The sequence below is a fragment of the Mesorhizobium sp. M1295 genome, from assembly GCF_040318135.1.
Classification (GTDB): Bacteria; Pseudomonadota; Alphaproteobacteria; order Rhizobiales; family Rhizobiaceae; genus Mesorhizobium.
Window position 1 is genome coordinate 1 of sequence record NZ_JAMYLU010000022.1, and the last position, 57671, is coordinate 57671.

A 57671-nucleotide genomic window follows, 5' to 3' on the forward strand; every position below is an offset into this window, starting at 1 on the left:
AGGATTTCCGAAACCGGCCTCGCCGCACTCGATCTGAAGAGCCATCATTCAATCCGCGTCCGTATCGGCGTCAAGGACGACGCCAAGCGCCCCGGCGGGATCAACATTTTCGGCAAGGGCTTTGGAAATTACGATCAGGACATCCTGCTCCGGATCAAAACTGGTTGATATCATGAAACCGGGTTCTGAAGATAACGCAGCAATTTCAATGAACTGGCTTTCTGCTGAGCCAAAACCTTCGTCTAATTGTCCTACTTTTGGCTATTTTGGCTTGACGAAGAGCTGCCAATTCCTCTTTGATATCGGGCAAGATGATTTAAATCATCGTTTGTGATATCGATGGGAGGAATGCATGAAGGCAGCCGTTACGGCACATCCGCATTATGTTGTCTCGGAAATCGATCCGAGGCTCTACGGATCCTTCATCGAGCATCTCGGGCGGGCAGTTTATACCGGCATCTACGAGCCAGGCCATCCGACGGCGGATGCCAATGGCATGCGTCAGGACGTCATCGATCTCGTCAGAGAACTTAATGTTCCGATCGTCCGCTATCCCGGCGGCAATTTCGTCTCCGCCTACAATTGGGAAGACGGCATCGGCCCCAAGGAAGAGCGCCCGGTGCGGCTCGACCTCGCCTGGCATACGTCGGAAAGCAACGAAGTCGGCCTGCACGAATTTGCCGATTGGTGCACCTCCGCCAACACCGAGATGATGCTTGCCGTCAATCTCGGCTCGCGCGGCCTTGACGAAGCCCGCAACCTTCTGGAGTACGCCAACCATCCCGGCGGCAGTAAATGGAGCGACAAACGCATCGCCAATGGCCGCAAGGAGCCCTTCGACGTCAAGCTCTGGTGCCTCGGCAATGAAATGGACGGCCCCTGGCAGATCGGCCACAAGACCGCGGACGAGTATGGCCGCTTAGCGCATGAGACGGCCAAGGCAATGCGCGCCTTCTCCAAGTCGCTCGAGTTGGTGGTCTGCGGCTCTTCGAATGCCAAGATGCCGACCTACCCTGAATGGGAAGCGACGGTTCTCGACCATACCTACAACGAGGTCGACTACATCTCGCTGCACATGTATTTCGACAACGAAGCCAACGACGCTTCGAACTATCTCGCCATGAGCGAAAAGCTCGACGACTACATTGTCTCGGTCGCCGGCGTCATCGACTATATCAAGGCCAAGAAGCGCTCCAACAAGCAGGTCTACATCTCGTTCGACGAATGGAACGTCTGGTACCATTCCAAGGAGCAGGACAAGAAAATCCTCGGCGGCAGCGACGGCTGGCCATTCGCCCCGCCGTTGCTCGAAGACATCTATAATTTCGAGGATGTGCTGCAGGTCGGCCTGATCCTCAACACCTTCATCCGCCGTTCCGATGTCGTCAAGATCGCCTGCCTGGCACAACTGGTCAACGTCATCGCGCCGATCATGACCGTTCCGAATGGCCCGGCATGGCGGCAGACGATTTTTTATCCCTATCTGTTTGCTTCTAACTACGGCCGCGGCAATGCGCTAGATCTCAAGGTGGAAAGCCCGACCTATAAATCCACCGTTGCGGGCGACGTCGCCTACGTCGACATTGCCGGCGTGCACGACACGAAGACCGGCCACGTCACCTTCTTCGCCGTCAACCGCCATTCGAGCGAGGCAATCGAAACAGTGGTCGACCTCACCGGCTTCGGCGCAGCGGAAATCGTCGATCACCGGGTCGTGGCGCACGCCGATCTGAAAGCCGTCAATTCGGCCGAGAACCCAGGCAATGTCGGCCCAAGGAAGGGTGAGGGCGCCTCACTCGCCGGCGGCAAGCTGAGCCTGTCGCTGCCGGCCTATTCCTACCAGGTCATTCGCCTGAGGCTCTGAGTTCAGGCGGATCATCGAGACAAGCGCAAGCGCTGAGGAGGAGCGTCGACGTGACGGCCGATATCGAGATCAGAAACGTGAGCAAGCAGTTCGGTGCCATGACGGTGCTGGATCATCTGTCGCTCTCCATAAGGGCACGCGAATTCATCGTGTTCCTGGGGCCGTCCGGTTGCGGAAAATCGACGCTTCTTCGAATGATTGCCGGTCTCGAAGCTGTCGATAGCGGCGAGATTGCCATCAACAATGAGCGCATCGATCATCTGCCGCCGGGCAAGCGCGGCATTGCCATGGTGTTCCAGTCCTATGCGCTTTATCCGCATATGACGGTGCGCGACAACATGGCCTTCGGGCTTGCGAATATCGGCGTTCCAGGCAAGGTCATCGAGGCGCGCATCAACGAAGCCGCCCGCATCCTCGAAATGCCGCATTTGCTCGATCGCAAGCCGGGCCAGCTCTCCGGCGGTCAGCGCCAGCGCGTCGCCATCGGCCGTGCGATCGTCAAGGAGCCGAAGGCGTTCCTGTTCGACGAGCCGCTCTCCAATCTCGATGCGGCGTTGCGCACCCGCACCCGCATCGAACTTGCCCAGCTTCATCAGCGCCTGCAGTCGACGATGATCTTCGTCACCCACGACCAGGTCGAGGCAATGACGCTCGCCGACCGCATCGTCGTCATGAACAATCGCAAGATCGATCAGATCGGCACTCCGATGGAGATCTACGAGCGTCCGGCGACCAAATTCGTCGCAGGGTTCGTCGGTGCGCCGGCGATGAACTTCGTTGATGCGACGCTCAACAAATCCGGCGAGAACGCCACGGCCAGGTTTGCGGACGGCATCTCGGTGCAGACCGAGATCGCCTCCAGCCAATTGACCGATGGCAAGTACACTTTCGGCATCCGTTCGGAAGACGTCCGTATCGTTGCCGCCGGACAGGGCAATGCCGATGGCGTGGTCGATGTGCTCGAGCGGCTCGGCGAACGCACCCTGATCTACGCGCGGCTGGGCGATGGCCAGCAGATAGTCGGTTCCGATGCCGGCAACAGTCGCGTCGCCGTCGGCGACAGGATCGGGCTCGCCTTCGACGGCCAGAAATCGCATCTGTTCAATGAGACCGGCCGCGCCTGGCATGCGAGGGAGGCCTGAGATGTTTGACCGGCTGGCGATGTCCCCGACCGCGACGCTTGCTGTCGGCGCCAGAACGCCGACCGCCGACATCTATGCGCCGCAATGGCGAAACTTCATTTTCGTTGCGCCATTCTTGTTCTTCTTCACGACGCTGCTGCTCTTCCCGCTGCTCTGGGGGATGTGGCTGAGTTTCCACAAGGCCGACACGTTCTCGTCCGGAAATTTTGTCGGTTTCGGCAATTACGTCAGGCTGTATCACGACAAGGTCTTCCTGCAATCGATCTGGAACACCTTCTACTTCGTGCTGCTGACGGTGCCGACGCTGGCGCTGATCGGTCTTTTCCTGGCGCTTTGCCTCAATCGCAGGACGCGCACTGCTGCGGTTTTGCGGACGCTGTTCTTTTCCTCGTCGGTGCTGTCGGTCACCATCGTCACGCTGATCTGGCGCATCGTCTTCATTCCGAATGTCGGCCTGTTGTCGACGATCTACGGATGGTTCGGCGCGACCGCGCCGGCTTTCATTTCCGATCCCAACCTGGCGATGGTCGGCATCGCCATTGCCACCATCTGGTGGTGCATCGGCCTGCCGATGATGCTCTTTCTCTCGGCGCTCCAGCAGATTCCGCAGGATATCTACGAGGCGGCGGCGCTGGACAATGCCAATCGCTGGCAGACGCTACGCTCGATCACGCTGCCGTCGATCAAGCGGACCTTCATCCTGGTGATCATTATCCAGATCGTGCTGCAATTCCAGCTGTTCGGCCAGGCTTGGCTGATGACGCGGGGCGGTCCGAACAACCTGACCAAGCCGATCGTGCTCTACATCTACGACACCGCATTCCGCCGCTGGGATCTCGGCCTGGGCGCCGCTGCATCGGAAATCCTGTTCATCCTCATCCTGATCGCGGCCATGGCCCAGTACCTGGTGACACGCAGCAGGGGAGACCAGGCATGAGCGCTCCAGCCGCTTCCATCAAGGGACGGGCATTTGGCGACCATTTGTTATTGGCCCTGGTCCTCCTGCTTTCGATCGTCATGATCGCGCCGGTTCTGTGGGTCATCGGCCTGTCACTCAAGGACAATGCGGAGCTGATGGCAGATCCGAATTCGGTGTTTCACGCGCCCTATACGCTGAAGAACTACATCAACACGGTCGGCACCTCGTCGGTGTTCATCTGGGTGCGCAACAGCATCATCGTCTCGGGCGGATTGACGCTCGGCACCTTGATCCTGTCGTCGCTCGCCGGCTACGGCTTTGCACGGCTGAATTTCCCCGGCCGAGACGTGCTGTTCGTGATCGTGCTGTTCGGCCTGGCGGTCCCGGAGCAGGCCGTGCTCGTCGCCCGTCACCAGATCTTCAGCATGCTGAAGTTCCACAACACCTTTCAAGGGCTCATTCTGCCGGGCCTTTCGGCTCCGTTCGGCGTCTTCCTGATGACCCAGTATTTCAAAGCCATCCCGAAGGAGTTGGACGAAGCCGCCATGCTCGATAACGCCAGCCGGCTCAGGATTTTCTGGAAGGTGCTTCTGCCGCTCACGCTGCCTGCGCAGGCAACGCTCGGCATCTTTACCTTTCTCGGCGCGTGGAACGATTATTTCTGGCCGCTGATTTCGGCAACGAGGAAGGACATGTTCACGCTGACGGTCGGCATGGCCTCGACGCAGACCAACTTCGCCCAGTCCGAAGGCATCGGCTTCCTGATGGCGCAGGCGGTGTTTGCCGGTGCACCGATCCTGATCGTCTACCTGTTTTTCCAGAAATACATCGTCACGGCGGTCTCCGGCGCTGCGGTGAGATAACGAAGATTGCCTGACGGCCGGGGGGAATGCGCAGCGATTGAAGCACGAAGGCCAATCCACGGTGGAGCGGCGGAAACTCAGTAGGAGGAACTGATATGAAACTGAAGAAAATGCTGTTTGCCGCAGTCTCTGCGGGCGCAATGATGCTCGCAAATCCAAGCTTCGCGGCCACGGAACTGAGCGTGCAGCGCTTTTTCGGCGCCTGCGATGCCGATTTCGGCACCAACACCGATCCCACCAAAGCCGTTGGCGAATGCGGAATCATCACCTCGCTGATCAACAAGTTCAACGCCGACAATCCCGATGTCCACGTCAACGTCACCACCGTGGAATGGCCCGGCTACGATCAGCTGACCGCGCAGTTCGCTTCAGGCGACGCTCCGGACATCGTCACGATCCATGAATCCGTACTGTCGGATTATCAGTCGAAGGGCCTGTTGATGCCGCTCGACGATCTCTTGAAGTCAGTCGGCGTGACACCCGACGCCTTCACCGACGCGGCGCGCAATGGCGCCACCAAAGACAGCAAGATCTATGGCCTGCCGATCGACAGCTGGACGATGCTCTATCATGTCAACATGGATCTTTTCAAACAAGCCGGCCTCGTCAGTGCCGACGGCACGCCGATTTTTCCAAAGTCGCCCGAGGAACTGCTCGCCCAGGCCGAACAGTTCAAGCAGAAGACGGGCAAGCCTTATTTCGTCCAGAACCTGACCAATGAGACTGCGCTCTACACACGCAATCTCTACACTTATCTTTTCCAGCAGGATTCCGATTTCTTTGCCGATCCGAAGCATGTGAAGTTGAATACGCCGGAAGCCAAGAAGGTCGTCGAGATGTACAAGGCGATCTTCGAGAAGGGCTACACCACCAAGGACCTCGATTATGGCGGCTCGATCAATGCCTTCCTTGCCGGCGAGGGTGGCGTCCACCTCAACGGCACCTGGGTGGTCGGCGATTACAACGCCCAGTCCGAAACCAAGGGTACGGCGCTCAACAAGGGCGGCTATGCGGTTTATCCGTATCCGCAGCTGTTTGGCGGCACCCACGCGCAATATGCCGACGGCCACACCTGGGCCGTGTCGCAGAAAGACCGCACGCCTGAACAGATCGCGGCCATCGGCAAATTCCTGAAGTTCTTCGCCGACAACGACTTTGAGTGGTCGCGCACCGGTCACCTGCCCGCCTACAAGGCCGTCATCACCTCGGACGCCTTCAAGGCCCTGCCGCATCGCAACACGATCTCTGCGGTCGCCGACCTCGGCAAGCCGCTGCCGTCGGCCGTACAGCGCCAGTTTGCGATCCAGGACATTATCGGCGAAGAGATGAGTGCAGCAATCAGTGGCCAGAAGGACGTCGACACCGCCCTTGCCGACATGGAAAGCCGCGTCAACGAATTGCTCGCCAACATTTGACCACAGGTTTCGAAAGGCCCTCCCAAGGCGCCCCCGCGGCTGGAAACGGCCGCGGGGTTTTGGTGAGGCGGTGGTTATTGTCCTCGAATTGCGCGACTTGCCGCTGGCGACCGGGTCAAACACGCCAGCCACGGCGCCGCAACCTCGGCAGCAGCCGACGCGAGCCCTGACTGGAGGATTCCGCTAGAACGCCGCGGCCATGGGCATTGCGATCTTGTTGGGGATCTGGATGTCGATCTCCAATCTCGACGTCGTTTCGCCGTGATCCATGCTCACCTGCAGGAAATCCTGGTCGACCTGAACATGCCGGGCGATCACCGCCATGATCTCCTCGCGCAACACGGAGACGAGATCGGGCTGGTTGCGGCTTCGACGCTCGTAAGCCAACAGCAGTTGCAAGCGCTCGCGCGCCACGGGTGCGCTGCCGCGGCGCTTGAAGATATCGAGCAGGTTCATGCTGCCCTCCTTCCCAACAGCCGGTCTAGGAGGCCCCTCCGCTCGAAAGGCAGAATGACCGGCAGGTCCTCGCCCTCGAGTCTTCTTGCCGCGTCGATATAGGCGCGTGCGGCGGGGTTGGTGTTTTCGCTGAGCGTAACCGGCGCGCCCACATTGGATGCGCGCAGCACGTCCTGGCTCTCGGGAATTATTCCCAGCAGAGGCGTGGACAGGATCTCGAGCACGTCATCAATGCTGAGCATCTCGCCGCGGGCAGCGCGGGCAGCGTCGTAGCGCGTGACGAGGACGTGTTTGGCAATCGATTCACCTTGCTCTGCTTTCATCGTCCTGGAGTCGAGCAGGCCGATAATGCGATCGGAGTCGCGGACCGAGCTCACTTCCGGGTTGGTCACGATAACCGCCTCGTCGGCAAAGCGCATCGCAAGCTGCGCGCCGCGCTCTATGCCGGCGGGGCTGTCGCAGAAGACGTAGTCGAAAACCGAGCGCAGCTTGTCGATGACATCGGCGACGCCTTCCTCGGTGAGAGCATCCTTGTCGCGCGTTTGCGAGGCCGGCAGCAGGAACAGCGTGTCGAGCCGCTTGTCACGGATCAGCGCCTGCGAGAGCTTGGCGGTTCCCTGAATGACGTTGACGATATCGAAAACAACGCGCCGCTCGGCGCCCATGATCAGATCGAGGTTGCGCAGGCCGACATCGAAGTCGACGAGGGCCACCCGCTTGCCGGTTTTCGCGACCGCGGCGCCGAGAGCGGCCGTCGAGGTCGTCTTGCCGACACCCCCTTTGCCGGATGTGACAACCACTACCTTGCCCATATTTGTGCCTCCAATGTTGTTAGTTGAGCGGTGCGACGCAAAGTGCGCCGTCCTCGAGAAAGGCCTGTACCGGCCTTCCTCGCGAGGAGGCGTCCATCTCCTCGGCGGTGCGGTACCAGCCGTCTACCGCCAGAAGTTCGGCTTCATTTTTCCGGCAAAAGATACGAGCCGCAGAATTTCCCGTGGCGCCGGCGAACGCACGCCCACGCAGCGTGCCGTAGACGTGGATCGACCCCCCGGCGATGATTTCGGAACCGGAACTGACGGAGCCGACAATGACCACATCGCCATCGGGGTGAAAGATCGACTGGCCGGAGCGGATCGGTGCCTTGATCATCAATGAGTTCGGCGCCTGCGGCTCTTCCGTCTTGGCCTCAGCGGCGGCTTTTGGGTCCGGCTGCACGTAAAGCGCGTCAGCGGTTGCCTCCTTGGCGCCAACGAGGAGCGGCGGCAGATCAGCATCGAGACCAACATTGCCGTCCGCCTCGATCGCGTAGATGCGAATCCCGCGCTCCGCGAGCTGTGAGACCAGATCTTCGATCTCGTCCGCCTCGGGCTTGAGCATATTCAGGTCGAGCACGACCGGGCGACCGGCAAAGAAGCCGGGAGAGTTTTCGGTCCAGTGATCCAGGCTTTGCAGCCATTCCCCCAACGGGGCCTCAGGGGTGAGGGTGAAGGCTACAAACGAGCGCGCTCGAAAGCGTATGGACTTGTTTTGGATGGGAGCGACGCAGGTCACAGAGGCGACTCCTTACTGATTGGTTAAGGCTAGCCCGGCATGGTTAACGAACAGTTAATGGCGGCCTTCCGAGGCTTCCATTCTTGCTGTTTCGGAGCGCACCGACGGTCGATCTGATTGGACCCTGGAGACCCTCGCCGTTGCCGAAGACCGGCCGATGGGCGGAAATGAGGCGTTGCGACGGTGCGGAGGTGCCATTCGACCTCCGCACCGCAATCGCCATGGCACTTTTGTCAGTTACCCATCATCTGCTTGGCGTTTTCCGGCGTGATCGCCGTCGTTGCAACTGTGACCGTCGGCTCGACGGATGTGGCGCAATCGAGAAGAACCGACTTTGCCATATCGATCGCCTCCTTGGCGCCCGTCGGATAAGTGAAGGTTGCAGCCCATTCGCCTTCGGCAACGGCCCGGATGCCGCCGGCAGGACCTGGCAATCCGTCGGTGCCGATGATCTTGATCTGCCCTTCCTTGCCGGCGCCCTTGGCGGCAAGGCGCGCTCCGGCGGCCATCATGTCGTTGCTGGCGTAGACCATCTTGATATCGGGATTGGCCTGAAGCATGGCTGCGAACGCCGTCTGTGCCTTGTCCGGCAGCCAGTCCGCCGCCTGCTCAGCGACGACCTTGATCTTGTCGTTCTCCTTGACGCCGTCCTTGAAGCCGTTGAGCCGTTCCACGGCAGGGGTCGAACTGGGCAGCCCTTCCAGAACGGCAACTTCACCGCCGTCAGGAAGCAGTTTCGTGGCGGTGTATTTGCCGGCTTCGAAGGCGATCTTGTAATTGTCGCCGCCAATAAAAGCCGTGTAGTCCTTGCCCGGATCGCCAACCGTCTTGCGGTCGAGCTCAATGACGGGGATGCCGGCCTCCATGGCCCGCTTCACCGCCGGCGTCAGCGGCGATGCTTCGAAGGGCGATATCAGCAGCAGGTCGACCTTCTGGGTGATGAAATTGTCGACCTGTGAGGTCTGGGTGTTCACGCTGCCGGCGCCATCGGCGATCTGCAAGGTGAACTGGGACACTGCCTTGGCGGCGGCGGTGAGTTCGTCATTGACGTGCTGGCGATACGGCTCGGCATTGTTGGCCTGAGAAAAGCCGATTACGAATTCGCCGGTCTTGGAGCAAGCCTTGACCAATGGTTCCGCAGCTTGAGCCCCTCCGGCGGCTGCGAGAAAGGTCCCGGCAAGCAGACACGTTTGCCAGGCCCTTTGTCTGCTATTGCGTGTGCTCCTGATAACCATGGTTGTTTCCTTCCTGTCGATGCCCTTGGCTCGACTGTTGGTTTGCTGAGCTTCACTCTCCCGACGCCGGGTAAGCTGGCGTTCAGGGGTCTTCCAATGTCGCCCACTTAACGGACCAGACCTTCGCGGCGACGGACGAGGGACTGAAGAACCGCCGCCAGGATGATGATCGCGGCTGTCGCGAGCAATTGCAGGGCGGGTGTGATGTTGTTGAGTTGCAGGACGTTGGCGAGCGCGCCGAGCATGATCGTGCCGGCGACCGTGCCGACCATCGATCCGGCTCCACCGAACAGGCTGGTACCGCCGATGACGACCGCGGCGATGGCGGTAAGTTCGTACCCGGCGCCGTCATTGGCACTGCCGAAGTTGAACTGCCCTGCATGGACGATGCCGGCGAGAGCGGCCGCGAAGCCGGTGATCGCATAGACGGTGATCTTGACGGCGGACACCGGAACGCCCGAGAGGCGCGCCGCCCGCTCATTGCCGCCGACGGCAAAGACATAGCGGCCAAAGCGGGTCGTGTTGAGAACCACTGTGGCGATCGCCGCAAAAGCGATGAAGACGATGGTTGCCACCGGCACCACATTGTTGAACAAGCGCTCGCCCAGAATGGCAAATACCGGAGGGGCAAGCCCGGGTCCGTCGCCATAGGAGATGTTGATGTACTCGTTGCCCGAGACGACCAGGGCCAGACCGCGCGCGGCCTGAAGGCCCGCGAGGGTGACGATGAAGGGCTCAAGGCGGAAGCGCGTCGAGATCGAGCCCTGAACGGCACCGAAGACCACGCCGGCAAGAAGCACGGCAAGAATCGTCGGCACGAGGCCAACACCGCCATTGATCATCATCGTGGCCGTGACGACACTGGCCAGGCCAAGCAAAGCGCCAACCGAGAGGTCGATCCCCGCAGTGATGATGACGAAAGTCATGCCGATCGCGATGATGCCGGTCTCGGACACGGCGCGTACGATGTTGGCGATGTTGTCCGGGGCGATGAACAGTATCTGTCCGTGCCGGCGCGGCGAGAAGATGATGCCGCCGATCACGACGACCACCAAGCCGATCAGGCTCTGGAAGCGGACGATGAGTGCAAGCGGATCGCGCCGCTTCTGAGCTGTCTTGCCGCTCGGCAGTTCGGTATCCGCCGTGCTGGTGTCGGACATCAGGAGGCCTTTCCGGTTGCGGCGGCAAGCACCGTGTGTTCATCGACGCCGCGCTCGAATTCCGCCACGTTGCGGCCCTCCCGAAGAACCACGATGCGATCGCATAGGCCAATCAGCTCAGGCATTTCGCTCGAGGCGACGAGTATGCCGAGGCCTTGCGATGCCAGATCGCGAAGCCTGGCATAGATTTCCGCCTTGGCGCCGACGTCGACGCCACGCGTCGGTTCATCCAGCAACAGCAGCCGCGGATTGCCGAGGATCTCCTTGGCGAGCACCACCTTCTGCTGGTTGCCGCCCGACAGCGCGCCGACCGGGATGGCCGCATTGCGCGGTCGTATGTCGAATTGGCCGAACGAGCGCGCCACAGCGGCTGCTTCGCGTGCAATCGACATGAAGCCGCGCGGCGAGATTCGTCGCAGCACCGACATGACCAGGTTGCGGCCGACCGTCGTACGCAGCATCAGTCCGCTTCCTCGCCTGTCGTCGGTGACGAAGGCGACGCCGGCCCTGCGCGCAGCTCTGATGGACTCGAGGCGCACCGGGCGATCGTCGACCTCGACGGTGCCGGCCCAACGGCCTGCCAGGCCGGTGCCATAGAGCGCGCTGAGCAACTCGGTACGGCCGGCACCCATGACGCCCGCCAGCCCGACAATTTCGCCCTCATGCACGTCGAGCGAAACGTTTTGGGGAACCTGCCAGCCGGCGCTGGCTCGAGCGGGATGGAAACGGGCGTCCTTGAGATGAAGGAGCCGGCGACCTACCGTGCGTGTGCGTTTCGGGTAAAGGTCCTCCAGAGGCCGGCCGACGAGAAGGCTGACCAGTTCGGCCTGTGGTGCGTCCGGGGCTGTCGTCCCGGCCACGCGGCCATCGCGCATCACCGTTACCCGGTCCGCAACTTGGGGAACCTCCTCAAGCCGATGCGAGATGTAGATGATGCCCACGCCGGTGGCACTGAGCTTGCGCATGATGGTGAAGAGCCTGTCCACCTCGCTGACCGTCAGGGCCGCCGTCGGCTCGTCCATGATCAGGACACGCGATGCATAGGACAGTGCCTTGACGATCGCCACGACCTGACGATGCCCGATCGACAGTTCGCCGACGGGCCGTTCGACATCGATGTCCAACTCGATGGCGGTCAGCCGGGTGCGGGCTTCTTCGCGCATCCTTGCGACATCGAGAAAACCGCCGGGCTTCACCAACTCGCGACCGAGGAAAAGATTGGCCGCGACATCGAGGCCAGGCACGAGATCGAGTTCCTGGAAGATCGTGGCGATGCCGGCGGCCTGCGCTTCGCGCGGATTGGCAAAATGCACCGGTGCGCCATCGATCGTGATCGTTCCTTCGTCAGGGGCGTGCACACCGGACAGGATGTTCATCAATGTCGACTTGCCAGCGCCGTTCTCGCCCAGCAGGGCATGGATCTCGCCCACGCGCAGTTCGAAATCGACGCCGCGCAAAGCGTGAACGCCACCGAAACGTTTAACGACGCCATTCATGGTCAGAAGCGGCGAAGTCATGCCGGTCTTCCGCAGGATGCGCGCAGGCGCAGCGTTGGCTCAAGGCGAACCGTGCGTCGTTGGCCATCTGGAAGTCCAATCCGCTCAATCAGCAACGCGGCTGCCTGCCGGCCCAAATCCTCGCAGGGCTGTTCGACCAGCGTCAGTCGCGGCTCGAAGTAATCGGCCCATTCGAAATCGTCGAAGCCGACCACCGATATGTCCCTGGGGACAGCGAGCCCTCGCTCACGGACCGCGCGCATCACGCCTATCGTCGACAGATTGTTGCCGGTCACCAGGGCAGTCGGAGGCACCAGCAGCGACAACAGCGCATGGGCGGCGGTGCTCGCACTGGCGGTGGTCGCGTTTCCCGTCACGACGTAGTCCGGCACAAACTCCAGGCCGTTGGCCTCCAGTGCCGCGCGAAATCCGTTCATGCGCTCCAGCGTGGTGGCAAATCCCCGCTGTCCGGCAACAAAACCGATGCGGCGATGTCCGAAGGACACGACGTGGTCGATCAGCGCGCGGATGGCCTCGAAATTCTCGACACCGACCTGATCAAAGCGATCGTCAGGTAGTCGGTCGATCAAGACGCAGGGCAGGGACCGTTCCGAGAGATATCGCAATGCAGCTTGCGGCGCGGCAGAGGGCGCCAGGATGATCCCGTCGACGCGTCGCTGGTGCAGTGCCTGGACGACAGCCAGTTCCTTGTCGGGATCGTCCTGCGTATCCGACAGGAACACCATGAGGCCAAGGCGCGCGCACTCGGTCTCGACGGCGCAGATGATGTCGCTGAAATAGGGGTTTGAGATCGCCGAAATCGCCAGGCCAACACTGCTCGTCGAGGCCAGCTTTAGCGAGCGTGCGACACTGTTGGGCATATAGCCGAGAGCAGCGATCGCCTCGCTCACCGATCTGGCAGTGGCCGGGGAGACATAGCGGGTTTGATTGACGACGTGTGAAACGGTCGACACCGACACGCCTGCCCTGCGAGCGACCTCGACGATCGTCGTCATCGCGGAGCTGTCGCGCTCGACGTGGTGACGGGCAAGCGCACGCACGCTCCTCCTCGAATCTTGCGTTTCCCAGTCTCACAATCTTTGAATCCGCCTGGGCGGCCGTTGTGACTTTCCGAAAGCTAGCGCCATCGAAACGTTTGCGCAACCGGTTTTCTGGCTTGATGTGACTTGCTTGCGCCGAAATCAGCCAGGACTTCCGTGCCGGCCATCAGCTGCGGCTGGATGCCACCGCGATCTGTTGGCCGGGCGCGACAACTAGAGCAAGGCTTCGTACCGATCGCCAATCTTGTCGACTGTGAAATCCGCCGCCCGGCTTTTCAGGACGGCAGCAGGGGTGGGGTGGTCCAGCATCTCGGCCATCGCCTTCGCCAGGGCTGCGGCGTCACCGACCGGCACCAAGGTGCCGAAACGGCCGTCACCGAGTATCTCGCGCGGGCCATGCGGAGCATCGGTGGAGATTACCGGGACACCGGCAGCCATGGCCTCGACCAACACGTTGCCAAAGCCTTCGCTGGTGGATGTAAGGACGAACAGATCGGCTGCGGCATAACAGGCTGCCGGATCGTTGACGTAGCCGGCAAAGAGCACGTCAGGGCCGATGCCGGTCTCTTCGGCATAGGCGTGCAATTCGGCAGCCAGCGGACCTTCGCCGAAGATGACAAGCCGGGCACGGCGGCCGGCGCGCAGGGCAGCGAAGGCCCGCAGCAAAGTCCGGTGGTCCTTGACCGGCACCAGGCGCCCGGCGGTGGCGATGACCGGGCCATATCCCATCGCTGCCAATTTTGCCTGCCAGGCATAGGAAGTCCCCTGCGGTGCTTCAGCCGGCGGCAGCGGGTTGCTGATGACCACGACCTTGGATTCGGGGAAGCCGCGGGCGATGATGTCACGGCCGACACCCGCCGAAACGGCGATGGCTTTGGTCGCGCGCGCTGCAACCAGCGCGGAAAGCCAGATCGCCAGCCTCGCGCCGAGGCCGCTCGCAGGCAGCGAGGCGGCGGCGTGGAAGCTTGGAAAGAATTTTGCGCGGCTTCTGGCCAACATGAGTGACAGCGCCATGACCAGATTGGCGAATTCCGGGGCACTATAGACCGCATCAGGATCAAGGCGGCGGAACAAATTTGCGCTTCGCACGATGCCTTTTAGCGTCGCCGACTTGGCGTAACCCTCGCCGCGCAAGAGAAGGCCGAAGTCGACCAGATGCACGGCGGCGGAGCGCAGCGCCGCGTTAGGCCCTTGCGCGTTCCAGGTAAAAAGCGTGACCTCGTGGCCACGCGACGCCATTTCATTTGCCATCAGGACGAAGACACGCTCGGCGCCGCCGCCTCGCAGGCTGGCGATGTGGAAAACGATGCGCTTCGCCATGCCTTGCTTCAGGCTCGGCTGGCAGCAAGGTCTGATCTGTTCGGCGGCCGGCGCATGTCGCGGATAATGCCCATGCCAATGGCCAGCAGCATGCCCAGGGCAAAGCCTGCGAACGCTCCTGCGCCTGCCACCAGGGCAGTGCGCGGGGGCCATGAGCGCCCTGGCGGGGGCACCGCGGTCGAAATCACCTGTACGTTTGTGGTGTCGATCTGCTCGCGCTCGCTGATTTGGCGCGCACGTGACAGAAAGCTCTCATAGACCGCTCTCTTCGAGGCCGCATCGCGTTCAAGCTCACGCAGGGCGACTTCGGACTCGCTGTCGGTGAAAACGTTGCTCTTCAGATCGTTCATCCTGGCGTTGAGAGAGGCCAACGAGGCCCTGGCCTTGTCCAGGCTGGACTTTGCCGTTCCGACGGTGCGGGAGAACTCGGCTCGGAGTTGCGAGTTGACGGTCTCGAGCTCCGTCCTCAGCCTGACAATCGTCGGGTGGCGCGGACCGAAGGTCATCGACTGTGAGTCGATCTGCTGTCGCAGGCTGTTTGACCTGTCGCGCAGCGCCGCGAGCGCTTCCGAAACCGTGGGGTCGGGATTGGCCCCATTTATCCCGGAGGCAACCAGGGCGTCGTAGCTTGCCTGCGCGGCGATCACGCGCGATTGCGCATCGACGATTTCGCCGTTGAGCTGCGTCATCGTCTGCGAACTGACGAGCTGGCCATTGCTGGAGGACAGGTTGTGGCTGCGCCTGTAGCTCTCGACCTTCTCTTCGGCTGCCTGGACGTCGCTCTTGAGTTGGCCAAGCCGGCTGTCGAGGGCAGCCGCGGCACGGCCGGCACCGGCAGCTTCGGCCTTGGCCAGTTCTTCCTGGAAGTTTTTGACTATGGCCTGCGAGATCAGGATCGCTTTGGCAGTGGTTTCCGCGGATACCGAGAGGGTTGTGACAAACGAGGTTGGGTCCGCAGCGGCGTTTACCCGGTCCGCCAGGTTCTTCAAGGCGATAAGCTTCGGGTCGGGCTTCGCCACCGCGCCAGACGTAGACGTGCTCCGGTCTGGATCGAAAAACTCTGGATCGTGAGTCAGATTCAGTTCGTCCACCACACGGGAAAGCACGTTGCCCGAGGTCAAGATGCGCTGCTTGCTGCGTGTGTTGAGCAGCTGGCTATCGACCTGGCCCGGTTGTGAGTAGAGGTCGTTTTCCACAACCTGCAAATTGGAGGGGTTGATGAGTACCTCTGTCGTGACGGTGTAACGCTGCTTGCTCAGCAATGCATAGGCGCCGCCGACAATGCCGCCGATTACCGCCAGCATGAACGCCAGGGCGAGACCGGCCCGCAGCCAGATGAACAGGCGTCGAAAATCGAGCTCGAGGAAATCGCCGATCTTGTCCAGGGTCACCGTCGCGACAGGCTCGGATGGTTGCGGCGTCACCGGTGCGGAGCTGCGCGCCGCGACTGGGTCATGCTGTTGCAGCATCGCCCTGCGCCGCGCATTGGCGATACGCGCGAACGCACTGTTATTGGAAGCCGTCGCGGAGATGGGGGGTGTGCCGGAACCGGCAGACATGGTGACAACCCTTGTTAAATCGTTACGCTTGGCCTGCTCTACAGAAACATCGTTAATATCTTATTTTCCAAGCTGGCCCATTTTGCCGTTCATCCCCCCCTTCCGTCCGGCGGACGTTGAAGGGATTCGTTGCCCAGAATTTGGCGCGCATTCTTGCCGTCGCCCGATTTGCGTCCGCAACCGGTGAGTGATTTTCATGAAATCGGTAACGCGCACTTAACGGCGCGGTTGTATTGAAAAGATGGCAATGCCTTTTGAATGACATCTGAAGCACTGACCGCGACCTGCAGGATGGCGTCAGTCGCCTGCAATTGCAGGAGAGGAACGTGACGAAATTCTATTCGGTCCAGTATCTTCGCGCCTGCGCCGCTTTGTTGGTTCTGTTCGCGCACGCTTTTTCCTACCAGATCGGCATAGATAATCCGATTATCGTGACTGCGGGCCGCCTTGGTGTCATTCTGTTCTTCGTCATTAGCGGATTCATAATGGTCTATATTACGGGGAGCGGTCCCTTCTCTGCTCCAACCTTCCTGAAACGCCGAGCGATCCGGATCATCCCCCTCTACTGGCTTTTCACAAGCGTCGCCGCACTTCTGGCAGCTCTTGCACCAAGTCTCTTCCAGAAGACCGTCTTTACGTGGCCCCATTATCTCCAGTCGCTGTTCTTCGTTGTCCACCAAGCGCCCGAACGAGATGGCGTCAGCCCAATTTTGTCACTCGGCTGGACGCTCAATTATGAGGCCTATTTCTATATCGCATTCGCGGTGCTCGCATTCCTATCGGTGACCGCGCGCGCATTTGTGTTGACGGTCTTTTTCATTGCGATGTGGCTGGCCGGGCTGTTGATAGCTCCCACCAACCCTGTTCTCCAGTTCTATCTGAACGCTTCGCCGGTGGCCTTCGTCGTCGGCATGTGGATAGGCCGGCGCTATCTGGACGGCGGCTTTGCTTCCGACACACGCCATGTCTGGCTACTCGGCCCTATGGCCGCTGCAGGCGTGTTGCTTGCATTCGTCGATGACGGCACGCCGCTGATGAGCCAGATCAGCTTCGCGGGGCAGGTAATGTGGGCCGCCAGCCTGCTTCACCTTGGCCTCATTCTGGAACCGAAACTGAAGCACTGGAGCCTGCTCGAAGAGCTCGGCAACGCCTCCTACGCGCTTTACCTGTCGCATATCTTCGTGATCGGCGCCGTAGCCTACCTGGCCAGGCGCACCATCGGCTACGACCATCCGGCAACAGTGTTGCTGGTCTCGGTGGTCAGCATCGTGACTGCCTGCATAGCCAGCCTGGTGATCCACCAGATGATCGAGAAGCCGATTCTTCTCATTCTGAACGGCAGAAGGAAGGTTAGAGCCACATCGCTTCCTTACGCTGCCACGGAGAACAAATAAGGAGACCGTGCAAACGTCCGGGCATCGAACTTAACGGTTGTGGCAAACGCATGGCCCGGCATATTTTGACAACACACACGCCGCATCCGTTCGGCAGTCTCTTGAATGGATCTCGTGGCCGGAATGCCGTTTGAATACCTTCACTTGGAGGGGCCATGAGCTATCCTGCTGCCGCATCGGAACGATTGTTGTCCAGCCAGGCGCGCCGTCAAAACGCGTTGTCGCTGCTGTTTTTCCTATGCGCCGCATTCGCGTTCCTGCTGCGCTTTACGGTGTCGCCGCAGGTGATGAACATGGTCGTCGACTATACGGCCCAGGGAGGCTCGTTCTACGAGAAGCTGCATTTCGGCACTTACGCGATCTTCCTGCTGCTTGCTGTCGTTCTTTTCAGCCGACCGTTTCTGCTGCAGGGCGACGAAATTGGAATATTCAAGGCGTTGATGCGCTATTCGGTGCTGATGTTCGCGCTGGTGCCTTATCTGTTCATTACCGGCCGTGCGGGCTCCTCCGGGTTCATCATCGATACCTATCTGGTGGCCGGCGCCACAGGCCTGTTGATGCTGGCATTAAACGCGGAGTCGCGGCGGGCGCTGGGCGACGTAGTGCTTGGAATGGCCATCCTGAGCGCCGTGATCGGCACTATCGAAGCGGTGACTCAACATCGATTCCTGCCTTACGGCATCAACGAACTGCAGTTCAGGCCGATCGGCTTAGCGGCCCATCCGCTGTCACTAGGCGCGCTCTGCGCCACAGTCATCGGATTCGTACCGCTGACGCGCTGGCGCATATGGGTGCGGGTGGTGGCGATTTTCGTATTGGTCGTCGGTTGTGCTGCATCGGGCGCTCGCGCCGCGCTTCTGCTCGCTGCCGGAGAAATCCTCATTCTGCTGCTGTTCGTGCCTTGGCCGGGCCTGTCGCTCAAGTATGAGCGGCAGGCCAAATTTGTCGTGCTGATGTTCACTATGACAGGCGGCGCGGTGCTTGTTGCGATGCTGTTTGCTGGCGGTCTGCTGAACCGGTTCAGCAACACCATTTTCGACCAAAATTTTATGGCGCGGGTGACGATCTACCAGGTGTTCGGACTTGTCAGCTGGAAAGACATCCTGTTTGGCATGAACGGCGACGAACTCCTGGCGATCGTCAACGAGAAGCTGCATCTGCCGTTCATCGAGAGCGCGCCGGTGGTCATCGTCATGCTCTTCGGCCTGCCCATAGCCGTGCTCTTTACGGTGCTGATATTCTGGTTCGTTTTTCGGCTGCTGCGCGGGGCGCCGCTGCCCGCATGGATAGGCATCATCACCTTCCTGCTTGCTGCGCTGTCGAACAACGCGCTCTCATCAAAATCGCCTGAAATCGCGATTATTGTGGTGTTGCTGCTTGCCTATAGGAAGCAGCCCGATAGAGGCCAGCTCGAGAGCATGCCTTCGGCCGCTGCATCCCACCCAAACCCGGCCGGGTCTCGTTAAGCACGGACCTCGGATCCGGTCAGCCGGCGCTATCCACGACCTCGACATCGCCGGCGCGATTGAGCGTGTGGATACCCGCCCGCGCCCATGCCGGCCCCGGATCGATTGGGCGGGGCAGTTCAAAACGGACGTCGAAATCATTAAGCCGATCCAGCCGCATCAACCCCAGGCCACCGCCATAGGCTCTCGAGCCGTTTTGCACCGGCAGCAGCAAGGCGTCGCCCTGACGGATGAAAGCGCCGCCCGGCCGAGTGGCCGAGTGATCGACGGCGACGGGATTGAGCGCATGCGCTACCCAAGGCCCACGCAGCGCCGTGGCGGAATAGACGGTCATCGTGTCCGACGCGCTGCCGTGACCGAACCGCTCCGTCCCCAGCAACCAGAAGCGGCCGTCGGAATCTAGCAGCGTGGCGTCGTTGAAATCCCTGTCCGCGATCAGCACCGTATCGCGTACCCAGCGATCCGGAAACTGCACGGCACGGTAGAGCACCAGTTCGCGTGCCGTAGCGCTTTCAGGAATCATGAAAATTTCGCCGGAGTGGGCGAACACCTGCGGATATGACAGGTGATGCGCTTCCTCCAGCACCAACCTCGGCACGCCGAAAACGCCGTCGTCGCCAAGTTCAGCGACGGAAATCACGCCGCGGCCGGTGGCGTAGGGGAACTCCTCGACAAAAAGATAGTGGCGGCCGTCGCGTTCGAGAACGAACGGATCGGCGTAGAATCGCTGCCCGTCATCGGCAAGCACGGTGAACGGCTTGCCATCCAGCTGTCCGGTTTCGGCGACGCCTGGACCGTCGATCAGCCGGTAAGCAACCTGCCAATAGAAGGGGCGCCGGCCACGTCGCAGTTTTTGCACGGCACGGTCGACCAATCCCCTGCCGAAAAAGGGCAGATAGTGCCGGATAAATCCGCCTTTCTGCAGGGGTGGCGCCGGGCTCTCGGCAATCGGCGCAAGTTTGCCCGTGGAAAAGCGGGCGACACATTGGGCAATCAGGGAGATGGCGCCGGCGAGTAGCTCGTTGCTGCTGCGGGACAGCCAGAGCCGATCGCTGATCATCGGCCGCGCCCTGGCGATGGCAACGCCGTCGAGGCGGGCGGTGAGTTCGGGTAGCCGCCCGCTCGCCAGCATCTCGGTCATGCCTGCGGCAAAGCTGCTGCGGCCACAAAATTCGAGCGTCAGGACAGGCGTGCCCCGTCGTGCGGCGGTAGCGGTGAGATCGACTATAAGGTCGGCGGGGCCGGTATCGCCGGACGGCAACGGCTCGGAACGGCTTGCCAGTGAGGGGCCGAAGCGCCGGCCCTCGAGCGCCAGCACATTATCCATCCCGCGCGCGTTGGCTTCAGGCGTCGGCGCGCGGCAACTCGAGACAACGTGTCCAGCCGCGCTCAACCGCACCAGAAGCTCATTTTCCCAGCGCCGGGATGCGTCGGCGTGGCCGATGATTAAAATATTAGTCAATCCAATATATTCTTTTTCAAGACTACTACCATAGACTATTTGTCAGCCCGACCCTTTCACAAGAGTTAACCCGGGAGAACGCGGCCTTGGTTGTTAATCATATATTAAGAATTGAGATCACGAAGGCGTTTTCCGGCGCTATTATGGCTGTTGCGGACAATAGTCGGCATGTTTCGAGTGCTGCAGGCGGCCAGGATCAGCAATGAACGTCCTTTCACGTCCAAAACTGCCGTCCAGGCGGAAACTGCTGATCGTGTTCGGCACGAGGCCGGAGGCGCTCAAATGCTTTCCGGTGGCGCGCGCCGCCCTTGCTCATCCAGGCTTCATCACCGAAATATGCATCACCGCCCAGCATCGCGAGATGGTCGACCAGGTTGTCGAACTGACCGGCCTGCCGGTGCATCACGATCTCAACATCATGCAACCCGGCCAGTCGCTGTTCGACGTGACCTCGCGCGTGCTCTTGGGCATGGCCGAGGTGCTAGACAAGGCGAAGCCCGATATCGTCATGGTACAGGGCGACACCACCACGGCGATGGCCGCGGCTCTGGCTGCCTTCTACAAGCGCATCCCGGTCGCTCATGTCGAAGCAGGATTGCGCAGCCACAACATCAACTCGCCGTTTCCTGAAGAACTGAATCGCAAGATTGCCGGCGACATCGCCACCTGGCATTTTGCGCCGACCGTTCAGGCGCGCGACAACCTCATCGCCGAAGGAAAAGCCGAAAGCACTATCTTCGTGACCGGTAACACCGTGATCGACACGCTGTTGCATTTTTCAAGCGCGATCGATGCCGACAGGTTGATGAACGCGAAGCTCGCCGCCCGTTTCCCCTTCCTCGACTCTACGAAGAAAATGATCCTCGTCACCGGCCATCGCCGCGAGAATTTCGACGGCGGCATCCAGCGCATCTGTACGGCGTTGAAAGGATTGGCGGCGCGCGGAGACGTGCAGATCGTCTACCCTGTCCATCCAAACCCCAATGTGCGCTCGGTGGTCAACGCAGAGCTGGAAGGCGTGCCGAACATCCATCTGGTCGAGCCGCAGGACTATCTGCCGTTCCTGTATCTGCAGAAGCAGAGCTATCTGGTGCTTACCGATAGCGGCGGCGTGCAGGAAGAAGCGCCTTCGCTCGGCAAGCCGGTGCTGGTGATGCGCGAGAATACCGAGCGACCCGAGGGGATCGTGGCCGGCACCGCCCGCCTCGTCGGCACCGATGTCGAGAAAATCCTGTTCAACGCCAATCGCCTGCTCGACGATCAGGCTGCCTATCGCGGCATGGCGGAACGACACAACCCATATGGCGATGGCCGGGCCAGTAACCGGATTGTTGAGGAACTGCTGCATCATGGCTGAAATCAAAACCGTTTCCGTAATCGGCATGGGCTATATCGGCCTGCCGACCTGCGCCATTTTCGCCAGCCGAGGGCTCGACGTCATTGGCGTCGATGTGAACGGAGCGGTAGTCGAGAAAGTCAATCGCGGCGAAATCCACATCGTCGAGCCGGACCTTGACGGCCTGATCCAGAAGGTCGTGGCGAACGGCAAGCTCAAGGCCTACAGCACGCCGCAGCCGGCGGATGCGTATATCATCGCCGTGCCGACCCCGATGACCCACGACCATAGGCCGGACGTGACCTACGTGCTGGCGGCGGCACGAAGCATCGCCCCGGTGCTGAAGCGGGGAGACCTTGTTGTGTTGGAATCGACATCGCCGGTCGGCACGACACGCATCATGAACGGGCTGCTTGCCGAGTTGCGGCCTGACCTCAAATTTCCTGTCCTGCATGGCGAAGACGCCGATGTGCTGGTCGCCTATTCGCCCGAGCGCGTGCTGCCGGGAAAGGTGCTGACCGAGCTGATCAATAACGATCGCTCGATCGGCGGATTGTCCCGCAAATCGTCGGAACGGACCGCGGCACTCTATTCAACCTTCGTCACCGGCGACCTGTTCATGACGACGGCCGAAAGCGCTGAGCTGGTGAAACTTACCGAGAACGCGTTCCGCGACGTCAACATCGCCTTCGCCAATGAGCTTGCCGCAGTGTGTCAGGACCTGTCGCTCAATGTCTGGGAAGTGATCGATCTCGCCAATCGGCACCCTCGCGTGAACATCCTCCAGCCGAGCCCGGGCGTTGGCGGTCACTGCATTGCGGTCGATCCATATTTTATCATCGACGCCGCACCCAACAGCACGCGGCTGATGGCTTCCGCACGCCGGATCAATTCCGAGCGGCCCATGTCGGTGGTCAGGGATATCGAGGCCTTGCTCGACCCCTCCCGCAAACAAACGATCGCCTGTCTTGGCCTCAGCTTCAAAGCCAATATCGACGATTTGCGCGAGAGCCCGGCCGTCGAGGTGGTGAAGCTTCTGTCCGATAACCCCAATGTGAAGATCATTGCGGCTGAACCCAACACAAATGCGCTGCCGCATGAACTCGAGGGCAGGGGCATCGTGTTCACCGACGCACTTTCGGCCATCGACAAGTCCGATATCGTCGTCCTCCTGGTCGACCATCGGCAGTTCAATCTGGTAGACCCCGAAGCGCTCAAGGACAAGAAGCTCGTCGATACAAGGGGCCTATGGACCTGGCGCAAGGCACGCAAGCCCGACGCCCGTATCGAAGGCAAGAAACCAGAAGTCGCACAAGTGACGCTCGCAAGGGAGCAGGCTGCATGAACGCGCACGACCCGGCTTGGGCGCAGCATTCCCTGTTGGCATCACGGCGCCGGGAGTTCCTTGGCGCACCGATCCATGCGCTGACCATGGCCGAGACGCTGGCCATCGCCGACGAGGCGATGACCGTGCGGCGGCCGCTGCATCATGTGGTCGTGAATGTCGCCAAGCTGGTGACCATGCGCCAGAATGCCGAACTGCGCGAGGATGTTGCAGGGGCGGACGTGGTCAATGTCGACGGGATCGGCGTGCTTTGGGGCGCACGTCTGTGTGGCGTCGCGCTGCCCGAGCGGGTGGCGGGCGTCGACATCATGATCAATCTGCTGAGCCTCTGCGCGAAGCGTGGGTTCAGGCCCTATCTGCTGGGGGCCGAACAGCACGTTCTCGACGCGGTTGTAGCGAGACTTGCCAAGGACCATCCGAGCCTGGTCATAGCGGGGATGCGCAACGGCTATTTCAAGCCGGAGGATGAGGCCGGGATCGTCGCGGCGATCAACGCGTCGGGCGCCGACTGCCTGCTGGTGGCCATGCCGACACCGCGTAAGGAGCGATTTCTCAAGCGCTACCGCGACGAACTCGCCGCAAGCTTCGTGATGGGCGTGGGCGGCAGTTTCGATGTCTATGGCGGCAAGGTTGCCCGTGCGCCGAGGCTGATACAAGCAGCCGGCCTGGAGTGGCTGTTCCGCGTGGTCCAGGAGCCGCGACGCTTGTGGCGCCGCTACTACGACACCAACACTGCCTATGCCGGGCTGCTGTGCCGGGAGTTCTGGGAGCGTCGCTGGCGCCGAAACGCCGGTTTATAGGTTCGCGTTCACCCATAAAACAGGCGTGGCCGTGGGAGCGACGTTCGAACTCCCGAGACTAAGGCCGTGACTTGGAAAACGGCGCTTAACATTGGGTTATCTGAGTGTCACGATCGTAGATGCCGGTCTCCGAATCATGGCCTCTCAAATATCAAGGTAAGCGCCCGCCTTGCGGCATGTTGCAGCCGGGGGCGCGTCACCCTTTCGGACTTAGATTACGGGTTAGGATCGCGAAGTCTGTTCCAGGCCGGAGCGCTTTCCAACGCCGCATAGTTCCCCATTGCGATCTCCTGGACTATTTTCATTAGTGCTCCGCCAGCCGCGCGCGCAAGTGACCCGCCCACGCTTATCCGCCGTACGCCCGCCCCGGCAATCTGCTCAAACGTGAGACCGGAAACACCTTGGCCGAGGACATGATTGACCGGCACGCTGACAGAGCTGCAAATCTGCTCGAGAGACGCCAGATCCGGGACACCCGGCGCATACAGCACCTCAGCGCCAAGAGCTTCGAAGGCCTTTAGGCGGCGAATCGCCTCGTCGAGACCATACACGCCTTTACCCACCCCATCGGCGCGGGCGGTGAGCACGATGTCGTATTTTCGAGCAGCTGCAACCGCCGCCGCTACACGTGCCACCGCAGCATCAAAAATCGCGTATTGGCTGGCCAGGCTTTGGTTGTCGATCTTCGATCGAAAGTCCAGCCAATCCCGCTTCGGCGGCAAGCCGGACGGTTTCAGCCACGCCTTCTGGTGTGTCTTCATAACAATCTTCCAAATCGGCAGTGACCGGCACGGTCGTCGAGGCGGCGATCTCGGCGGCATATGCCAAGCTTTCGTCGCGGCCGACTTCCTTTGCTCCGTCCTTCTTTCCCTTCAAGAAGGCGTAACCCGAAGATGTTGTCGCAAGCGCCCTAAAACCCAGACCAGCCATCATTCGCGCGCCGGCTACGTCCCATGGGTTTGGGATCAGGAAGCAGCCGGATTTATGAAGAACGCGAAATTGTTCAACCTTCTTGGATCGAGAAATCACGCTGCCCCCTCAGACTTGGAAAAAAAGCCGGGTTCGACTAAATGCCGATGATTGCAGCTTTTCAATCGTCCGTTTTTCCGCCGAGCGCGACGTGCGGACCACTATGGCGCCTCCTCTCATGACCCGAACACCCGGAGATTGAATGTCCGGTATGCAAGAGCCCGTCTCCGGCAAGGTACACCATGTTGTAAGCCTCGGAAATACCCGCTTACAGATCGCTTATGCGCCTACGCGATCCGTAGCCGCGCCCGCAGCTGGGCGAGGAATTGCGTCGCTGCCACAGGGTGGAATAGCGAGGTCAGCCCGAAGAAAACCGCAGCTCCGGCGGTGCCGCCGGCGATGAGCGAGAAGATTGCCGGCACATCGCCGGCCACCATGCTGGCAAGCTTGGCGGCCACCCCTGTGCTGAGCGAGATGATTGCCGAAACGCCAATGTCGCGCCACGGCACCGGCACCGGCGTGAGCCGTTCGCTGATGATGATGCAGGTTATGGAGCCCACCACCGAGCCGCCCGCAAGCGCCAAAGCGGCGCCGATCTCCGCCATCGAAGGGATCAATAGCAGAGACAATGCGATTGTTGCCACCGAGCCGAAGAGATTGGCGATGATCAGCAGCCACGGCCGTTTGTGCGCGTGCACCACGACGCCATAGACGAAGCTGGTGAGGTTGGCACACAGCACGCTGAAGGCGATGATCGGAAACAGCAGGCCGAAGCGGCCGTGATATTGCGAGGGCAGCATGAGCTCAGTGATATCGCTGCTGAGCGCGACCAGCATAGCTGCAATCGGCAGGCAAAGCCGCATCATCAAGGCCATCAACTGCGATAGCAACCGACCCGATGCGGCGGGCCCGTCCTCGTCGAACCGGCTGACCACCTCGGGAAAGGCGCCCATGTTGATGGCGTTAGCGACCATGTCGATCGGTTGGCGGGCCAGCGCATAGGCTGCGGCGAAGATCGCCACAGCGCTGGCATCGTAATAGAACTTGAGGAACAGACGCTCCGCGCTGTTGAGCCCGAAGCCAACCAGCGCCATGATGATCAGCGGCACACCGAGCGCAAAGAAGTCTCTGTGGGTGAAGCGCGGCGGACCGGTAACGACGCGTCGGGATGCCATGATGCCCGCCACGATGCCGGCAATCAAGGCGCCGAGGCTCGAGCCGAGCGATACCGTCAGAAAGCTATCCTGGAAGATAAGGATGGCGCCGATCGGCAGCGCGAGTTGCAGCAGGGCACGCAGGGCTTCGAGCATCGAATAGACCGAGTGGCGCTGCTGCATCTGCAGCACCGTCAACGCGAAGCGGCTGATGGATCCGGCGACGAGATAGCCGCAGACCGCGATCGCGAACTCGACCCAGCGTTCCGGCACGACCACCGCCGACGCGCCTACCGATATGACCAGCGCCAGTGCCGTGGTGGCAAGCAACACCTGCCCGGCCAGCATCAGGCTGCCGCGGCTGACTTCGCCCTTGCCGCCAAGCCTGAGCAACGCGATGCGCAGCCAGTTGGTGACGGCAATGTCGGTCATTTCGCCGACGGTCACCACCAGAGTGAGCAGGCCATACTCGGTCTGGTCGATCAAACGCGTCACGACGACCAGCAGGAGCAACGCCGAGATTCGCGTCAGCAGGATCGCCGGAGCATAAATGAGCGTGGAACGGAGCAGCAAAGGCGTGTCCCTGGAAAATTCACCTTCGACTAGCCGCCGATTGGCGGAAAATCCAGCGCGATGACGGCGAAGGGTGAACAGATTCAGTTTGAACTAAAAGATTTGCCGTAAACCTTATCGGGAACGTTTGCTTTGCAGTTACCCGGTCTGTGTTATTTAGAGTACCATGTTGCAGCGCCTCATATCCGATCGAAAAATACATGTCCTGGTCGCGACGCCGTCGGGCGTTTCGGGCCAGGGCGGCATCGACCGCATCATGGGGGCGCTGAAGCAGGAGTTCGAACGGCAAGAAGTCACCGACATCGATGTGCGCTTCCTTGCCAGTCGTGGCTCGGGGCATGTCGGACTTTCGATCTTCTATATGCTCGGCTTTTGCTTGCGGATGCTTAAAGCGCGTCTGGCTGGACGCGCCGATGTCGTTCATATCAACATCTCAGTCTCCGGCAGCACCTATCGCAAGATGGTGATCGCCGCCTGCGCACGGCTGCTGTCGATACCCTATGTCCTGCATTTGCACGGGGCGCAGTATCAGACATTCTGGAAAGACGATCACGGGTTCATAAGCCGCCGTATCAAAGCTCTGTTCGAGCATGCCGATCGGGTGATCGTTTTGGGCAGGCTTTGGCGCGATTTCGTCGCCAACCGGGCGCCAGGCGCTGCCGGCAATATCGTGATCGTGCCCAATGCGACCGAAGTCCCGTCGCTGGCGCATGTCGGTGGCGGCGGCCACGTGCATATCCTGTTCCTGGGTCGTATCGGCGACCGCAAGGGCGTACCGCAATTGTTGGACGCGCTGCATCGCATGAACCCCGTCAAGAACTGGCGCGCCACGATTGCCGGCGATGGCGAAATCGATGCGGCACGGGCAAAATCGGCCGGGCTGGGGATCGCAGACCGGATCGCCTTTCCGGGTTGGGTGGGACCCGACGATGTCGCGTCGCTGATCTCTTTCGCGGATATTCTGGTTCTTCCCTCCTTCGCCGAAAACCTGCCTATGTCGGTGATCGAAGGCATGGCAGCCGGTTTGGCGGTGGTGGCAACCCCGGTTGGCGCGGTCGAAGACATAATTACCGACGGGCAATCCGGGCTGCTGGTGCCGCCAGGCGATGTTACTGCGTTGACCGACGCGCTGGGCCGCCTCGTGGAGAGCCCAGCACTGAGGGCGAGGCTTGGTGCCGGTGCCATGGCCGTGCATCGGGAACGGCTTGAACTCGCCCCGTTTGTCGGCGCAATCTGCGATGTCTGGCGGTCGGCGGCGTCAAGCCGTCAACCGGTCAAGCGCTGAGGCTGATGATCGCGGCGGCGCCTCAAGCCCGAATTCGCGGTGGAATATCTCCAAATTCAACAGCGCCCATATCAGCTTTTCGTGGTCTGCGGCACCCGTGGTGTGTTCCGAGACGATTTGATCAAGCTGTTTCGGGCTCAAATAGCTGCGAATGACGGAGTTAGGCGAGCAAAGGTGGTCGTGCACGTAGTTCCTCATCGACCCCCGAAACCAATCGGCGACGGGCACCTTGAATCCGATCTTGCGGCGGTTGAGAATTTCCTCCGGAAGTATGTTGGCCATGCTGCTGCGCAAGATCAGCTTACCCTTCCGCCAACCCACCTTGTAGCGATCGGGCAATTTGCTGACGAACGCAACCAGATCGCGATCGAGGAACGGCATTCTTCCTTCGATTGAACCGGCCATCATCATCCGGTCGCCTCGTTCCAGGAGATTGTCGGGCAACCACGATGTCTGATCGAAAAATAGCGCGCGGCGAAGATGGGATGCTGTCGCGCTTGAGGAAAACGGTAAGTTGTTGCGTCCATTGCGGCAATTGGCCGGCGCACCGATGAGGCGACTGTGTTCCTGCTCTGTCATGGCTCCAAACCAGGAGATCATCCGGGTGGCAAAGTCCCTTTCACCCGCGCTTCGGGCAAATGTATCGAACTTGGCCGATGCGCCAGGCATGGCACGTATCAAAGGGGCGAGGAGGTTGTTGTGGAGCAAGGCTGGAACGAGCGACCGGTAGATTCCAGCCAGTGACTCTGCGCGATGTTTGGGATACCCGCCGAGAACCTCGTCTGCCCCTTCACCTGTGAGCACCATCTTGACGTCCTGTGAGGCTCGCTCCGACATCAGGTAAATCGGAATGTCCGAACTTTGTGAAACGGGCGCCCCCAGATGGCGAATCAACTTCGGCAGGTGGTCAATCAGGTCGTCCGCTTCTATGACCAGTTCGCAATGATCGGTCTTGAAATGATCGGCGACGCGTCGGGCGAATGGAAGTTCACTATAGGCCGGTTCGCTGAAACCGACCGAAAATGTGCGAATGGGCTTGTCGCTGTGCTTGGTCATCAGGGCGACGATTGCTGACGAGTCGAGGCCTCCGGAGAGAAAGGCGCCGAAAGGTGCATCGCTGCGCATTCTGATCTCGACGGAATGGTCGAGCAGTTCCAGAAATCGTCGCTTGGCGGTTTCGTGGTCGATGTCCTCGGTCAGGTCCGTTTGATCTGGAGGCGTATAATAGCGCGTTTCCGTCACAGTCCCTTGCGACCAAACGGCATAGCTTCCGGGGTTGAGCTTGCGGATTTGTTTAAAAAGCGTGCGCGGTCCAGGCACGTAACGCCAGCGCAGGTACTCGTGCACAGCGTCCAAATCGAGTTGCTGCGCATTTGGCTGCGATGACAACAACGCGTTGATCTCTGAGGCAAAGGACAGCAGTTTTTCGCTCTGCATGAGGTAAAGGGGCTTTTTGCCGAACGGATCACGGGCGAGGATCAATTCGTGCCTCTGAGCATCCCAGAGCGCAAAAGCGAACATGCCGCTCAACCGTTCGAACATGGACAAGTGCCACTGATCATAAGCTCTGAGCAGCACCTCGGTATCGGAGCGCGTTCGAAAATGATGACCGAGGCCGATCAGTTCCTGGCGCAGCTCGATATAGTTGTATATTTCGCCGTTGAAAATTATTCTGAGATAGCCGTCCTCGATATGCATCGGCTGATTTGACTCTGGCGCTAAGTCAATAATCGCCAGGCGGCGATGGACCAATGCCAATTGTTCCTCGCCAGTATTCAAGTCCAAGAACTCGATGCCTTCGGCATCGGGACCGCGATGCCGCAATGCATTTGACATTCTGGCGGCCCGCTCTTGTGGGTTCTCGGCCCTTCGGCCGATCCACCCGGCAATTCCACACATTGTTTCCCCCTAGGCGCGCGTATTCCTCACTCCAGTACAACAAATGTATTAAACACTTCGTGGCTAACAGATCGAGCCGCGAGGGAAAAACTGCCACAGGCCGTTCTCGATCCAACCTGGCGTTGAGAGGATCGAAGTTGACGGCTGCTCATCCGCGACGAGAACTGACGGCAATTAGGGCAGGCCCAGTGCCTGCAGCATCTCCGGGTCGGGCACCGGGGGGCCATCGGGCCGGATGAGGCTCATCCCATAGCGATTGGAGAACTCCCAGACAGACCATGGGATCGCGAAGCGTTCGGCCTCTCGGCGCACCGCCTTGAGATAGCGCGAACGGTCGGCCTCGAAGGCGCCCATGCGGCCGTCCGCTGACATGAGAATAGCGCCGAATTCGCCCATGAAGAGCCGCCGGCTTGGAATGCCATGGCCTTCAGCCCAGTCGACGGCCTGACGAAAGCTCGTCTCGAGTTGGCTCTGCCCCCAGTTCTGCTCGAAATATTTCGCTACTGCTTCGCGCGCGGTGGCCATGTTCATCATCTGCTCGACCCTGCTCAAGCCGGCAGCTTCCATCCGCGCCCTAAGGGTTTCGGTCACCACTTCGGGTGTACTGCTGTCGGCAGGCCAGGGAAGTCCCGAAACAAAGCTGTTTGTGTCGTCGGGCCGCTGGTGGGTGAAGCTGTGCGGCTCATACATATGGAAGCTGTAATAGAGGTTTGGGTCATCAAAGCCGGGGCTGAGGTTGACCAGTCCGGCAATGCTGCCGCCGCAGGCGCCGGTCGCAACGATGGTGAGTTCGCTGCTGACCGCTCGAATGTCGTGGACGGTCCCCGCCATGATCCGCTGCCAGTCATCGCTGCCGCTTGGATCGCAAGGGTAATATGCTGGCTCGTTGTAAGGTTCGAGGGCGACTTTGTCGGTGCCTATCTTGACCAGCATGGCGGCGACCGCCACAACCATCTGGCGGTAGCCGGCAACGCCCTCGCTGTCGGCGCCGCCGTAGATCATTTCCATGCTGTAGTCCGGAACCTGAGTGACGCCATGCAGGTCGAAAACCACCTTGAGGCCGGTCGACGTGATCCGCTCGACGGCGGCGGCAAGTATGTCCAGCGCCTGCTGCCGCCTGGCGCCCTCGCTGGCAAGCAGAGGGCCGGGATCGACGCTCAGCCGGACGAAGTCGAAGCCCATCGATCGGATGTGGGCAAACACCTCCCCGGCCGGCCAATCGGTGAACGGCCTGCTTCCCGCAAGCCACTCCTTTTCGCTGCGATAGGGCGGCCAAACGTAGGTTCCGTCTTTCTCCACCGGCGACCAGTTGAGCCACTCATGCACGCCAACGCCGCGCTTGAGAGGGATGGGCGCTGCCTCGGCCGCCATAACCAAGGCGAGCACCCAGGCAACAACACACACCGCTTTTCTCATCGCTCTCTCCGCATGGTGCCGGAGATATTAACCGCAACGAACGGGAAAGAAGATTGCCGGCGCGCAGCTTTTCGACGGCATGGTATACAAGGACCGAAACGTTGACGGGGCGTGCATGAGAATCGGCTGGTACATCAACCGATTGCGCAGCATGGGACCGGCCGAGGTGTTGCACCGGCTGAGCGAGCAACGTCGAAGGATCGCGTCGCGCCGCCGCGATGATGGGTGGGAGCGCTATCCATCGCCGCAGTTGCACCCGGTGCTGCCGGGATTTCGCCACGCTGTGCTGGCAGCGACCGACGCTCAACGGCAAGCCATAGCGGCGGCCGCGCAAGAGACGCTTCAGGGCCGGTTTTCGGCACTCGGGCGGACATGGCCAAAGCGCGAGCCCGATGTTTTGTTTCCTGCTGAGCTTTGGCGTCTTGATCCGGTGACCGGCAGGCTTTGGCCTGGCTCCGAGGCTCATACTTTCGACATCGATTTTCGCCATGGCGGCGACCTTGGCGATATAAAATATGTCTGGGAAATCAACCGGCTGCAGCAATTGCCGCCACTGGCTGCACACCTGCTCCTCAGCGAGGACAATTGGTCCCGGAGGGCCATTGAGGTGGCAATCGGCAGTTGGCATTCCGCCAATCCGCCGTTCCGAGGCATTGGCTGGGCGTCCGGCATCGAGGTAGCGCTGCGAGCCATCAGCCTGATCGTCACCCTGGACCTCGTTGGCGACCGGCTTGACCCGACGACCCTGCGGAAAGCCGGTGAGATACTCGCGGCAAGCGCCTATTGGCTGCCGCGGTTTCCATCGCGATATTCCTCCGCCAACAACCATCTCGTCGCAGAATTGGCTGGCGAATATCTGGTCGGCCTGGCGCTCGGGGCCGAATCCGAAATCGCCCACGGCGCCCTCCTGAATGAGACGCACAAGCAGATACTCGCCGACGGCGCCGGTGCCGAGCAAACGCCGACCTACGCAGCCTTCAGCGCCGAACTCATCTTGCTGTGCGCCGCCGCGGCACGCCAGGCGGGAACGCCGTTTCCCCACGCTGTCGAAGCGCGTCTGGGTGCCTTCGCCAATTTCGTCGGCTGGCTGCCACTGAAAGCCGCCCGCTTCGGCGACGACGATGAGGGCCGCGTGCTGAAGCTGGGGGACGAGCCGAACTATATCCGATCCGTCGCGGCCGCCATCCAAAGCTTACTGGGGACGCCGGGCAACGCGCCGGGGCCCGACGACTTTCGTTCGCTTTTCTTTGGTGCGCCGTCGGGCCCGGCACCGGCGGTGCATGGCTTGCAGACATTCGCGCGAGGTGGGCTCTCCGTCTGGCGCGGAGCAATGAATGGCCGCGATGTCGAACTGACGTTCGACCATGGGCCGCTCGGCTATCTCTCGATAGCGGCGCACGGCCATGCCGACGCGCTGTCGCTCACCCTGTGCATCGACGGTGAGCCGGTGCTGGTCGATCCGGGCACCTGGCTCTACGGTTCGGGAGGCGCATGGCGCGACTGGTTCCGCTCCACGCCGGCGCACAACACGCTGAACATCGAGGGTAAAAACCAAAGCACCATCGCTGGGAATTTCAACTGGTCGCACAAGGCAGTTGCGACGCTGGTGGACAGCGAGCCTGGAACGCACTGGAGGCTGTGTGGCCGGCACGACGGCTATAGAAGCCGCTTCGGCGTCATGCATCAGCGCACTTTGGCGCGCCAGGCCGATGGCATCCTCATCACCGACCAACTGCTCAGCGGCAAGCATCAGTCCGAGATCGTCTTCCAACTGGCCGCCGGCCTCCATACCGACCGGCATGAAAACACGGTCACGGTGTTGCGCGGCGACGAGGCGCTATTGGCCATCCGCTTTCCTGATGCCGCGCTCGATATCCGCGCCGGCGGTGACATGCCGGGGCAAGGCGGTTGGGTTTCACTGCGTTTTGGCACCAGGCAGCAAGCCGAACGCCTCGCCTGGCACGGTGAAGTGGGCGAAGCTGGAATCCATATCCATCTTGCCCCAATTCACCCGCCGCAACGGCAAAAACCGGCGCCAACGTAGAGTTGCCGGGCGAGTTCCAGCCGTATTCGACATTAATTACGTTTGGACATTTAGCGGTTTCGTTACCGTTGATCTGCTAGTCTCGCATCATCCAGCCTGCTTTGCCCGCTGCGCCCGCAACAGCCACTGGTTGCAGGCGGCGTAGCAGGTGTGGCGGGGATTTCGTGCTTTGCAATTCGCCCCAGGAGCCGCTGCAACGATGTTTTCCGAATTTGCCAGAGCGATTGTGGAAAAGCTTTCGAACGTCAATCTGACCACGCTCGGCCTGCTTCTCCTCACCGCACTGGGCAGCGCGGTGATCGCCTACTGGCGAACTGCCGAACATAAGTCCCTCAGGGACTTTTTCGACTTCGCCTTCCCGGCGGAAGTCATCCTGCACCCGTCGGCGCGAGCCGACGCCCTGTTCTGGATCACGAAACGGGCGATGATGCCTTTCCTGCTCATTCCTGCCGGCGTCACCTTCGTCGTCGCGGTGGGCTACGGCACACGCGAGGCAATCGGCTGGCTCCTTAACATCCACGCGCCGCTTCTCGGCGGCCCGGCGGGACCGATGACGATCGTCATCTTCACCGCAACCATGCTGGTCGCCTATGATATTTCCTACTACCTCTACCACGTCGCCCAGCACCGCTTTCCGTTCCTGTGGGAATTGCACAAGGTGCATCATTCGGCCGAGGTGATGGTGGGGATCACCAAGGACCGGGTTCATCCGCTGGACGATCTGATGAACCGTATGTGGGATGGCGTCATCCCGGGCATCTGCTTCGGCATCTGGAGCCTCATTGCACTCGATCCGGTAGAGATCGCTATCTTCGGCATCAACGTCTACGTCATCCGCAACATCCTGATGATGGATTTTGTTCGCCATACGCATCTCAAGATCTCGTTCGGCCCGTTGAACAACATCATCTTGTGTCCGCACTGGCACCAGGTGCATCACAGCATCGACCCACGTCATTATGACAAGAATTTCGGCCTGCTTTTTTCGTTCTGGGATCGGCTGTTCGGAACGCAATTTGTCCCGGAGCCTGATGAAGACCTGAAATTTGGCCTGATCGATCGCGATGTGCGCGATTATCAGTCGCTCTTTGGGCTCTACGTCCTGCCGCTCAAGAAGATGACAAGGCATGTCATGCGACTGTTTCACAGGCGGCCCAATGTGGTCGCGCAGCCACAGGACAGTTCTCCTTCATGAACACCGTTGTTTCCATCGACGTCCTAGGCGCGGAGCGTCTGGAAATCGTCCGTTCGGCGGATCGCCTGGCGGCGGTCGAAGCCGCTTGGATGGACCTTTGGCATCGTACCGACGGGCTGATCTTTCAAAGCCATGCCTGGATTTCGGCATGGTGGAGTACCGTACAACGCCGTGACCAGCGCGCGTTGCGGATCGGCCTGGTGTGGAAGGGCGAGAAACTCGTTGCCGTCGTTCCGCTGGCGATCGGCAGGCGCAGGGGGCTGCGGTTTCTCGAATGGGCGGCCGGCAGCTATACCGACTATGGAGATATTCTCGTTGCCCCGGACTGCTCGTTGTCGGCGCTGCAGGAGCTATGGAGCCAACTCTGCGATGCCGGTGGCTTCGATCTTGCCCTGATCAATCGTCTCTCACCGGATGCGGCGGCCCGCAAAATTTTCACGCCGGGAGCTTCCAGCGGCATCAGGCTTCGTCCGTTTCACCGAACGGAAGTCAGCTATCGCGTTGCCGGACAATGGGAAAGCGGAGCGGCATGGTTCGCGGATCAGTCGAAAAAGACGCGCCAGAACTATCGGCGCGGCATCAAAGCGCTGGAAGAAACCGGAGAGGTGAGATTTCGCCTGCTTGCCCCCGACGAGCCGCTGCAACCGGTACTGGAGCGCCTCGCGGCCTTGAAGCGGAAATGGCTGACCGAGCGCATGCGTGAGTCCGACCTGTTCGAAGAGGGCGTGCCGGTACTCGCCGCGCTCGTCGACGCGCTGGCGCACGCCGGCGTGCTGCATATCTTCGTCCTGGAATGCAATGGCATAATGGTCGCGGTGTCGATCAACTTCGTCCAGCACGACGTGATGATGGCCTTCGTAACGACCTTCGATCCGGATTTCGGCCGGGCGTCGCCGGGTGTGATCCTGTTGATGGATTACGTACAGTGGTCGATCGATCACGGCTTGAGCGTGGTCGATTTCCTCTGTGGTGCAGAGTCGTTCAAACACAAATTCTCAACGCAGGCGGTTACGCTGGAATCCGTCATCGGAACGCGCACGGCACAGGGCGCGCTTGCATCCCTTGCCGATCGTGTCCTTCAGACCGTCAGGCACATGCGCGAGCGTTCATTGGCACCACCAGAGGGGCGCGATATCCCCGCCCAAGCCGAAGCAGCCTTGGACTAGCGGGACGCTGGCAAAAAAGCTCAAATGAAGCGCGGTATTGGACCGTTTTGCGGCGTGGTGCGGTCGCCGAGGTCGAGGAAGATTTCGTCGATGTAGCACCATCCCCAGCCTTCCGGCGGATCGTAGCCTTCGATGACGGGATGGCCGGTTGCCCGAAAATGCTTGGTGGCATGACGGTTGGGCGAGTCGTCGCAGCAGCCGACATGGCCGCATGTGCGGCAGAGCCGCAGATGCACCCACTGCGAACCGCTCTTCAGGCATTCCTCGCAGCCGAGCGCGCTCGGCGTCACGTCGCGAATGTCCCCGGCATGCCTGCATTCGTCCGCCATCATGCGCTCCTGGCCAGTTGAGGCGCCACGGCGAGACTGCCGCCTTGCGCGAGATATGCATGCAGCGCCGCAACCACCTGGGCACCTTCACCGACGGCAGCGGCGACGCGCTTGATCGAGCCCGCGCGCACGTCGCCGATGGCGAACACGCCGCTGCGGTTCGTCTCCAGCGCACCCGCTTGGCCAATGTCCGGCCCAGTGCGCACGAAGCCCTTCGCGTCCAACGCCAAGCCGCATTGCGCCAGCCAATCGGTGTTCGGATCGGCGCCGATGAACAGGAAGAGATGGTGGATCGGACGTGCTGTCTCCGTGTCGCGGTTGCGCCAGCGTACATTGCCAAGATTGCCGTCGTCGCCTTCCAGCGCCGTGATCTGCGTCTCAGCCAGCACCTCGATGTTCGGCTGTGCCCTGACGCGCTCCACCAGATAGCGCGACATGCTCGCATCCAGGCTGCTGCCGCGCGCCAGCAGCCATACCTTCTTCACATGCGCCGCCAGATAAACAGCAGCCTGGCCAGCCGAATTGCCGGCGCCGACCAGGGCCACCTCTTGCCCGGCGCAAAGCCGGGCTTCGATCGGCGAAGCCCAATAGTGCACGGAGGTTCCCTCGAATTGCGCCAGGTTTGCCATATCAAGGCGGCGATAGCGCGCTCCGCTGGCGATCACCACCGACCGTGCCCGCACGGTCTCCCCGCCGCCGACGGCGAGCGTGTAATGGGCGCCCGGCGTGTCGCTTGCACTGCCCAGCCGCTTCGCCTCGTCCGGTATCACCATTTCGACGCCGAATTTCTGCGCCTGATTGTAAGCGCGCGCCATCAGCGCCATTCCCGAAATGCCGGTCGGGAAGCCGAGATAGTTCTCGATGCGCGAGGAGGCGCCCGCCTGTCCACCAAAGGCACGGCAATCGAGCACGATCGTCGACAGCCCTTCGGAAGCCGCATAGACGGCCGCCGCGAGGCCGGCTGGTCCGGCGCCGACAATGGCCACGTCGTACAGCTTGTCGGCGTCGATCGGCCTCACCAGGCCGATGCAGCGGGCGAGCTCGTTCTCTCCGGGATTGAGCAGCAGCTTGCCGTTCGGGCAGAGCACGATCGGCAAATGGTGGATATCGACATGGAAGCGTTCGATCAGCGTCTTGGCGCAGGGATCGGTAGCGGAATCGAGAACCCGATGCGGCTGACCGCTGCGGGCTAGGAAACCTTGCAGCCGCAATACGTCACCGCTGTCGACCGGTCCGACAATGATCGGTCCGGCTGTGCCGCTCTCGAGCAGGCCGACACGGCGCAGGATCAGCGCCCGCATGATGCGCTCGCCGAGGTTTGCTTCCTGTACCATCAGGTCCCGCAGCCTTTGCGAGGCGATGACGAGCGCCTCGACCGGCTCGACCGCCTCCACATCCACCAGTGAGGGCCGGGCTGAAAGCTGCGCCAGCTCGCCGACGAAATTGCCCGCACCGTGCGTGACGATCGTTTCGCGCCGGCCGAAGCTGCCGCCCTGGATTATATCCACTTTGCCGGACAGGACCACGATCAGACCGGGCGCCAGCTCACCGGCTTTGACGATCTGTTCGCCTGCAGCATAGGACACGGCTTCGCCGAAACGGCCCATGCGGTCCAGGTCAGGTTCAGCCAGCGCGGGAAACATCTGATCGCGACGGGCAATGGAGATCGGATTGGCAGATTGAGACATGGTTCGAGCCTATCGCCGCTGTCCGACAGATTGAAGCGGTTTTTTGCGGCTTGCGGGCCGTAGGAACCTAACCCGCCTGTCGGTAAACGCTGCGCCCCTTCGCTTCGCATTTCACTGACAGCGGGCCGTGCGCCGGTGCCGTCGCGAGGTGCCTCACATTCCGTTGCATCTCCCTGATTTGTTTGATTTGCGTATTCCGGCAAACCCGACGCATGCTGCTTCGGCCGGCGCCTGTCTAAGCCGGCCAGGCCCGGCGCGCCGTCCTGTGTCAAACTCTCGGCCGCCGGGCTTCTGAACAGGAGAAACGGCCTGCGTCCGCTAGGCGGCTACCTGAAGCACGATCTTGCCGCGCGTATGCTGCTTCTCGAGCCGTTCCTCGGCTTTGGCGACGTCCTCGAGAGGATAGATTGCCTGCACGAACGGCCTGACCTTCCCGGCGTCGATGAGGCGGCTGATTTCGGCAAGCTGTGCTGCGTTCGGCTTGGTCAGATAGGAGACGCCGCGAGCCCGATGCTGGCGGGCCTTTTCCGCCGACGGTTCGGAAAGCGTTGAGACGAGCGTGCCGCCGGGTTTGAGCACGTCCCACGAGCGGTCCTGTGTTTCACCTGCTACTAGGTCGAAGACGAGGTTGACGTCCTCGACAACCTCCTCGAAGCGCTGGTTCTTGTAGTCGACCGCCTGGTCGGCGCCAAGCGCGCGGACGAAATTGAAATCCTGCGCGGAAACGGTCGTCGCGACGAAGGCGCCCGCAACCTTTGCAAACTGCACCGCCAGATGACCGACGCCGCCGGCGCCACCATGGATGAGGACCCGCTGCCCGGATTTGAGGCCGCCGTGATCGAAAAGGCCTTGCCACGCGGTAAGGCCCGCAAGCGGCACGGCGGCGGCTTCGGCGTGGTTTAAGCGTTGCGGCTTCGCCGCCGCCTCCGTTGCCTTGACGACGACATATTCGGCGTTGCCGCCGCGGTCGTTGCCGAGCATGGCATATAGCGGATCGCCCTTCTTCAGCGTATGGGCCCGCGTGCCGCACAATTCCACCACGCCGGATACGTCACGGCCGAGCGTGACGGGCAGATCCGCGCCCGAAGAGCCCTCGCGAACCTTGTAGTCGACGGGATTGACGCTTGCCGCGTAGACCTTGAGCGTGACCTCGTCGTCATGCGGCTGAGGCAACGGAACCGCGTCCAGCGAAAGAGCCTCCGGTCCACCAAAATCGTGGATACGGACGGCCTTCATGGTAATCATGGCTTGCTCCTCGTCGGTTTGCGGTCCAGTTCGCCTCTGAACAGTTTCACCGGCAGGCTGGCGTCTATCCGGCCGGCGGTTCGGTCGTGGCAAGGCCGGTCGACGGTGCGCCGTCAGTGTATCGTTTGCGAATGCTCGCCGCCGGGTTGCGAGATGCCGCTTAGCGCTTCACCGGCTGTCGCCGTCTCGCTGTTGGTGGCGAGGTCGCCCAGCGAAACGATGCCGACCAGGCGCTTGTCGCGATTAAGCACCGGCAACCGGCGCACTTTCAGATCAGCCATGTTGCGCAGAACATCCTCCGCGTCTTCGTCGTCGAAGCAATACCTGACCTCGGTGCTCATCACTTCCCGTACCTTGGCGTCAGGTGTCTTGCCTTGGGCGACGCCGCGGATTGCGATGTCGCGATCGGTTATCATGCCGACGAGCCGGTCGTTCTCGCCCACCGGCATCGCGCCGGCGTCGAGGCGACCCATCATTTCTGCCGCATCACGTAGGGTTTGCTGCGGACTGGCGATCTCGACGTCCTTTGTCATGCAGTTGCCAACTTTCATTTTAACCTCCGTTGGTTGCAGGCCCTGCCGCCGAATTCCGTGATGGAAGGGTGAATGAGCGCCAGCGCAAAACGTTCCATGGCAAGACCCGTTTCGAGCGCTCCGCCAAATCACCCTTGCCATCCTCCACTCCGACCGCCCTTCAGGCGGTCGGCCCGGGAAAAGTCGGTTCCGAAGGAATTTCGGAAGGGGTGCCAGGAGGAATCCCGATTGGCTCCTGGTCCGGCATTGGAATTGGATCCGGCGAGGGTGGGGGTACGCCTGGAGGTTCTCCCGGCGGAGTCTCCGGCGGGGCAGGCGGCCGGGCCGGCTCGGGATTGGGATTGTCCGGCAGTGGATTCGGGTTGTTCGGATCGGGATTGTCCATCGATCACTCCCCTGACATCTGTGGCCTGATCTCCGCTCAGAGTGGGTTGTCGCAGCGGCGATCAGGCTCTCTTGTCCTAAACCAAGGGGAAGCAAAAGCGTTCCCGATTCCGACGCCAAGCGCGGTGCGAATCTATCGGGCGGATCCCAGGCTGGCATACATTCCGTTGGTGCGGAATTGCGTCGGGTTGATGCCGTAGAGGCGGCGGAAGACCTTCGAAAAATAATTGGCATCCTCGAAGCCGCACATGATGGCGACTTCCTTGACCGGCAGGAAATCGGCCTTCGTCAGCAACTTCGCCGCGCGCTGCAGTCGCTGCTGCAGCACGAATTCGGCGGGCGGAAGACCTTCACTCTCGGCGAAGCAGCGCGAGAAATGCGCGCGGCTCAGGCCGCTGATCTCGGCGAGATCGGCAACGCGGAGCGGCCTGTCGAGATTGGCCTTGATGTGATCGATGACCGGTTGCATGGCGCTCTTGTCGTCGGTGACGGCATGCGAGCCGAAGACATCGTCGTAGAGCGCCATGGCGGCTTCATAGGCGACAGCCGAGGCGGCTCCGGGCGAGACCGCGCCTGTGATCAGGCGTACGCTGCAATCCGCGAGATGATCGATCGTCGAGGGCTTCAGCCGAAGCACCGGACCGACGGCGGCAAGGATCGATTTGTGAATGCGCAGTGCCTCCTCGCCGTTCATCGATATCCAGAAGAATTCCCAGCGTTCGCCCCTGGCCAGCCAGTAACGGTGGTTGTGCGGCACGAGAACCAGCAACGTATCGCCCCTTTGCAGACGGTAGTTCCGGTTCTCGTAGCGCAATCGGCCGATGCCGCTGATCGTGTGCTGGAGCACGGTAAACGGCGTCTGGCCGCGCCTGCGCCCATCCCAGTCGTAGACCTCGTTCTCGCGCACTTCATAGCCCGTGCTTGTCGGCATGGTGTGCAGGCGCTGGCGGCCGCGCGGCAGCGATACCGTCCTGCCCGCCGGCCCGGCGTCGATCAAGTTCCGCAGCACAAAATTACCCCTAAAAGCATAATCCTTCTCTGGTCGCGTGCTGAATTAGGCGCATAATCCCTCGAGAAAAGCAAAAGAAACCGCGGTCAAAGAGCGGACGGGAGGAAGCGCCGGAGTCCAGCCTGCACGCCATGGCAGGCGGGCCAGGCCTGTTTTCGCCGCCTTTGCCCTAACATTCGATCAGGTCGAGGTGAGACTGATGAGTTTCAAGATCGCTATCATCGGTGCGGGAAGCGTCGGCTTCACCAAGAAGCTCTTCACCGACATTTTGTGCGTTCCTGAATTCAGGGATGTCGAATTCGCGCTGACCGATCTCAGCGAGCGCAATCTCCAGATGATCAAGTCGATCCTCGACAGGGTCGTCGAATTCAACAGGCTGCCGACCAAGGTTACAGCAACGACCGACCGCCGTGCTGCCCTCGAGGGTGCCCGCTACGTCATCAGCTGCGTTCGCGTCGGCGGTCTCGAAGCCTATGCCGACGACATCCGCATTCCGCTGAAGTATGGCATCGACCAATGCGTCGGCGACACGATTTGCGCCGGCGGCATCCTCTACGGCCAGCGCAACATTCCGGTGATCCTCGATTTCTGCAAGGATATCCTTGAAGTCGCCGAGCCTGGGGCGAAATTCCTGAACTACGCCAACCCGATGGCCATGAACACCTGGGCGGCGATCGAAGATGGCAAGGTCGATACCGTCGGCCTCTGCCACGGCGTCCAGCACGGCGCCGACCAGATCGCCGAAGTGCTCGGCGCCAAGTCGCGCACCGAACTCGATTACATCTGCTCCGGCATCAATCACCAGACCTGGTTCATCGACCTGCGTCTCAACGGCCGCAAGATCGGTAAGGACGAGCTGGTTGCCGCCTTCGAGGCGCATCCGGTCTATTCGCAACAGGAAAAGCTGCGCATCGACGTCCTGAAGCGATTCGGCGTCTATTCGACCGAAAGCAACGGCCATCTTTCCGAATACCTGCCCTGGTACCGCAAGCGGCCGGACGAAATCACCCGCTGGATCGACATGTCCGACTGGATCCACGGCGAGACCGGCGGCTACCTTCGTTATTCGACCGAAACGCGCAACTGGTTCGAAACCGAATTCCCGCAATTTCTGGAATCCGCCGCGAGGCCGATCGATCCTGCCAAGCGCTCCAACGAGCATGCCAGCCATATTCTCGAGGCGCTGGAGACGAACCGCGTTTATCGCGGCCATTTCAACGTCAAGAACAATGGCATCATCGCCAACCTGCCGCAGGATGCGATCGTCGAGTCGCCCGGCTTCGTCGATCGCTTCGGTATCAACATGGTGGCCGGCATCACGCTGCCGGAGGGCTGCGCCGCCACTTGCATTTCCTCGATCAACGTCCAGCGCATGTCGGTTCATGCGGCAATCTCCGGCGATATCGACCTGCTGAAGCTCGCGGTCCTGCACGACCCACTGGTCGGCGCGGTTTCGACCCCGGAAGAGGTTTGGCAAATGGTGGACGAGATGGTCGTCGCCCAGGCCCGCTGGCTGCCGCAATATGCCGATGCGGTGCCGGCCGCGAAGGAACGGCTTTCGAAATCCAGGGTCAAGACCCGAGAATGGGCCGGTGCGGCACGGCGCGACGTCCGTTCGATCGAGGAATTGCGTGCGGAAAAAACGGCTCTCAAGCAGGCCGTCTGAATTTCATCGGGACGGATTGCGGTAAAGTTTCGGAGGGATTTCGGCGCCGCACCGTCTGCATAGCGTTCGAGGAGAAATGGAGCGGCGTCAACGCGCTCCTGAACAACAGGGAGGAGAGACGATGAGGAATTTTCGAAACATTGGCATTCTCGCAGGGCTGGCGCTTGGCGTCTCGGCCTCGGCGCTGAGCGCATATGCATCCGAGCCGACCGTGCCGCCGGTGCCCGCGCAATTTCCCGCCGAGGGAAAGATCAAATATGTCGCGCGCGACTCCATCCTGGAGTTCAAGGCACTTCCAGAATACCACGAACCCGATTGGGTCACCGACAAATACGTCAAGCCAGGCAAGCTGCCGCCGGTCAAGGACCGGCTCCCGAAGGAGCCGCTGGTCTTCAAGACCGGCAACATGCCGGACGGCGTCGGCGTCTACGGTGACACGATGCGCCATGTCATCGGCGGCCGGCCGGAGGGCTGGAACTACGGCGCGGGGCAGACGCAAGGCTGGGGCGGCATCGACATCGGCCTCTCCGAATGCCTTACGCGAACGGCCCCGCTTTTCCAGGTCGAAGCCAAGGACACCGAGCCGCTGCCGAACCTCGCCAGGGGCTGGGGCTGGTCGAAGGACGGCCACACGCTGACGATGCATCTGGTCGAGGGCGCGAAATGGTCGGACGGCGTTCCGTTCAACGCCGACGATGTGATGTTCTACTGGGACGACGAGGTGATCGACCCCAATGTCTCGCCGCTGAACGGCGCCACGCAGGAGACCTTCGGCGTCGGCACGACGCTGAAGAAAATCGACGACTACACCGTCGAGTGGACCTTCAAGGACGCCTTTCCGAAGCAACACCTCTACGCCATGGCTTACGGCAAGTTCTGCCCCGGACCGTCGCACATCCTCAAGCCGCAGCATCCGAAATACTCGAAGAACACTTACGAGCAGTTCAAGAACGCGTTCCCGCCGGAATATATGAACATGCCCGTGATGGGTGCCTGGGTGCCGGTGGCATACCGCCCCGACGACATCATCGTCATGCGCCGTAATCCGTACTATTGGAAGGTCGACGAGAAGGGCAACCAACTGCCGTATCTCAATGAACTGCACTACAAATTATCGACCTGGGCCGACCGCGACGTTCAGGCGGTGTCGGGGGCGGCCGACATCTCCAATCTGGAGCAGCCGGAGAATTTCGTCGCCTCGCTGAAGCGGGCGGCGCAAAAGGACGCGCCGGCCCGGCTTGCCTTCGGTCCGCGGCTGATCGGCTATAATCTGCGGATGAACTTCTCCGCCAACGGCTGGGGCAATCCCGACGAGCGTGGGCAGGCGGTTCGCGAGCTGAACCGCAACGAGGATTTCCGCAAGGGCGTTACCATGGCGCTCGACCGCAAGGCGCTCGGCGACTCGCTGGTCAAGGGTCCGTTCACCGCCATCTATCCGGGCGGCTTCTCCTCGGGTACGAGCTTCTACGACCGGAAGTCGACGGTCTACTACCCCTTCGATCTCGAAGGCGCCAAGGCGGAACTCGCCAAGGCAGGCCTGAAGGACAGCGACGGCGACGGCTTCGTCAATTTTCCTGCCGGCACCGCCGGCGGAAAGAATGTCGAGATCGTGATGCTCGTCAACAATGACTACACCACCGACAAGAGCCTCGCGGAGGGCGTCGTCGGCCAGATGGAGAGGCTAGGTCTTCGCGTTGTCCTGAACGGGTTGAACGGCGTCCAGCGCGACGCGTCCATGTATTCTGGCCGTTTCGATTGGATGGTCAGGCGCAATGATGAGGAGCTCACCTCGGTCGTACAGAACACCGAGCAACTGGCGCCGATCGGCCCACGCACAAGCTGGAACCATCGCGCTCCGGAAAACGGCCAGGTCGATCTGATGCCGTTCGAGAAGGACCTCGTCGACATCGTCAACAAGTTCGTCTCGGCGCAGGACAACGACGAGCGCGCCAGCCTGATGAAGCAGTTCCAGAAGATCTCGACGCAACACGTCTATACCGTCGGGCTGACCGAATATCCCGGCGCGCTGATCATCAACAACCGCTTCTCCAATATCCCGCAGGGAACGCCGATCTTCATGTTCAACTGGGCCGAAGATTCGATCATTCGTGAAAGGGTCTGGGTCGCTGTCGACAAGCAGCAGAAATATGAACTGTTCCCCGAACAGCTTCCCGGAAAGCCCGGCGACAAGGGTCCGACGAACTGAGTTTCCTCCCCTGACTTGAAAATTCCCGGCCGCGCTGCTGGCGCGGCCGGGACAAAGCCAGCGGCAAGGGGATAACTGAAACCGAGCGAGGAGAGAAACGGCCGATGCTGCGATTTCTGCTTATGCGCATAGCATCCGCATTACCGGTTCTCGCCATTTTGAGCGTGGTTACCTTCGCGATCATCCAGGCCCCGCCGGGCAACTATGCCGACTACATCCGCTTGCAGCTCATCAACCAGGGTGGAGCCTCCTTTGCCGAGGCCGATGCGCAGGCGAAGGCTTATAGCGTGGAGCATGGCCTCGATAAGCCGGTTCCGCTCCAATACCTGAACTGGATCGCCGGCATCGTCACCCGCGGCGACTTCGGCTACAGCCTGTATTACAACAAGCCCGTCGCCGACGTGGTGGGCGAGCGGCTGCCGCGCACGCTGCTGCTTGCGCTTGTCTGCCATCTCTTGGCTTCGGTGCTGGGCATCGGCTTTGGCATCTGGGCGGCGACCAGACAGTACAGCTGGATCGACAGTACGCTGTCAGCGATTTCCTTCCTCGGCATGACGGTGCCGCGCTTCCTGATGGCCCTGATCATCGTCTACCTGCTGGTCTTCCAGTTCAATGTGTCCGAGATCGGCAGCTTCTTTTCGCCGCAATTTGGCGGGGCGCCGTGGTCCTGGGCGAAGTTCGTCGATCTCGTCCGGCATGTCTGGCCGGTTGTCGCCATCGCCACCTTTGGCGGGCTCGCCTACAACATGCGGGTGATGCGCGGCAATTTGCTCGACACGCTGAACGCGCAATATGTCGAAACCGCTCGCGCCAAGGGTCTCAGCGGTGGTGCGGTCGTGATGCGCCATGCGGTGCCCAATGCGCTGCATCCGCTGGTCATGTATCAGGGCGTGGTGCTGCCCTATATGCTGACCGGCGAGATCGAGACTGCGATCATCTTTGCCCTGCCGACCGTCGGCCCGGCGATCGTCGGTTCGATGGCGGTTGGCGACGTCTATGTCACGGCGACCTTCATGATGGTGCTGTCGGCGACGCTGATCGTCGGCAACATCATCGCCGACATGCTGCTCGTCATGCTCGATCCGCGTGTGCGCCAATATGCAGGGTCCTGAGATGCTTGTGTTCGAGCCCTCGCTGCCGCCACTTGCCGAGGAGCCGGCCAAGATCAAGCCGCGCGGCAATGAGAGCTACATCGCACTCGTCTGGCGCCGCCTGAAACGGTCCTGGACCGGCATGGCCGGGCTCATCCTGGTCGCGTTTCTGGTGCTGCTGGCGGTGTTTGCCGACTTCTTCGCACCGATGGATCCCAAGGTGACCGATGTCGGCTTCGCCCCGCCGCAGATGATGAGCTTCCATGACAAGGACGGCAACTTCGTCTTCCAGCCACGCGTCTATGCCCTGGCGGATTCGGAAGACCTCGACCCGGTTACCTTCCAACCCGTCGTCGGGCCGGACTACGACCATCCGCGGCTGCTCGGCTTCTTCGTCAAGGGAGCGGAGTACAGACTGCTCGGCCTGCTTCCCGCGAACCGGCACTTCTTCGGCTCGACCGACGGCCAGCCGGTGCACTTCCTTGGCACCGACAAATTCGGCCGCGATGTGCTGGCTCGTGCGATTTATGGTTCGCGCATCTCGTTGATGATCGCATTGACCGTGGTTTTCATCGTCACCGTGATCGGCACGACGGTCGGCATGGTGTCGGGTTATTTCGGCGGCACATTCGATGTCTGGGTCCAGCGCTTCGTCGAACTGGTGCTCGCATTTCCGCAATTGCCGCTTTATCTGGCGCTAACGTCGCTGGTTCCGGTGACGGCGCCGACAAATGTCTTCCTGGCCTTCGTGATCGTCGTCATGTCGGCGCTTGGCTGGGCGCAGATGTCGCGCGAGGTGCGCGGCAAGACCCTGGCGCTGGCGCGAATCGACTACGTCCGTGCGGCGATGGCGGTCGGCGCCACGGATGGCCGCATCATCATGCAGCACATTTTCCCAAACGTGATGAGCCACGTGATCGTTGCCGTCACATTGGCGATCCCCAGTGTCGTCCTGCTCGAATCCTTCCTCGGTTTTCTCGGCTTCGCGGTGAAGCCGCCACTGATCTCCTGGGGGCTGATGCTGCAAGACACCGCCACCTATTCGGTCATTGGCACCTATCCCTGGATACTCTCGCCGGTCGGCTTCGTGCTTGTCACCGTCTTCGCGTTCAACGCGCTTGGCGACGGACTGCGCGATGCAGTCGATCCTTATTGACGTGACATGATGCAACACGCGCTCGTCAAATCTTTCGCACCGCCTGTCCGGCTCGACCATGATGGACGTTCGGAAAACCCGGTCATCGATGCCCGCAACATCGCCGTCGATTTCAAGGTCGAGCACGGCATGGTGGAAGCGGTCAAGGACATCTCCTTCCAGCTCTATCGCGGCGAGACGATCGCCATTGTCGGCGAGTCCGGATCGGGCAAGTCGGTGACGGCGCGCACCGTCATGGGACTGTTGTCGAAGCGTGCGGTCGTGTCGCCGAAATCGACCGTCGAATACAATGGGGCGAACATCCTGAAATTTTCCGAGCGTGCCCGGCGCAAACTGCGCGGCGACCGCATCTCGATGATCTTCCAGGAACCGATGAGTTCGCTCAACCCGATCTACACGATCGGCAGCCAGATCGTCGAGGCGATACGGGTGCATCGCAAGATGAGCCGCAGGCAGGCCGAGGCAAGGGCGCTCGAGCTGCTGCAGCAGGTGCAAATTCCTGAGCCCCAGGCGCGGCTGAAGCAGTATCCGCACCAGCTTTCCGGCGGTCAGCGCCAGCGTGTGATGATCGCCATGGCGCTGGCCAACGATCCGGACGTGCTGATCGCCGATGAGCCGACGACGGCGCTCGACGTGACGGTTCAGGCGCAAATCCTCAATCTCATCCGCAACCTGCAGAAGAAACTGCGCATGGCGGTGATCCTGATCACGCACGACCTGACCGTGGTGCGGCAGTTCTCCGACTATGTCTACGTCATGCAGCATGGGGAGATGCGCGAGCACAATGTGACGGAGAAGCTGTTCGCCAATCCGCAGCATCCCTACACATGCCACCTGCTTGCCTCCGAGCCGCGCGGCCAGGCAAATCCGTTGCCGGAAGGCGCCGACGTCATTCTTGAGGCCAAGGGTGTGCGCGTCTCCTTCATGCTGCGGCACGGCACGTTCATGAAGCCGGATCTGCGCGAACTTGTCGCCGTCGACAGCCTCAGCCTGACCCTCCGGCGGCACGAGACGCTGGGCCTCGTCGGCGAATCCGGATCGGGCAAGACCACGTTCGGCGAGGCGTTGCTCAGGCTCAACACCACGGACAGCGGCGAGATCTATTTCGATGGCCAGCCGATCCATGGCTGTTCGCGGGCGCAGATGCGGCCGCTGCGGTCGCGCATGCAGGTCGTCTTCCAGGACCCGTTCTCGTCGCTCAACCCGCGCATGACGATCGGCCAGATCATCGAGGAAGGGCTTGTCGTCAACCGCATCGGCGCCACGAGGAACGATCGGATCGAGCGGGTGCGCGAGGCACTGATCAGCGCCGGCATGCCGGGCGATATCCTGTCGCGCTTCCCGCACGAGTTTTCCGGCGGCCAGCGCCAGCGTATTGCGATTGCCCGCGCCGTCGCGCTCGAACCGGAATTCATCGTACTCGACGAGCCGACATCGGCGCTGGATCTCTCGGTCCAGGCGCAGATCATCGAACTGCTGCGCAAGCTGCAGCGCGAACGGGGCCTGAGCTACATCTTCATCTCGCACGATCTCAAAGTCGTGCGGGCGCTGTGCCATCGCGTCATCGTCATGCAGCACGGCCGGATCGTCGAAGAGGGGCCTGTCGACGAAGTCCTGTCCCATCCCAAAACCGCTTACACCGAACGGCTGGTCAAAGCCGCTTTCGAGGTAGCCTGATTGTTATGCCGGAGGTTATTGTGGCAAGAAATCCCAAGGTCGCTTTCATCGGAGCTGGCTCGACGGTGTTCATGAGGAACATCGTTGGTGACATATTGCAGCGTCCGGCTTTATCCGGCGCGACGATCGCACTGATGGACATCAATCCGCAAAGACTTGAAGAAAGTGCAATCGTCGTTGGCAAGTTGATCTCGACGCTTGGCGTAAAGGCCAAAGCCGAAACCTATTCGGACCAGCGCAAGGCGCTGGCGGGCGCCGATTTCGTCGTCGTCGCCTTCCAGATCGGCGGCTACGAGCCCTGCACGGTCACCGACTTCGAAGTTCCGAAGAAATACGGGCTGCGCCAGACCATCGCCGATACGCTCGGCGTCGGCGGCATCATGCGAGGCTTGAGAACCGTGCCGCATCTGTGGAAGATCTGCGAAGACATGCTCGCGGTCTGCCCGCAGGCTATCATGCTGCAATATGTCAACCCGATGGCGATCAACACCTGGGCGATCGCGGAGAAATACCCCGACATCAAGCAGGTCGGCCTCTGCCATTCGGTGCAAGGCACGGCAATGGAGCTGGCGCATGATCTCGACATTCCCTACGAGGAGATTCGCTATCGCTCGGCCGGCATCAATCACATGGCCTTCTACCTGAAGTTCGAGCATCGCCAGCCGGACGGCTCCTATCGCAACCTCTATCCGGATCTGCTGCGCGCCTATAGCGAAGGGCGGGCGCCGAAGCCGGGGTGGAACCCGCGCTGCCCGAACAAGGTGCGCTACGAGATGCTGAAGCGCCTCGGTTACTTCGTCACTGAAAGCTCCGAACATTTCGCGGAATACACGCCCTATTTCATCAAGGACGGGCGCGAAGATCTGATCGAGAAATTCGGTATCCCGCTCGACGAGTATCCGAAGCGCTGCATCGAGCAGATCGAACGCTGGAAGGGGCAAGCGGAAGCCTATCGCTCGGCTGACAAGATCGAAGTGGAGCAGTCGAAGGAATATGCGTCCTCGATCATGAATTCGGTCTGGACCGGCGAGCCGTCGGTGATCTACGGCAATGTCCGCAACAATGGCTGCATCACGTCATTGCCATATAATTGCGCGGCCGAGGTGCCGTGCCTCGTCGACGCCTCCGGCATTCAACCCACCTTCATCGGCGACCTGCCGGTGCAGCTTACTGCGCTAATCCGCACCAATATCAACGTCCAGGAGCTGACGGTCCAGGCGCTGATGACCGAGAACCGCGAGCACATCTATCACGCGGCGATGATGGACCCGCACACGGCGGCTGAGCTCGACCTCGACCAGATATGGTCGCTGGTCGATGATTTGCTGGTTGCGCATGGCGATTGGCTGCCGGCCTGGGCGCGCGGAGCGCGCAGCGTTCGGGCGGCCTGAGGCGCAGGGCTGTCTATTTCACTCGCCTATGCCGACCATAAAGCCCGCTTTGAAAGCGGCGCGGCGTTGCCGGCCGATGTCTCGAAATCGAAGAGCTTCTGCGTCACCAGTGCAGCCGCCCCTCTTGCCCAGGAATTGTCCTCCCAGTCCAGCAGCATTGGCGGTGCTTGTCGAAAGGTGTTTTGCCCGAGCATCACCCGCATCGGGCCAAACAGCGCGTCGCCAAACGATACCGCTTCACCGCCGACAACAATGACCTCCGGGTCGGTGATGTTGACAAGATTGGCGAGATGCCGGCCGATGCCACGTCCGGCTTCTTCGAGAATGGCGACGGCTCGCGGTTCGCGGTCTGCCAAGGCTTCCATAAGGGTCGCTTTGCAATCCGCTTCGTCGTGCCCGGTGGCTTCGCGCCATGTGCGCAGGATCGCCGGCTCGGCGTAATAGGCCATCAGGCAGCCGCGTTTTCCGCACTCGCAAAGGCGGCCGTTCTCCTCATAGGAGGTGTGACCGAATTTGCCGGCAGCACCGTTCGCACCGCGATAGAGTTTGCCTTCGAAGACGAGCGCACAGCCGATCCCGACGCCGATCGCCAGCACCGCCATATTGCGGTGCTGGCGTCCGAGGCCGAAGAGTTGCTGGGCAATGGCGTAGGCATTGGTGTCGTCCTCAAGCCACACGGGGACGTCCACCCGTTCGGCCAGCATCGGGCCAAGGGGAACGTTGTCCCAGTTATAGCGATTGCTGCGGATACACACGGCCTTCTGGTTGTCTATAACGCCAGGCATTGAAACGCCGATCCCGGCAAGCTTGGCGCCGGGCCGATCGACAATCGCAATCAGCTCCGGCACCGCCTTGGCCAACGCCTTTGTAATACGGTCGGGATCGCTGTCCGAGAGCTTGACGCGCATGGAACCCAGCGGATTGGTCGCAAGATCGGTGACCACGCATTCGACCGACCCGACCATCAGCTTGAAACCTATGGCGAGGCCGTTCGCGTAGTTGATATCCACCGGGATAGGGCGGCGCCCGGCCGAGCCCACGACTGTCTTGCCCTCGATCAGCAGGCCATCCTCGATGAGGTCCGCCACGACGAAGGTGACGGCCGCCGGACTGAGGCCGGTAACGGACGCTATGTCGGCCCGGCTGCGCGGACCCTCCTGCCGCAAGAGATTGAGGATCAGTCTCCGGTTCATCGCCCGGGTCGTGCTCGGGTCACCCTTGAGCTTCACGGATTATTCCTTAATTTTGTAATTTAATTATTGCCTCTCGATCAAACATATGCGTAAGTTTGCCCAACTGTTCAACACCCGAACCGATCGAGCAGGCGCTTGCGCCGCATATCTGCCGTTGCACCGGTTATGTCCGCTATTACGAGGCCGTTCGTGACGTGATCCTGAGCACGCCCGGGCTGGTACAGGGCTGAGGCGCGATGATGAGGCGCCCCTGGATATTCCGCCTGCCGCGCTTTCTAATTCTCGGTCTGGCGGTCACTGTGATCGCAGCGCTGGCGGTCTTCCTCGGCCTGTTCGAAAAGAGCGCCGTCAGCGCGGTGGTCGATAGGCCGTTGTCAGCCGAGGAGATGCAAAAATTGGCTCCGCAGGGCCGGTATCTTGCCCAGGCGGCCGATTGCGCCGCCTGTCATACGGCGCCGGGCGGCGCGCCCTTCGCCGGCGGTCTCGCCTTTGCCATGCCCTTCGGCACGCTCTACGCCTCCAACATTTCGCCGAACAAAGAGACCGGCATCGGCGCCTGGACCCGGGCCGACTTCCATCGAGCCGTCCGCGACGGCGTCGGGGCGCATGGCCGGCATCTTTATCCGGCCATGCTCTATACGTCCTATCGGCGGCTCACGGAGGCAGATGTCGATGCGATCTACGCCTTCCTGATGACACGCGAGCCGATCCGGCAGGCGAATCGGGCGGGCAGCTTTCCGTTCCCCTATGTCCGCCGGTTCATGACCTTCTGGAACCTGATTAATCTTCCCTCCCGAACGGTTGCCGAGGACGCGGCCAAATCGCAGGACTGGCATCGCGGACGCTATCTGGTTGATGCACTCGGCCATTGCGGCGAATGCCACACGCCACGCGATTTCACCATGGCCACGATCCCGAGCCGATATCTCCAGGGCGCGCGGATCGACAATGTCGACGCACCGGACATCACCACGGCCAGTCTGGCGCGGTTCGGCTTCGACCGCGACGGTCTCGCCGCTTACATGCGCGCCGGGCTTGGGCCGGAGGGGGTGATGAGCTTCGGCATGTTCGACGTGGTGCACAATTCGACACGGCATCTGGACGAGGCGGACGCCAAGGCGATGGCGACCTATCTGATCGGCGAGGCGGCGTCCGCACCCGAACCCGGCAAGCCGTCTGCCGCGACCGAGGCTGCCGCCGGCCGACGCGTCTATGTCGAGGCCTGTTCCGGCTGTCATGGCCTGAACGGCGAAGGCACGCCGCATGTCGCGCCGGCAGTGACCACCAATGTGTCGCTGCGCCTGCCGAGCGCCCACAATTTGCTGGTAATCGTGCTGGACGGCCTTCCGGCTCGCATCTATCCGCACGGCGAAGCGCGGCAGGACATGCCGGGCTTTCGTGAACTGCTGACCGACCAGGAAGTCGTGGATCTCGGCAATTACTTGCGCGTCAAGTGGGGCGGGACCAGTCCCGACATTACGCCGCAAAGCGTCGCGGACGTGGCAAAACGAAACTGAGTAAGCCTGATCCTGGAAGTCGACCGGTATCGGCAGCTCACAGGCTGGTATCGCCATTGCCGTTGCTCACATTCGATGCCGGCAGCTACACTACCGTTTCGACCATCGAGATCGATGGCGGCATCTCGTTTCATCGTTGTGAGCGCCATGAATTTCGACATCCCCGTCCGCACCGAGGCCTTCCGCAGCCGGATCGCCGATTTCGTCGAGCGCGAAATCCTGCCGCTCGAGGCAGACAAGGCTTCCTATGACGGCCATGGCAACATCGCGCTGCCGCTGCTCGAAACGCTGCGGCCAAAGGCGAAGGCGGCTGGCCTGTGGTGCCTGCAGTTGAAACCCGAGACTGGCGGGGCGGGCCTTTCCAAGGTGGATATAGCTGTCTGCTATGAGGCGATGAACCGCTCGATCTTCGGTCCGGTCGTGTTCAATTCCGCGGCTCCCGACGACGGCAACATGATGGTGCTGGAACGGTTGGGGACGCCGGAGCAGAAACAGAGATGGCTGAAGCCGATCGTCGATGGCAAGGTGCGCTCGGCTTTCGCAATGACGGAACCGCATCCGGGCGGCGGGTCGGACCCGTCGATGATCATGACCAGAGCCGAGCGGCGCGGCGACAGATATGTCGTCAGCGGCCGCAAATGGTTTATCACCGGGGCGCAAGAGGCGAGCCATTTCATCCTTGTCGCACGCACCTCGCACGATCCGCGTCACGGCCTTTCGGCCTTGCTGTTCCACAAGGACCAGCCGGGCTGGCGGATCCTGCGGCGCATCGAGATCATGGGACCGGAGGAACATGGCGGCCATTGCGAGCTGGAATTCGACGGGCTTGAAATCCCGGTCGAGGACGTGCTTGCCGGCGAAGGCAGCGGCCTCAGGGTTACCCAGGTCCGGCTCGGTCCAGCGCGGCTCACCCATTGCATGCGCTGGCTCGGCCTTTCCAAGCGCTGCATCGAAATCGCGCGCGCTTATGCCGCCGAGCGTAGCGGCTTCGGGCAGCTTTTGGCCGACCGCGAGAGTATCCAGCTGATGCTCGGCGACCTTGCCATGCGCATCGAGATCGGTCGCTTGCTGGTGATGAAGGCGGCCTGGGAGCTCGATCGCGGCGGCTTTGCCCGCAAGGAGGTCTCCATGGCCAAGATCCAGGTCGCCAACGTGCTGCATGACGCTGCCGACGTGGCGATCCAGATCAACGGCGCCCGTGGCTATTCGAAAGACACTGTACTCGAATGGATCTACCGCTACGCCCGCCAGGCTCGCCTGGTCGACGGCGCCGACGAGGTTCACAAGATGGTGCTCAACCGCTTCCTCAACGAGGAAGGTACAGGCTTCTGGCGCTGGCATGTCGAAGCCGGCACGCAAGATGACACAGGTCGCGGCGGGAACCGCTGAGCCGGCAATGAGGACGGATTTCGATCCAGCAAGCCTGCAGGATTTTCTGAGAGCGCATTTTGGCGATGGCCAGATGTCGCTTGAGCGGATCGTCGGCGGCCAATCCAACCCGACCTATTTCGTCGACTACGGCGGCCGCCGCATGGTGCTGCGCAAGAAACCTCCGGGACCGATCCTGCGCGGCGCTCATGCCGTCGATCGCGAATATCGGGTGATCGAAGCGCTAGCGGCGACAGAGGTGCCGGTGCCACGGCCGGTGCTCTTTCACGACGGCGACGAGCCGCTCGGCACGCCGTTCTATCTGATGCAGCGGCTTGACGGCCGGGTGTTCCACGATGGCTCGTTGCCGGGACTGGCGCCGGACGAGCGGCGCGGCATCTATTTTGGCATGGCCGAGGCGCTGGCAAAGCTGCACGCAGTGCGGCCGGAAGAGGTCGGGCTCGGCGATTATGGCCGTCCCGGGAACTATTTTGAACGACAGATCGCGCGCTGGACCAGACAGTTGCGGGAATCGCCGAGCGAGCGCATCACCGCGCTCGAAGCCGTCGCCGAATGGCTGCCGCGACATCTTCCGCCAGATGACGGCCACGTCTCGATCGCGCATGGCGACTTCCGTTTCGGCAATCTCATCTTCCATCCCGAGCGGCCCGAAGTGATCGGCATACTCGACTGGGAGTTATCGACGCTTGGCAATCCGCTTGCCGATCTCGGCTTCTGCTCGATGCCCTGGCATTCCTCGCCTGACGAATATGGCGGCATCTTCGGTCTCGATCAGGCAGCGCTCGGCATTCCGACACAGCGCGAATTCCTCGATCATTACTTCGCCCACGCGGTGCCGACGGCGCCGCTGCAGCGGTTCCATCTGGTGTTTGCCATGTTCCGCTTTGCGGTGATCTTCGTCGGCATCGCCGACCGCGTGCTGGCCGGCAGCGCGGTTGCGGCCGATGCGGCCGACGTGGCACCGCTGGCCGGCCGTTTTGCTGCACGCGCCATGGAAGTCATCGACGGCGCGCGGCCCTGGTGAGGAGAGGCTGGCAATCGGCTAAGCGAGCCGCACGCGATACGCGTTCAGTTCATTCGAACTTCCGGTTCCGCCAGCAGCGGAATCTCCAGGCCACGCCGCAAGCCGGTGGCGACGACCGACACCCTGAATTTTCCGGCGAGTGCCTTGTCGAAGATGGCGCCGACGATGATGTCGGCATCGTTGTCGACCTCCTCGCGGATGCGGGTAGCCGCTTCATCGACCTCGAACAGCGTCATGTCCATGCCGCCCGATATCGAGACAAGGACGCCCTTGGCGCCCATCATCGAAGCTTCGTCGAGCAGCGGGTTGGCGATTGCCGCTTCCGCCGCCTTCCTGGCACGGCCTTCTCCGGCGGCCTCGCCGGTTCCCATCATGGCGCGGCCCATGTCGCGCATCACCGACTTCACATCGGCGAAGTCGAGATTGATCAGCCCTTCCTTGACGATCAGATCGGTGATGCAGCCGACACCTGCATAGAGAACCCGGTCGGCCATGGCGAATGCGTCGGCGAACGTGGTTCTGGCGTCGGCGATCCTGAACAGGTTCTGGTTGGGGATGACGATGACGGTATCGGCGCTTTCGCGCAGGCGCTCGATGCCGTCATCGGCAGCGTGCATGCGGCGCCTGCCTTCGAAGACGAATGGCTTGGTGACGACGGCCACGGTCAGTATTCCAGCTGCCCGCGCTGCCTGCGCTATAACAGGCGCGGCACCTGTTCCGGTTCCACCTCCCATGCCGGCGGTCACGAAGCACATATGCGTTCCAGCAAGGTGATCCATGATCTCGTCGATGGATTCCACGGCCGCGGCACGGCCGACCTCGGGCAGGGACCCGGCCCCCAGACCTTCGGTGATATGAGCGCCCAACTGGATCAGCCTCGTTGCCTTCGACATGGCAAGGGCCTGGGCATCGGTGTTGGCGACGATGAATTCCGCGCCCTGCAGGCCTTCGGCGATCATGTTGTTGACGGCGTTGCCGCCGCCGCCGCCGACCCCGACGACGGTGATCTTAGGCCTCATCTCCGAGATTACCGGCCTCGTCGCGGTGTTCATTGCCGTTCTCCCTGGATACGCCGAGTGGTCGCTGGAAGCTTGTCCCGGGCGCACTGCGAAAACTTTGAACCGGGCAGTGCGAATCAGAACAGCCCAGAATGCAGGGAATCAGAGCGCGGAGCGGGCTGCAAGTGCGCGATGTGCCTCTTAGGCGACTTGCGCCTGAAAGTTCACGCAATGCGCCTCAGATCGTGGCGCGGGCGCCGCACGCTACAACTTCGGCGCGAGGCGCTGCGCGACATGATCGGCAATCGCCAGGCAGGAGGTCAGGCCGGGGCTTTCGATGCCGAACAGGTTGAGCAGGCTGTCCACGCCATGCACCGCCACGTCCTGGATGACGAAGTCGGCATTGGCCTCACCGGGACCGGACAGTTTTGGCCGGATGCCGCTATAGGCGGGCTGCAGGCTGCCATCGGCCAGGTCCGGCCAGTATTTGCGGATCTCGCTGTAGAAGCGCTCGCCACGAGCTGGATCGACGCGATAGTCGAGTTGATCAGTCCATTCGACGTCCGGCCCGAAGCGGGTGACGCCGTCGAGATCGAGCGTCAGATGAACACCGAGTCCGCCTGGTTCGGGTACTGGATAGATCAGCCGCGAGAAGGGCGCCCGGCCGGCCACCGAAAAATAATTGCCTTTGGCGTAATGGAGCTTTGGCACGAACTGCTGATCTAGCCCTTCAAGCGAGCGGGCAAGCGCTGCGGCGCTAAGCCCGGCCGCATTGACGAAGCGTGTGGTAGCGATCTCGAAGCGCTCGCCGCCGGTAGCGTCCACCGTGTCGAGCACGACGCGGCCCGCTTCGATGCGGCCGGCGGCGACGCGGGTGTTGAGGCTGAGTGCCGCCCCGTGCTCCTCGGCATCAGCCAGCAAGGCAAGCATCAGGGCATGGCTGTCGACGATCCCGGTGGCCGGCGACAGCAGCGCCGCCGTACACTTGAGGCTGGGCTCCAGCGCATGTGCCTCGGCTTCGCGCAACGGCACCAGGTCGCCGGCGCCGCAAGCGCGCGCATTGGCCCGGATCGAGGCGAGCACCGGCTCCTGTTCGGCATTCGTAGCGACGATGAGCTTGCCGCAGCGCAAATGCGGGATCGCACGCTCGTCGCAGTAGCGATAGAGCCTTTCCCGGCCCGCCACGCAGAACCGGGCTTTCAGCGATCCAACTGGATAGTGGAGGCCGGCATGGATGACCTCGGAATTGCGCGAACTCGTCCCGGTGCCGATGGCGCTCTCGGCTTCCAGCACCAGCGTGTCGATGCCGCGCTGCGCCATCTCTCGCGCGATCGCCAGGCCAACGACGCCGGCGCCGACGACAATGCAGTCGACACGGTCCACGATCAGGTCAAGCCGAAGTTCTGCATGCGTCCATCCATCCGCTGGCCCTGTCGAAAGCGCTTGACACTATATCGTTCGAGAAAGATGCATCAAACCGCATAATGCACGGGGACCTGCCGAGCCGGACCGGCGGCGGAACTGTTTCTGCGTGCAGCACAGGAGCCGTCATGGACGCACGACCGAATTCGCCCGAAGCCCGCGACATAAGCTATCACATGCATGGCTACACCAACGCCCGCAAGCATCA

Annotated in this window: 48 protein-coding genes and 1 pseudogene (1 of these 49 running past the window's edge); 26 read left to right on the forward strand and 23 right to left on the reverse strand. The window is 61.4% G+C overall.

From position 1 onward, the window contains the following. The 7 genes and pseudogenes from NKH29_RS25335 to NKH29_RS25365 all read left to right on the forward strand — a co-directional run. Positions 1-168 (forward strand): annotated as a pseudogene (locus tag NKH29_RS25335) (transcriptional regulator); the annotation flags it as partial. A 4-nt stretch (positions 169-172) separates the two neighbouring features. Beyond that, positions 173-334: a hypothetical protein gene (locus tag NKH29_RS25340; RefSeq protein ID WP_156948152.1), complete on the forward strand. Its 162-nt coding sequence runs from the start codon at positions 173-175 to the stop codon at positions 332-334. 18 nt (positions 335-352) lie between these two features. Next, positions 353-1864 carry an arabinosylfuranosidase ArfA gene (gene arfA / locus NKH29_RS25345; RefSeq protein ID WP_023720714.1) on the forward strand — a complete coding sequence of 504 codons (1512 nt, stop codon included), beginning with the start codon at positions 353-355 and terminating at the stop codon, positions 1862-1864. 50 nt (positions 1865-1914) lie between these two features. Further along, positions 1915-3006, forward strand: a complete 1092-nt coding sequence (locus tag NKH29_RS25350; RefSeq protein ID WP_023720713.1) for an ABC transporter ATP-binding protein — start codon at positions 1915-1917, stop codon at positions 3004-3006. Positions 3007-3025: 19 nt separating this feature from the next. Beyond that, positions 3026-3943: a carbohydrate ABC transporter permease gene (locus tag NKH29_RS25355; RefSeq protein ID WP_051409714.1), complete on the forward strand. Its 918-nt coding sequence runs from the start codon at positions 3026-3028 to the stop codon at positions 3941-3943. Then, positions 3940-4788, forward strand: coding sequence for a carbohydrate ABC transporter permease (locus NKH29_RS25360; RefSeq protein ID WP_031194496.1), 849 nt, complete (start codon positions 3940-3942; stop codon positions 4786-4788). The genes NKH29_RS25355 and NKH29_RS25360 overlap by 4 nt, the downstream gene beginning before the upstream one ends. Before the next feature lie 95 nt (positions 4789-4883). After that, positions 4884-6203, forward strand: a complete 1320-nt coding sequence (locus NKH29_RS25365; protein WP_023720710.1) for an ABC transporter substrate-binding protein — start codon at positions 4884-4886, stop codon at positions 6201-6203. A gap of 183 nt (positions 6204-6386) precedes the next feature. Here NKH29_RS25365 and minE read toward each other — a convergent pair whose 3' ends face one another. From minE to NKH29_RS25410, 9 genes are all read right to left on the reverse strand, one after another. Then, positions 6387-6659: a cell division topological specificity factor MinE gene (gene minE, locus NKH29_RS25370; protein ID WP_023720709.1), complete on the reverse strand. Its 273-nt coding sequence runs from the start codon at positions 6657-6659 to the stop codon at positions 6387-6389. Beyond that, positions 6656-7471 carry a septum site-determining protein MinD gene (gene minD, locus NKH29_RS25375; protein ID WP_352472499.1) on the reverse strand — a complete coding sequence of 272 codons (816 nt, stop codon included), beginning with the start codon at positions 7469-7471 and terminating at the stop codon, positions 6656-6658. Before minD ends, minE begins: the two co-directional genes overlap by 4 nt. Positions 7472-7490: 19 nt before the next feature. Continuing rightward, complete coding sequence (minC, locus tag NKH29_RS25380; protein WP_353000806.1) at positions 7491-8210, reverse strand: septum site-determining protein MinC; 720 nt, start codon at positions 8208-8210, stop codon at positions 7491-7493. A 233-nt stretch (positions 8211-8443) separates the two neighbouring features. Further along, on the reverse strand, positions 8444-9445 hold the full coding sequence (locus NKH29_RS25385) for a substrate-binding domain-containing protein (protein WP_031194494.1): 1002 nt from the start codon (positions 9443-9445) through the stop codon (positions 8444-8446). A 107-nt stretch (positions 9446-9552) separates the two neighbouring features. Continuing rightward, on the reverse strand, positions 9553-10605 hold the full coding sequence (locus tag NKH29_RS25390; protein ID WP_352484056.1) for an ABC transporter permease: 1053 nt from the start codon (positions 10603-10605) through the stop codon (positions 9553-9555). Further along, positions 10605-12122 (reverse strand): sugar ABC transporter ATP-binding protein, encoded by a 1518-nt coding sequence (locus tag NKH29_RS25395; protein ID WP_352484055.1) that lies wholly within the window; start codon positions 12120-12122, stop codon positions 10605-10607. Before NKH29_RS25395 ends, NKH29_RS25390 begins: the two co-directional genes overlap by 1 nt. Continuing rightward, a complete protein-coding gene (locus NKH29_RS25400) occupies positions 12119-13117 on the reverse strand; it encodes a LacI family DNA-binding transcriptional regulator (protein WP_352484067.1) in 999 nt (332 codons plus the stop codon). The genes NKH29_RS25395 and NKH29_RS25400 overlap by 4 nt, the downstream gene beginning before the upstream one ends. Before the next feature lie 258 nt (positions 13118-13375). Further along, a complete protein-coding gene (locus NKH29_RS25405; protein WP_023720702.1) occupies positions 13376-14482 on the reverse strand; it encodes a glycosyltransferase in 1107 nt (368 codons plus the stop codon). Between the two features lie 8 nt (positions 14483-14490). Next, a complete protein-coding gene (locus NKH29_RS25410; RefSeq protein WP_353000809.1) occupies positions 14491-16041 on the reverse strand; it encodes a GumC family protein in 1551 nt (516 codons plus the stop codon). 326 nt (positions 16042-16367) lie between these two features. Here NKH29_RS25410 and NKH29_RS25415 point away from each other — a divergent pair, with 326 nt between their 5' ends. Both NKH29_RS25415 and NKH29_RS25420 read left to right on the forward strand, forming a co-directional pair. Then, on the forward strand, positions 16368-17435 hold the full coding sequence (locus NKH29_RS25415) for an acyltransferase family protein (RefSeq protein WP_352788062.1): 1068 nt from the start codon (positions 16368-16370) through the stop codon (positions 17433-17435). Positions 17436-17590: 155 nt separating this feature from the next. Further along, the gene (locus tag NKH29_RS25420; protein ID WP_023720699.1) at positions 17591-18901 is read left to right on the forward strand and encodes a VpsF family polysaccharide biosynthesis protein; all 1311 of its coding nucleotides are present in this window, start codon (positions 17591-17593) and stop codon (positions 18899-18901) included. A gap of 19 nt (positions 18902-18920) precedes the next feature. Here NKH29_RS25420 and NKH29_RS25425 read toward each other — a convergent pair whose 3' ends face one another. Further along, positions 18921-20228, reverse strand: a complete 1308-nt coding sequence (locus NKH29_RS25425) for a glucosamine inositolphosphorylceramide transferase family protein (protein ID WP_353000811.1) — start codon at positions 20226-20228, stop codon at positions 18921-18923. Between the two features lie 337 nt (positions 20229-20565). Here NKH29_RS25425 and wecB point away from each other — a divergent pair, with 337 nt between their 5' ends. Genes wecB through NKH29_RS25440 form a run of 3 tightly spaced genes read left to right on the forward strand, consistent with a single transcriptional unit; the run spans position 20566 to position 23844 of the window. Then, a complete protein-coding gene (wecB, locus tag NKH29_RS25430) occupies positions 20566-21720 on the forward strand; it encodes a non-hydrolyzing UDP-N-acetylglucosamine 2-epimerase (RefSeq protein WP_023720696.1) in 1155 nt (384 codons plus the stop codon). Next, entirely contained in the window at positions 21713-23044 is a 1332-nt protein-coding gene (wecC, locus tag NKH29_RS25435; RefSeq protein WP_023720695.1) for a UDP-N-acetyl-D-mannosamine dehydrogenase, read from the forward strand. The genes wecB and wecC overlap by 8 nt, the downstream gene beginning before the upstream one ends. After that, on the forward strand, positions 23041-23844 hold the full coding sequence (locus NKH29_RS25440; RefSeq protein WP_023720694.1) for a WecB/TagA/CpsF family glycosyltransferase: 804 nt from the start codon (positions 23041-23043) through the stop codon (positions 23842-23844). Before wecC ends, NKH29_RS25440 begins: the two co-directional genes overlap by 4 nt. 215 nt (positions 23845-24059) lie before the next feature. Here the strand turns inward: NKH29_RS25440 and NKH29_RS25445 are convergent, their stop codons facing one another. From NKH29_RS25445 to NKH29_RS25455, 3 genes are all read right to left on the reverse strand, one after another. Next, on the reverse strand, positions 24060-24605 hold the full coding sequence (locus NKH29_RS25445) for an isocitrate lyase/phosphoenolpyruvate mutase family protein (protein ID WP_353000813.1): 546 nt from the start codon (positions 24603-24605) through the stop codon (positions 24060-24062). Beyond that, a complete protein-coding gene (locus tag NKH29_RS25450; protein ID WP_352788068.1) occupies positions 24487-24873 on the reverse strand; it encodes an isocitrate lyase/phosphoenolpyruvate mutase family protein in 387 nt (128 codons plus the stop codon). Before NKH29_RS25450 ends, NKH29_RS25445 begins: the two co-directional genes overlap by 119 nt. Positions 24874-25100: 227 nt before the next feature. After that, entirely contained in the window at positions 25101-26540 is a 1440-nt protein-coding gene (locus NKH29_RS25455; protein ID WP_353000815.1) for a lipopolysaccharide biosynthesis protein, read from the reverse strand. Between the two features lie 166 nt (positions 26541-26706). On the opposite strand from NKH29_RS25455, the gene NKH29_RS25460 reads away from it, so the two are divergent. After that, entirely contained in the window at positions 26707-27825 is a 1119-nt protein-coding gene (locus tag NKH29_RS25460) for a glycosyltransferase family 4 protein (RefSeq protein ID WP_352844703.1), read from the forward strand. Here the strand turns inward: NKH29_RS25460 and asnB are convergent. Both asnB and NKH29_RS25470 read right to left on the reverse strand, forming a co-directional pair. Further along, positions 27799-29724, reverse strand: coding sequence for an asparagine synthase (glutamine-hydrolyzing) (gene asnB / locus NKH29_RS25465; protein ID WP_352494482.1), 1926 nt, complete (start codon positions 29722-29724; stop codon positions 27799-27801). The genes NKH29_RS25460 and asnB overlap by 27 nt on opposite strands. 174 nt (positions 29725-29898) lie before the next feature. Beyond that, positions 29899-31140, reverse strand: coding sequence for a glycoside hydrolase family 5 protein (locus NKH29_RS25470; protein ID WP_023720689.1), 1242 nt, complete (start codon positions 31138-31140; stop codon positions 29899-29901). Positions 31141-31255: 115 nt separating this feature from the next. On the opposite strand from NKH29_RS25470, the gene NKH29_RS25475 reads away from it, so the two are divergent. From NKH29_RS25475 to NKH29_RS25485, 3 genes are all read left to right on the forward strand, one after another. Next, complete coding sequence (locus tag NKH29_RS25475; RefSeq protein WP_353000817.1) at positions 31256-33184, forward strand: heparinase II/III family protein; 1929 nt, start codon at positions 31256-31258, stop codon at positions 33182-33184. Between the two features lie 199 nt (positions 33185-33383). Then, positions 33384-34379, forward strand: a complete 996-nt coding sequence (locus NKH29_RS25480; RefSeq protein WP_353000819.1) for a sterol desaturase family protein — start codon at positions 33384-33386, stop codon at positions 34377-34379. After that, a complete protein-coding gene (locus tag NKH29_RS25485; protein ID WP_352494478.1) occupies positions 34376-35545 on the forward strand; it encodes a GNAT family N-acetyltransferase in 1170 nt (389 codons plus the stop codon). The genes NKH29_RS25480 and NKH29_RS25485 overlap by 4 nt, the downstream gene beginning before the upstream one ends. Before the next feature lie 20 nt (positions 35546-35565). Here the strand turns inward: NKH29_RS25485 and NKH29_RS25490 are convergent, their stop codons facing one another. The 5 genes from NKH29_RS25490 to NKH29_RS25510 all read right to left on the reverse strand — a co-directional run bounded on the left by NKH29_RS25490 (position 35566) and on the right by NKH29_RS25510 (position 40655). Next, positions 35566-35877, reverse strand: coding sequence for a UBP-type zinc finger domain-containing protein (locus tag NKH29_RS25490; RefSeq protein ID WP_036238601.1), 312 nt, complete (start codon positions 35875-35877; stop codon positions 35566-35568). Further along, positions 35874-37562, reverse strand: coding sequence for an FAD-dependent oxidoreductase (locus NKH29_RS25495; protein WP_352484041.1), 1689 nt, complete (start codon positions 37560-37562; stop codon positions 35874-35876). Before NKH29_RS25495 ends, NKH29_RS25490 begins: the two co-directional genes overlap by 4 nt. Positions 37563-37880: 318 nt before the next feature. Continuing rightward, a complete protein-coding gene (locus NKH29_RS25500; protein ID WP_245278648.1) occupies positions 37881-38807 on the reverse strand; it encodes an NADP-dependent oxidoreductase in 927 nt (308 codons plus the stop codon). Between the two features lie 113 nt (positions 38808-38920). Next, entirely contained in the window at positions 38921-39358 is a 438-nt protein-coding gene (locus tag NKH29_RS25505; RefSeq protein ID WP_023720681.1) for a CBS domain-containing protein, read from the reverse strand. Positions 39359-39857: 499 nt separating this feature from the next. Beyond that, positions 39858-40655 (reverse strand): AraC family transcriptional regulator, encoded by a 798-nt coding sequence (locus NKH29_RS25510; RefSeq protein WP_353000844.1) that lies wholly within the window; start codon positions 40653-40655, stop codon positions 39858-39860. A 277-nt stretch (positions 40656-40932) separates the two neighbouring features. On the opposite strand from NKH29_RS25510, the gene NKH29_RS25515 reads away from it, so the two are divergent. The 6 genes from NKH29_RS25515 to NKH29_RS25540 all read left to right on the forward strand — a co-directional run bounded on the left by NKH29_RS25515 (position 40933) and on the right by NKH29_RS25540 (position 49920). Continuing rightward, positions 40933-42399: an alpha-glucosidase/alpha-galactosidase gene (locus NKH29_RS25515; protein WP_353000821.1), complete on the forward strand. Its 1467-nt coding sequence runs from the start codon at positions 40933-40935 to the stop codon at positions 42397-42399. A 121-nt stretch (positions 42400-42520) separates the two neighbouring features. Next, on the forward strand, positions 42521-44605 hold the full coding sequence (locus NKH29_RS25520; RefSeq protein WP_352856465.1) for an ABC transporter substrate-binding protein: 2085 nt from the start codon (positions 42521-42523) through the stop codon (positions 44603-44605). A gap of 104 nt (positions 44606-44709) precedes the next feature. Further along, a complete protein-coding gene (locus NKH29_RS25525) occupies positions 44710-45717 on the forward strand; it encodes an ABC transporter permease (RefSeq protein ID WP_031194486.1) in 1008 nt (335 codons plus the stop codon). Position 45718: 1 nt separating this feature from the next. Continuing rightward, positions 45719-46852 carry an ABC transporter permease gene (locus NKH29_RS25530; protein ID WP_031194485.1) on the forward strand — a complete coding sequence of 378 codons (1134 nt, stop codon included), beginning with the start codon at positions 45719-45721 and terminating at the stop codon, positions 46850-46852. 9 nt (positions 46853-46861) lie between these two features. Continuing rightward, on the forward strand, positions 46862-48529 hold the full coding sequence (locus NKH29_RS25535; RefSeq protein ID WP_352639489.1) for an ABC transporter ATP-binding protein: 1668 nt from the start codon (positions 46862-46864) through the stop codon (positions 48527-48529). A gap of 20 nt (positions 48530-48549) precedes the next feature. Beyond that, complete coding sequence (locus NKH29_RS25540; RefSeq protein WP_352639423.1) at positions 48550-49920, forward strand: alpha-glucosidase/alpha-galactosidase; 1371 nt, start codon at positions 48550-48552, stop codon at positions 49918-49920. Between the two features lie 26 nt (positions 49921-49946). Here NKH29_RS25540 and NKH29_RS25545 read toward each other — a convergent pair whose 3' ends face one another. Continuing rightward, positions 49947-51149: an ROK family transcriptional regulator gene (locus NKH29_RS25545; protein ID WP_023720673.1), complete on the reverse strand. Its 1203-nt coding sequence runs from the start codon at positions 51147-51149 to the stop codon at positions 49947-49949. 200 nt (positions 51150-51349) lie between these two features. On the opposite strand from NKH29_RS25545, the gene NKH29_RS25550 reads away from it, so the two are divergent. From NKH29_RS25550 to NKH29_RS25560, 3 genes are all read left to right on the forward strand, one after another. Then, positions 51350-52630 (forward strand): cytochrome c, encoded by a 1281-nt coding sequence (locus NKH29_RS25550; RefSeq protein ID WP_353000823.1) that lies wholly within the window; start codon positions 51350-51352, stop codon positions 52628-52630. A 147-nt stretch (positions 52631-52777) separates the two neighbouring features. Beyond that, positions 52778-54019: an acyl-CoA dehydrogenase family protein gene (locus NKH29_RS25555; RefSeq protein ID WP_352484065.1), complete on the forward strand. Its 1242-nt coding sequence runs from the start codon at positions 52778-52780 to the stop codon at positions 54017-54019. Between the two features lie 7 nt (positions 54020-54026). Continuing rightward, positions 54027-55043: a phosphotransferase family protein gene (locus NKH29_RS25560; RefSeq protein ID WP_352484064.1), complete on the forward strand. Its 1017-nt coding sequence runs from the start codon at positions 54027-54029 to the stop codon at positions 55041-55043. A 44-nt stretch (positions 55044-55087) separates the two neighbouring features. On the opposite strand, the gene ftsZ is transcribed toward NKH29_RS25560, so the two are convergent. Both ftsZ and NKH29_RS25570 read right to left on the reverse strand, forming a co-directional pair. Beyond that, positions 55088-56095, reverse strand: coding sequence for a cell division protein FtsZ (gene ftsZ / locus NKH29_RS25565; RefSeq protein WP_352484034.1), 1008 nt, complete (start codon positions 56093-56095; stop codon positions 55088-55090). A gap of 210 nt (positions 56096-56305) precedes the next feature. After that, a complete protein-coding gene (locus tag NKH29_RS25570; RefSeq protein WP_352484033.1) occupies positions 56306-57424 on the reverse strand; it encodes an NAD(P)/FAD-dependent oxidoreductase in 1119 nt (372 codons plus the stop codon). A 167-nt stretch (positions 57425-57591) separates the two neighbouring features. Between NKH29_RS25570 and NKH29_RS25575 the strand changes: the two genes are divergently transcribed. Then, positions 57592-57671 carry the beginning of an aspartate aminotransferase family protein gene (locus NKH29_RS25575; RefSeq protein ID WP_352484032.1) on the forward strand. The gene runs 1297 nt beyond the window's last position, so the window shows 80 of its 1377 coding nt (coding positions 1-80); the start codon lies at positions 57592-57594; the stop codon falls past the right edge of the window.

Coding starts and splice junctions, on each gene's coding strand:
- minD (WP_352472499.1), bottom strand. CDS start 7,471: ATGGGCAAGGTAGTGGTTGTCACATCCGGCAAAGGGGGTGTCGGCAAG.
- wecB (WP_023720696.1), top strand. CDS start 20,566: ATGAACGTCCTTTCACGTCCAAAACTGCCGTCCAGGCGGAAACTGCTG.
- NKH29_RS25515 (WP_353000821.1), top strand. CDS start 40,933: ATGAGTTTCAAGATCGCTATCATCGGTGCGGGAAGCGTCGGCTTCACC.
- NKH29_RS25520 (WP_352856465.1), top strand. CDS start 42,521: ATGAGGAATTTTCGAAACATTGGCATTCTCGCAGGGCTGGCGCTTGGC.
- NKH29_RS25470 (WP_023720689.1), bottom strand. CDS start 31,140: ATGAGAAAAGCGGTGTGTGTTGTTGCCTGGGTGCTCGCCTTGGTTATG.
- NKH29_RS25505 (WP_023720681.1), bottom strand. CDS start 39,358: ATGAAAGTTGGCAACTGCATGACAAAGGACGTCGAGATCGCCAGTCCG.
- NKH29_RS25365 (WP_023720710.1), top strand. CDS start 4,884: ATGAAACTGAAGAAAATGCTGTTTGCCGCAGTCTCTGCGGGCGCAATG.
- NKH29_RS25490 (WP_036238601.1), bottom strand. CDS start 35,877: ATGATGGCGGACGAATGCAGGCATGCCGGGGACATTCGCGACGTGACG.
- NKH29_RS25360 (WP_031194496.1), top strand. CDS start 3,940: ATGAGCGCTCCAGCCGCTTCCATCAAGGGACGGGCATTTGGCGACCAT.
- NKH29_RS25425 (WP_353000811.1), bottom strand. CDS start 20,228: ATGGATAATGTGCTGGCGCTCGAGGGCCGGCGCTTCGGCCCCTCACTG.
- NKH29_RS25475 (WP_353000817.1), top strand. CDS start 31,256: ATGAGAATCGGCTGGTACATCAACCGATTGCGCAGCATGGGACCGGCC.
- NKH29_RS25395 (WP_352484055.1), bottom strand. CDS start 12,122: ATGACTTCGCCGCTTCTGACCATGAATGGCGTCGTTAAACGTTTCGGT.
- NKH29_RS25480 (WP_353000819.1), top strand. CDS start 33,384: ATGTTTTCCGAATTTGCCAGAGCGATTGTGGAAAAGCTTTCGAACGTC.
- NKH29_RS25445 (WP_353000813.1), bottom strand. CDS start 24,605: ATGAAGACACACCAGAAGGCGTGGCTGAAACCGTCCGGCTTGCCGCCG.
- NKH29_RS25400 (WP_352484067.1), bottom strand. CDS start 13,117: ATGACGACGATCGTCGAGGTCGCTCGCAGGGCAGGCGTGTCGGTGTCG.
- ftsZ (WP_352484034.1), bottom strand. CDS start 56,095: ATGAACACCGCGACGAGGCCGGTAATCTCGGAGATGAGGCCTAAGATC.
- NKH29_RS25495 (WP_352484041.1), bottom strand. CDS start 37,562: ATGTCTCAATCTGCCAATCCGATCTCCATTGCCCGTCGCGATCAGATG.
- NKH29_RS25460 (WP_352844703.1), top strand. CDS start 26,707: ATGTTGCAGCGCCTCATATCCGATCGAAAAATACATGTCCTGGTCGCG.
- NKH29_RS25560 (WP_352484064.1), top strand. CDS start 54,027: ATGAGGACGGATTTCGATCCAGCAAGCCTGCAGGATTTTCTGAGAGCG.
- NKH29_RS25500 (WP_245278648.1), bottom strand. CDS start 38,807: ATGATTACCATGAAGGCCGTCCGTATCCACGATTTTGGTGGACCGGAG.
- minE (WP_023720709.1), bottom strand. CDS start 6,659: ATGAACCTGCTCGATATCTTCAAGCGCCGCGGCAGCGCACCCGTGGCG.
- NKH29_RS25525 (WP_031194486.1), top strand. CDS start 44,710: ATGCTGCGATTTCTGCTTATGCGCATAGCATCCGCATTACCGGTTCTC.
- NKH29_RS25510 (WP_353000844.1), bottom strand. CDS start 40,655: ATGCCGACAAGCACGGGCTATGAAGTGCGCGAGAACGAGGTCTACGAC.
- NKH29_RS25410 (WP_353000809.1), bottom strand. CDS start 16,041: ATGTCTGCCGGTTCCGGCACACCCCCCATCTCCGCGACGGCTTCCAAT.
- NKH29_RS25405 (WP_023720702.1), bottom strand. CDS start 14,482: ATGGCGAAGCGCATCGTTTTCCACATCGCCAGCCTGCGAGGCGGCGGC.
- NKH29_RS25390 (WP_352484056.1), bottom strand. CDS start 10,605: ATGTCCGACACCAGCACGGCGGATACCGAACTGCCGAGCGGCAAGACA.
- NKH29_RS25550 (WP_353000823.1), top strand. CDS start 51,350: ATGATGAGGCGCCCCTGGATATTCCGCCTGCCGCGCTTTCTAATTCTC.
- NKH29_RS25535 (WP_352639489.1), top strand. CDS start 46,862: ATGCAACACGCGCTCGTCAAATCTTTCGCACCGCCTGTCCGGCTCGAC.
- arfA (WP_023720714.1), top strand. CDS start 353: ATGAAGGCAGCCGTTACGGCACATCCGCATTATGTTGTCTCGGAAATC.
- NKH29_RS25420 (WP_023720699.1), top strand. CDS start 17,591: ATGAGCTATCCTGCTGCCGCATCGGAACGATTGTTGTCCAGCCAGGCG.
- NKH29_RS25340 (WP_156948152.1), top strand. CDS start 173: ATGAAACCGGGTTCTGAAGATAACGCAGCAATTTCAATGAACTGGCTT.
- NKH29_RS25485 (WP_352494478.1), top strand. CDS start 34,376: ATGAACACCGTTGTTTCCATCGACGTCCTAGGCGCGGAGCGTCTGGAA.
- NKH29_RS25530 (WP_031194485.1), top strand. CDS start 45,719: ATGCTTGTGTTCGAGCCCTCGCTGCCGCCACTTGCCGAGGAGCCGGCC.
- asnB (WP_352494482.1), bottom strand. CDS start 29,724: ATGTGTGGAATTGCCGGGTGGATCGGCCGAAGGGCCGAGAACCCACAA.
- NKH29_RS25385 (WP_031194494.1), bottom strand. CDS start 9,445: ATGGTTATCAGGAGCACACGCAATAGCAGACAAAGGGCCTGGCAAACG.
- NKH29_RS25355 (WP_051409714.1), top strand. CDS start 3,026: ATGTCCCCGACCGCGACGCTTGCTGTCGGCGCCAGAACGCCGACCGCC.
- NKH29_RS25555 (WP_352484065.1), top strand. CDS start 52,778: ATGAATTTCGACATCCCCGTCCGCACCGAGGCCTTCCGCAGCCGGATC.
- wecC (WP_023720695.1), top strand. CDS start 21,713: ATGGCTGAAATCAAAACCGTTTCCGTAATCGGCATGGGCTATATCGGC.
- NKH29_RS25440 (WP_023720694.1), top strand. CDS start 23,041: ATGAACGCGCACGACCCGGCTTGGGCGCAGCATTCCCTGTTGGCATCA.